Annotated in this window: 42 protein-coding genes, 1 rRNA gene and 1 pseudogene; 41 read left to right on the top strand and 3 right to left on the bottom strand. The window is 51.0% G+C overall.

Translation table 11 applies throughout. The features are described from left to right. Window positions 1-452: 452 nt before the first annotated feature. Window positions 453-671 (top strand): helix-turn-helix domain-containing protein, encoded by a 219-nt coding sequence (locus ACMP1L_RS01385; protein ID WP_118534045.1) that lies wholly within the window; start codon window positions 453-455, stop codon window positions 669-671. Window positions 672-838: 167 nt separating this feature from the next. Beyond that, complete coding sequence (gene ychF, locus ACMP1L_RS01380) at window positions 839-1936, top strand: redox-regulated ATPase YchF (RefSeq protein ID WP_177304144.1); 1098 nt, start codon at window positions 839-841, stop codon at window positions 1934-1936. Window positions 1937-2041: 105 nt separating this feature from the next. Here ychF and ACMP1L_RS01375 read toward each other — a convergent pair whose 3' ends face one another. Both ACMP1L_RS01375 and rpsT read right to left on the bottom strand, forming a co-directional pair. Further along, window positions 2042-3397 (bottom strand): 8-oxoguanine deaminase, encoded by a 1356-nt coding sequence (locus tag ACMP1L_RS01375; RefSeq protein WP_418451795.1) that lies wholly within the window; start codon window positions 3395-3397, stop codon window positions 2042-2044. Between the two features lie 344 nt (window positions 3398-3741). Then, window positions 3742-4005: a 30S ribosomal protein S20 gene (rpsT, locus tag ACMP1L_RS01370; RefSeq protein WP_118733677.1), complete on the bottom strand. Its 264-nt coding sequence runs from the start codon at window positions 4003-4005 to the stop codon at window positions 3742-3744. A gap of 222 nt (window positions 4006-4227) precedes the next feature. Here rpsT and gpr point away from each other — a divergent pair, with 222 nt between their 5' ends. From gpr to thiI, 10 genes are all read left to right on the top strand, one after another. Beyond that, the gene (gene gpr, locus ACMP1L_RS01365) at window positions 4228-5265 is read left to right on the top strand and encodes a GPR endopeptidase (protein WP_118733676.1); all 1038 of its coding nucleotides are present in this window, start codon (window positions 4228-4230) and stop codon (window positions 5263-5265) included. A 95-nt stretch (window positions 5266-5360) separates the two neighbouring features. Next, window positions 5361-5984, top strand: a complete 624-nt coding sequence (locus ACMP1L_RS01360) for a hypothetical protein (RefSeq protein WP_418451794.1) — start codon at window positions 5361-5363, stop codon at window positions 5982-5984. After that, entirely contained in the window at window positions 5981-6535 is a 555-nt protein-coding gene (locus ACMP1L_RS01355; protein ID WP_177304148.1) for a biotin transporter BioY, read from the top strand. The genes ACMP1L_RS01360 and ACMP1L_RS01355 overlap by 4 nt, the downstream gene beginning before the upstream one ends. Window positions 6536-6557: 22 nt before the next feature. Beyond that, window positions 6558-7697: a thiolase family protein gene (locus ACMP1L_RS01350; RefSeq protein WP_373245160.1), complete on the top strand. Its 1140-nt coding sequence runs from the start codon at window positions 6558-6560 to the stop codon at window positions 7695-7697. 30 nt (window positions 7698-7727) lie between these two features. After that, on the top strand, window positions 7728-9020 hold the full coding sequence (locus tag ACMP1L_RS01345; RefSeq protein ID WP_418451792.1) for an AMP-binding protein: 1293 nt from the start codon (window positions 7728-7730) through the stop codon (window positions 9018-9020). Between the two features lie 117 nt (window positions 9021-9137). Beyond that, window positions 9138-9899, top strand: coding sequence for a sulfite exporter TauE/SafE family protein (locus ACMP1L_RS01340; protein ID WP_118733671.1), 762 nt, complete (start codon window positions 9138-9140; stop codon window positions 9897-9899). Window positions 9900-9938: 39 nt separating this feature from the next. After that, window positions 9939-10895 carry a 50S ribosomal protein L11 methyltransferase gene (gene prmA, locus ACMP1L_RS01335; RefSeq protein WP_118733670.1) on the top strand — a complete coding sequence of 319 codons (957 nt, stop codon included), beginning with the start codon at window positions 9939-9941 and terminating at the stop codon, window positions 10893-10895. Window positions 10896-10906: 11 nt separating this feature from the next. Further along, window positions 10907-11644, top strand: a complete 738-nt coding sequence (locus ACMP1L_RS01330; RefSeq protein WP_418451790.1) for a 16S rRNA (uracil(1498)-N(3))-methyltransferase — start codon at window positions 10907-10909, stop codon at window positions 11642-11644. Window positions 11645-11662: 18 nt separating this feature from the next. Continuing rightward, window positions 11663-12817 carry a cysteine desulfurase family protein gene (locus ACMP1L_RS01325; protein WP_418451789.1) on the top strand — a complete coding sequence of 385 codons (1155 nt, stop codon included), beginning with the start codon at window positions 11663-11665 and terminating at the stop codon, window positions 12815-12817. Between the two features lie 20 nt (window positions 12818-12837). Beyond that, window positions 12838-14019, top strand: coding sequence for a tRNA uracil 4-sulfurtransferase ThiI (gene thiI, locus ACMP1L_RS01320; RefSeq protein ID WP_418451787.1), 1182 nt, complete (start codon window positions 12838-12840; stop codon window positions 14017-14019). A gap of 67 nt (window positions 14020-14086) precedes the next feature. Here the strand turns inward: thiI and ACMP1L_RS01315 are convergent, their stop codons facing one another. Continuing rightward, window positions 14087-14320 carry an HPr family phosphocarrier protein gene (locus tag ACMP1L_RS01315; RefSeq protein WP_118534028.1) on the bottom strand — a complete coding sequence of 78 codons (234 nt, stop codon included), beginning with the start codon at window positions 14318-14320 and terminating at the stop codon, window positions 14087-14089. Between the two features lie 158 nt (window positions 14321-14478). Between ACMP1L_RS01315 and mtaB the strand changes: the two genes are divergently transcribed. The 29 genes and pseudogenes from mtaB to ACMP1L_RS01170 form a co-directional block, all read left to right on the top strand. Then, a complete protein-coding gene (gene mtaB, locus ACMP1L_RS01310) occupies window positions 14479-15807 on the top strand; it encodes a tRNA (N(6)-L-threonylcarbamoyladenosine(37)-C(2))-methylthiotransferase MtaB (protein WP_418451785.1) in 1329 nt (442 codons plus the stop codon). Window positions 15808-15840: 33 nt separating this feature from the next. Continuing rightward, window positions 15841-16101 carry an IreB family regulatory phosphoprotein gene (locus ACMP1L_RS01305; RefSeq protein ID WP_118534026.1) on the top strand — a complete coding sequence of 87 codons (261 nt, stop codon included), beginning with the start codon at window positions 15841-15843 and terminating at the stop codon, window positions 16099-16101. 100 nt (window positions 16102-16201) lie between these two features. Beyond that, window positions 16202-16621, top strand: a complete 420-nt coding sequence (gene ruvX, locus ACMP1L_RS01300) for a Holliday junction resolvase RuvX (protein ID WP_118733665.1) — start codon at window positions 16202-16204, stop codon at window positions 16619-16621. A 21-nt stretch (window positions 16622-16642) separates the two neighbouring features. Then, complete coding sequence (locus ACMP1L_RS01295) at window positions 16643-16912, top strand: DUF1292 domain-containing protein (RefSeq protein ID WP_243025860.1); 270 nt, start codon at window positions 16643-16645, stop codon at window positions 16910-16912. 572 nt (window positions 16913-17484) lie between these two features. Beyond that, window positions 17485-19155, top strand: coding sequence for a ribonuclease J (locus ACMP1L_RS01290; RefSeq protein ID WP_475544501.1), 1671 nt, complete (start codon window positions 17485-17487; stop codon window positions 19153-19155). Window positions 19156-19162: 7 nt separating this feature from the next. Continuing rightward, a complete protein-coding gene (locus tag ACMP1L_RS01285) occupies window positions 19163-19561 on the top strand; it encodes an endolytic transglycosylase MltG (protein ID WP_418451783.1) in 399 nt (132 codons plus the stop codon). Beyond that, window positions 19558-20199, top strand: a complete 642-nt coding sequence (locus ACMP1L_RS01280) for an O-methyltransferase (RefSeq protein ID WP_418451781.1) — start codon at window positions 19558-19560, stop codon at window positions 20197-20199. The genes ACMP1L_RS01285 and ACMP1L_RS01280 overlap by 4 nt, the downstream gene beginning before the upstream one ends. Window positions 20200-20222: 23 nt before the next feature. After that, on the top strand, window positions 20223-21452 hold the full coding sequence (locus tag ACMP1L_RS01275; protein ID WP_418451780.1) for a peptidase U32 family protein: 1230 nt from the start codon (window positions 20223-20225) through the stop codon (window positions 21450-21452). A gap of 187 nt (window positions 21453-21639) precedes the next feature. Continuing rightward, window positions 21640-22428 carry an electron transfer flavoprotein subunit beta/FixA family protein gene (locus tag ACMP1L_RS01270; protein WP_418451779.1) on the top strand — a complete coding sequence of 263 codons (789 nt, stop codon included), beginning with the start codon at window positions 21640-21642 and terminating at the stop codon, window positions 22426-22428. Window positions 22429-22467: 39 nt separating this feature from the next. Further along, the gene (locus ACMP1L_RS01265; protein WP_418451777.1) at window positions 22468-23655 is read left to right on the top strand and encodes an FAD-binding protein; all 1188 of its coding nucleotides are present in this window, start codon (window positions 22468-22470) and stop codon (window positions 23653-23655) included. A 1-nt stretch (window position 23656) separates the two neighbouring features. Then, on the top strand, window positions 23657-25075 hold the full coding sequence (locus tag ACMP1L_RS01260) for an FAD-binding oxidoreductase (RefSeq protein ID WP_418451775.1): 1419 nt from the start codon (window positions 23657-23659) through the stop codon (window positions 25073-25075). Window positions 25076-25097: 22 nt separating this feature from the next. Beyond that, window positions 25098-25844, top strand: a complete 747-nt coding sequence (gene cobJ, locus ACMP1L_RS01255) for a precorrin-3B C(17)-methyltransferase (RefSeq protein WP_475544500.1) — start codon at window positions 25098-25100, stop codon at window positions 25842-25844. Between the two features lie 24 nt (window positions 25845-25868). Further along, on the top strand, window positions 25869-26957 hold the full coding sequence (gene cobT, locus ACMP1L_RS01250) for a nicotinate-nucleotide--dimethylbenzimidazole phosphoribosyltransferase (RefSeq protein ID WP_418451772.1): 1089 nt from the start codon (window positions 25869-25871) through the stop codon (window positions 26955-26957). Next, window positions 26954-27706 (top strand): precorrin-4 C(11)-methyltransferase, encoded by a 753-nt coding sequence (cobM, locus tag ACMP1L_RS01245; RefSeq protein ID WP_418451770.1) that lies wholly within the window; start codon window positions 26954-26956, stop codon window positions 27704-27706. Before cobT ends, cobM begins: the two co-directional genes overlap by 4 nt. Window positions 27707-27708: 2 nt before the next feature. Beyond that, window positions 27709-29292, top strand: a complete 1584-nt coding sequence (locus tag ACMP1L_RS01240) for a cobyric acid synthase (RefSeq protein ID WP_418451769.1) — start codon at window positions 27709-27711, stop codon at window positions 29290-29292. Between the two features lie 103 nt (window positions 29293-29395). Next, window positions 29396-30052: a precorrin-8X methylmutase gene (locus ACMP1L_RS01235; protein ID WP_118733680.1), complete on the top strand. Its 657-nt coding sequence runs from the start codon at window positions 29396-29398 to the stop codon at window positions 30050-30052. A 95-nt stretch (window positions 30053-30147) separates the two neighbouring features. Then, the gene (locus ACMP1L_RS01230; RefSeq protein ID WP_418451767.1) at window positions 30148-32433 is read left to right on the top strand and encodes a RelA/SpoT family protein; all 2286 of its coding nucleotides are present in this window, start codon (window positions 30148-30150) and stop codon (window positions 32431-32433) included. Window positions 32434-32480: 47 nt separating this feature from the next. Beyond that, window positions 32481-33143 (top strand): MBL fold metallo-hydrolase, encoded by a 663-nt coding sequence (locus tag ACMP1L_RS01225; RefSeq protein ID WP_118534366.1) that lies wholly within the window; start codon window positions 32481-32483, stop codon window positions 33141-33143. Then, window positions 33140-34651 carry a coproporphyrinogen dehydrogenase HemZ gene (gene hemZ, locus ACMP1L_RS01220; protein WP_418451765.1) on the top strand — a complete coding sequence of 504 codons (1512 nt, stop codon included), beginning with the start codon at window positions 33140-33142 and terminating at the stop codon, window positions 34649-34651. Before ACMP1L_RS01225 ends, hemZ begins: the two co-directional genes overlap by 4 nt. 112 nt (window positions 34652-34763) lie before the next feature. Further along, complete coding sequence (gene hisS / locus ACMP1L_RS01215; RefSeq protein WP_118534364.1) at window positions 34764-36026, top strand: histidine--tRNA ligase; 1263 nt, start codon at window positions 34764-34766, stop codon at window positions 36024-36026. Between the two features lie 40 nt (window positions 36027-36066). Continuing rightward, a complete protein-coding gene (gene aspS, locus ACMP1L_RS01210; RefSeq protein WP_373245121.1) occupies window positions 36067-37869 on the top strand; it encodes an aspartate--tRNA ligase in 1803 nt (600 codons plus the stop codon). Window positions 37870-38027: 158 nt separating this feature from the next. Beyond that, a complete protein-coding gene (locus tag ACMP1L_RS01205; RefSeq protein WP_418451763.1) occupies window positions 38028-38702 on the top strand; it encodes a response regulator transcription factor in 675 nt (224 codons plus the stop codon). Then, window positions 38702-40405 (top strand): sensor histidine kinase, encoded by a 1704-nt coding sequence (locus ACMP1L_RS01200; RefSeq protein ID WP_418451762.1) that lies wholly within the window; start codon window positions 38702-38704, stop codon window positions 40403-40405. The genes ACMP1L_RS01205 and ACMP1L_RS01200 overlap by 1 nt, the downstream gene beginning before the upstream one ends. 33 nt (window positions 40406-40438) lie before the next feature. Continuing rightward, window positions 40439-40861, top strand: a pseudogene (locus tag ACMP1L_RS01195) (hypothetical protein); the annotation flags it as partial. A gap of 49 nt (window positions 40862-40910) precedes the next feature. Continuing rightward, window positions 40911-41060 carry a hypothetical protein gene (locus tag ACMP1L_RS01190; protein WP_418451758.1) on the top strand — a complete coding sequence of 50 codons (150 nt, stop codon included), beginning with the start codon at window positions 40911-40913 and terminating at the stop codon, window positions 41058-41060. Continuing rightward, complete coding sequence (locus ACMP1L_RS01185; protein ID WP_418451757.1) at window positions 41061-41375, top strand: hypothetical protein; 315 nt, start codon at window positions 41061-41063, stop codon at window positions 41373-41375. It abuts the gene before it with no gap. A gap of 8 nt (window positions 41376-41383) precedes the next feature. Continuing rightward, entirely contained in the window at window positions 41384-41515 is a 132-nt protein-coding gene (gene trpF, locus ACMP1L_RS01180) for a phosphoribosylanthranilate isomerase (RefSeq protein WP_418451756.1), read from the top strand. A 116-nt stretch (window positions 41516-41631) separates the two neighbouring features. Further along, window positions 41632-43194: a nitrite/sulfite reductase gene (locus ACMP1L_RS01175; protein ID WP_418451755.1), complete on the top strand. Its 1563-nt coding sequence runs from the start codon at window positions 41632-41634 to the stop codon at window positions 43192-43194. A gap of 393 nt (window positions 43195-43587) precedes the next feature. Further along, window positions 43588-43878: ribosomal RNA gene (locus tag ACMP1L_RS01170) — 16S ribosomal RNA — on the top strand; the annotation flags it as partial.

Here is a 43878-nt window from a genome sequence, read left to right as displayed (position 1 = left end):
AGAATGATATTTGGAAAAGTCTATTTTTACAGACTTTCGTTAATATCGTTCTGGCTGCGTTATTCATTATCGTAGAATAGTCAGTAAAGCAGAAGTTTCGGGGAGGGCATACAGAATAAGCAGATGCATTGGAATTTTCTTCATGAGCGAGCATAGCGTTTCCCCGGAGACCCTTGTCTGAACGAGCGCAGTGAGTGAGTTTGGGTCGCAGGGGAAACAATAGGCGGCGGAGCGAATGAAGTACAAAATTCCACCGCATCTGCGGTTCTGTAGGCCCTCCCCGGAACTTCGGACCCTTTCGTGCTATTCCCTTAAATTGTTATTTTACATAGAGATGCATACGCATATCCAATTATGGATAATATACAGATGTCGGACAAACTGATTTAATGAAATAAGACTGTGGCTACAGATATGGCGGCTACGGGATTTGGAAATCAGGGGGGACGGACATGATAAATTATGATCCGCTTTGGGAGACCATGAAAACGCGTGGTGTTTCCCAGTACCGGCTGATCAAGAATTATGGTGTCAGCTCCGGACAGATTAACCGACTAAAGAAAAACGCGTATGTATCCACGCATACGATTGAGATGCTATGCGAGATTTTGGGTTGCAGGGTGGAAGATATCATGCAGTATGAGAGAGAGGAAAATGAAGAGCAGGAATAGATAGAAAGAGAGCATGAAAGTGTTCTCTTTTTTGATATTGCAGGAAGGACAGTACATTTACTTTTTTTTCTACCTATGTTATAGTAGACAGGAATAAAACTCGCTTTTCTTTTGTAAGGAGCTGAGATAAAATACGTTTTCGCGTATTCTAAGGAGGATATATTGTTATGAAATTAGGTATCGTGGGTCTGCCGAACGTCGGCAAGAGTACCCTGTTCAACTCTCTGACCAAGGCTGGCGCAGAGTCTGCCAACTATCCGTTCTGTACCATTGACCCGAATGTGGGTGTGGTTGCAGTTCCGGATAACCGTCTGAAGCTGCTTGGGGATCTGTACCATTCCAAAAAGGTAACCCCGGCGGTTATTGAGTTTGTAGATATTGCAGGTCTGGTAAAGGGCGCTTCCAAGGGTGAGGGCCTGGGCAACCAGTTTCTGGCTAACATCCGTGAGGTAGATGCCATTGTTCATGTGGTACGCTGCTTTGAGGATCCGAATGTGATCCACGTAGAGGGCAGTGTAGATCCGATCCGTGATATTGAGACCATCAACCTGGAGCTGATCTTCTCTGATATCGAGATTCTGGAGCGCCGTATTGCAAAGACTTCCAAGTCTGCATTTAACGACAAGTCTCTGGCAAAAGAGGTTGAGGTTTTAAAAGAACTGAAGGCAATCCTGGAGGATGGCAAACTGGCTTCCACCTACGAGAATGATGACGAAGACGTTATGGCTTTTGTGAATTCTCTGAACCTGTTAACCTGCAAGCCGGTTATCTTCGCTGCCAACGTAGGTGAGGATGATCTGGCTGATGATGGTGCATCTAACCCTCATGTTGCAGCGGTCCGCAAATATGCTGCTGAGAATAACTGTGAGGTATTCGTGATCAGTGCTCAGATCGAGCAGGAAATCGCAGAGCTGGATGATGATGAGAAGCAGGAGTATTTAGAGGCACTGGGCCTGACGGAGTCCGGTCTGGACAAGCTGATCGCGGCAAGCTACCGCCTGCTGGGACTGATCAGTTATCTGACCTCCGGTGAGGATGAGACCCGTGCATGGACCATCAAGGTTGGCACCAAAGCTCCGCAGGCAGCCGGTAAGATCCACTCCGATTTCGAGCGAGGATTCATTCGTGCAGAGGTCGTAAACTACCAGGATCTGTTAGACTGCGGTACTTACGCAAAAGCAAAAGAGAAAGGTCTGGTTGGCCTGGAGGGAAAAGATTATGTTGTCAAAGATGGCGATGTGATCCTGTTCCGTTTCAATGTATAAATCTGCATAATAGCTTTCGAATGAAAAGAGCGTATGAATCTGCTGAATGATATGAGGATTCATACGCTCTTTTTATTTCATTCTGGCAAACGGAGAAAACTTCTGTTAGGACCGGCCAAGATAGCGGCTTACGCAATGGTTTGCCTCTGCGGTGATCTTCTCCTCGTCAACGCCGGTGAGGCGTCCTTCGCGGACAACGACTCTGCCGTTTACAACCGTGTAATCTACATTGCCTTTATATCCAACGGTGCCAAGCATGGAGCTGACATCAAACTGTGCTCCGGTCAGGGACAGGCGGTCCATGTTGATCAGGAAGAAGTCTGCGGCCATGCCTTCGGCAATCTGTCCAATGTCATCGCGTCCGAGGATCGATGCGCTTCCGCGGGTGGCAATCTTTAACATATCGTAGCCGGTCGGTGCGGCACTGCTGGAATTTAAGCGGTGGAGCAGGAAGCCGGTGCGCAACTCCTCGAGAAGATCAGAGCCATCGTTGCTGGCAGAACCGTCTACAGCCAGTCCGACACGGACACCGAGTTTTAACATCTCCGGGATGCGGGCAATGCCGGAAGAAAGCTTCATGTTGGAAATCGGGCAGTGGGCTACACCGGTTCCGGTTTCGGCCAGACGTTTTAACTCTGCATCATTAAAGTGGATGCCATGTGCGTACCAGACGTCCGGTCCGATCCAGCCAAGGCTTTCCATGTATTCCAGTGGGCGCATACCGAAGCGCTCCAGTGTATAATTTTCCTCGTCCTTTGTCTCAGCCAGATGGGTGTGCAGTCGCACATGGAGTTTGCGGGCCAGTTTTGCGGATTCTTTTAAGAGCTCAAAGGAGACGCTGAACGGGGAACACGGTGCCAGCGCAACCTGATGCATGCTGTAGCGGGATGCATCATGATATTTGCGTACCGCATCCTCGGAATCTTTCATGATCTCATCTACAGTCTGGACTACAGAATCTGGAGGAAGCCCTCCGTCCTTGACACTTAAGTCCATGCTGCCCCGGGTTGCGTGGAAACGCATGCCGAGGGCGTCGGCGGCAGCAAACTGGGAATCCAGAAGGTCCATGCCGGTGCCGGCCGGAAATACGTAGTGGTGGTCCAGACAACAGGTACATCCTGTTTTTAAAAGCTCGCCCATTCCGGTTAAAGAGCTGTAATAGACGGTATCCGGATTTAAATTCTTCCAGATTTCGTATAAAGTTTTAAGCCATGGGAATAATTCCATGTTCTGAACTTCGGGTAAGTTTCGACTGAATGTCTGATATAAGTGATGGTGGGTATTGATCAACCCAGGATACATCACCATATGAGACCCATCGATCACATCATCCGCTGTCTGGACGTCGGCTCCGATGGATTTGATGATTCCATCTTCGACAAAAACATTCACCTCCTTCAGTACGCGGTTATCATCGTCACAGGTAACCAGATACGTTATATTTTTGATCAGCAGTGTCATAAATAAATACCTCCTACATGACATACTCCCCCAGCCTTCTCAGATGCCGGGGGGAACCCCTGCATATGATATAAGTCTGGTATACTGCCTGATCAAGGCTATGTTTTAAACAGCTTATAATATGATATCAAGGTACATTTGTTTGTTACGCGTTTAACTTTAACATGGGAGTCCTGGAAAGACAATGTCAAAAAGCACAAAAAAGTTGATGAAAAAATATGAAAAATACACAAAGGAATAAGGATATGTGAGGGAAATGGAAAGAAAAACACAAAAAAGCTTCGGCTCCACACACCCAGGAACCGAAGCTTTTTTGTGTTATTTATAATATTCCAGTCTTATGATTAAGCCATTGCGTTTACAGCTTTAGAGAGGCGGGAAACCTTTCTGGAAGCGGTATTCTTGTGGTATACACCCTTGGTGCAAGCCTTATTGATCTCGGAAATAGCAGCAACTAAAGCGGTCTGTGCAGCAGCTTTATCAGCAGCGGTCACAGCAGCCTCTACCTTCTTGCAGGCAGTTTTTACTTTAGAACGGATTGCTTTGTTTCTTGCAGCCTTGGTCTCGTTTACTAAGATTCTCTTTTTAGCAGATTTAATGTTAGCCAATCTGGGCACCTCCAATTAAACAAATATGATTTATAGTCTTTGGTTTGCATCAAAGTCTGGACACGGACAGTTCAATGTAAACATACTATTGCATTCTACCTAATCCGGCACAAAATGTCAATACATAAATTGCGTATTTTTGCGAAAAAATAAGGGGAGTGCAGCAGAGAGAAAGCAAAAATACAGGAAACAGAAAATGCCGACAGGAAGGACAGAGAGGCTATGAGAAAGAAAGAGAGCGAATGGAAAAGACAGCTGCCGGGCGGTGCTCCGGATTTTGAAGTCCGTACAGATCTTGCAGTCGAGGAGGGGGAGCGCTTCCCGGGAGATGGCGGGGAGATTTCCGGTGTTTCACTGCGAAAATGGCGGGAAAGCAATTCGGATATCTGTATGACAGAGGTGAAGATCCTGAATGAGCATGGTGCCGGGATTATGGGAAAGCCGGTTGGCACTTATCTGACCCTGGAGGCAGATGCTCTGGCGAAACAGGATGAGAGCTATCATGAAGAGGTCTCCGGGGAGCTGGCAGGCTGTCTGCGTGCGCTTATCCGGCAGCTGACAGGAAAAAAGGAATCAGAATTGAAAATTTTGTCTGTGGGTCTCGGAAACGAGGATGTGACTCCCGATGCGTTAGGACCGAAGGTCCTTAAAAATCTGCAGATGACCCGGCATCTGCAGGGCGAATATGGGGAAGAGTTCTGTAAAGCGCACGGCCTTCCCGTGTTAAGCGGTATCGCTCCCGGAGTCCTGGCCCAGACCGGTATGGAGACAGCAGAGATTTTAAAGGGCGTGATACGAGAGACAAAACCCGATCTTCTGATCGCGGTAGATGCGCTGGCGGCCCGCAGCCTCCGGCGTCTTGGAACAACCATTCAGCTTACCGATACCGGAATCCATCCCGGCTCTGGCGTGGGCAATCACCGGCAGAGCCTGACAAAGGAAAGTCTGGGAGTTCCGGTACTGGCAGTCGGAGTACCGACGGTGGTGAGCGCAGCGGCCATTGTGTACGATACGGTTGATGCCATGACCGGGGCGTTAAAAAAGAACCGGGTGACACGCGGGCTCGGAAGGTATGTGGAAGGACTGGATCCGGAGGAACAGTATCATCTGATCCGGGAGCTTCTGGCACCGGAGTTTGGGAATCTCTATGTTACACCGCCGGACATGGATGAGCGGATCCGGAATCTGAGCTATACCATTTCAGAAGCCATCCATAAAGCTGTATTTTCCGAAAAAAACAGAAAACAGGATAATTGTTAACTAAAACACAAAAATAGTTGACAATCAAACCGGGGATTGCTATACTGGGATCGTTTTTAGCAGGAAATGCACAGGAGTGGAAGGGAGCAGAGAACATGAGGCAGGAACGGCTTATGATACTGGAAAAAGTACTTTCTGAACTGCCGGGGTACCTGGGGTGGATGATCGGATCATGTCGCTTTTCCTTTGGAAAAGAAGCGGGTGGGAACACACCCGGACAGATGCAGCACAGCTGTGACCTTACGGTGCTGCGTTCGGATGCCAGGCTTGCGGAGGTGGAGATCCGAAATCTGACAACAGAGGATCAGCTCCAGGTGATGCTTGTCAATGCAGCATCCGGAACGGAAACAGACCGAGAAACAACAGGAAAGCAGCATCGGGATATCAGGCTGCCATCATCGCAGAAAGAGAGCGAAGCATTTCTTGTGACACGGGAGGCAATTGATACTTATCTGAAGGAATCCCGGGATGGGAATCTCATCCATCGTGGGGAAGCGGCAGTCGTTCCCGGATTTCTTATGGTCAACCGGCTCCTGGAAGGATATGGTGGCTGTGACGCGGCATCCGTCCGTTTTTATCTCCCTCTCCGGTGCGGGGAAAAGGCAAGACTGGTGGAACAGAAAACAGGAGAGCATAGCCGGACTGTAGAGCTTTTCACAGACCGGGGACGCATCCTGCAGATGAAGCTGCAGGAGAAGAACGAAGGAGGAACAGAATGATGAATACGGCAACAAGAACAGCAGCAAAGAAAGAAACGATCTGGAGTACATTCGGAATTACAACCATGGCACTGATGACGACCATGCTGATCGTTTCTACCTACATAAAGATCCCGCTCCCATTTTCCTCTGCCAGCATTACGGCGCAGACGCTGGTGGTTAATCTGATCGGTATGCTGTTTGCTCCGCTTCAGATTGTGGCAATTATGGTGAGCTGGCTTCTCTTGAGCGTGATGGGGATCGGTGGTTCTCTTGGAAAGCTTCTTGGACCGGCCGGAGGATATCGCTACGGCAATGCAGTGGCAGCGATCCTGATCGCACTGTTCTGCCGCAAGGTAAAGAATTTAAAGGCCCAGACCGCGTTTCTGATCTTTGTGGGAATTCCGGTCATTTACCTGTTTGGCGCAGTTCAGATGAAGGTTGTGACAAAACAGCCGTGGCCGGCCATCATGGTACAGGCGGTGCTTCCGTTTATTCCGCTGGATGTTGTAAAGTGTTTTGTGGCAGCCGGCCTCGCAAAGATCCTGCGCCGTGTTGTGCCGCAGTTTTAAAGTATGTAAATGGAGAATGGGCATGGAAAAGGTTTGGATCCTTGGAGGAATGCGAAGCTTTATCGGTGTGAAGGACCGGATGTACCGGAATGTACCTGCGGAGGTCCTGGGGGCGGAGGTGCTCAGGGCTGTCATCAGAAAATACCGGCTTGCGGAGCAGGATATTGATTTTATCCTTGGAGGAAACGCGGTGGGCGGGGGTGGAAATATGACCCGCCTTGCGGCCCTGACTGCAGGAATTGACCGGGAGGTTCCGGCTGTGACTCTGGATCTGCAGTGTGGTTCCGCCCTGGAGGCAGTCACACAGGCAGCAGCAAAGATCGAGAGTGGTCTGGCAGAACTGGTGCTTGCCGGCGGACTGGAAAGCTCATCCACCCAGCCACTCAGAATGTGGAATCCGAACCATCCGGATTATGAGAAGGATAAGGTCTGGACGGTCGCACGGTTTGCTCCCGGACAGCATGGAGAGCAGATCATGCTGGAGGGAGCAGAGCGCACTGCGATATCGGAACACGTGACAAAAGAAGAACAGGATTTCTGGGTACTGGAGAGCCACCATCGGGCAGCAAAGGCTGCGCAGGAGGGCCTTTTATCGGACATCCAGGTTTCAGTGGCGGGAAGCTGTAAGGATGAGGGAATCCGTGCTTCCATGAGCCAGAAGCTGATGGACCGTCTGCCGTATCTTCTGCCGGGCGGTTGCGCAATCAACGCAGCCAATGCCTGTCTGATGCATGATGGCGCGGCTTTTGTGGCACTCTGTTCGGAGGAGTATGGAAAACGTCATAACCTGATTCCGGCGGCGGTGCTGCGTTTTGGGACCGCTGTGGGCGGCGACCCGCTCATGAGTCCGAAAACAGCAGTTCTGGCAGTGGAAAAGCTGTTGAAAAAGACCGGACTTATTTATGACCAGGTGGATGCTTTTGAGGTGAATGAAGCCTTTGCGGTGATCGATGTACTGTTTGACCGGGCTTTTCCGGGAATGCGGGAACGCTACAACCGGTTTGGAGGCGCGCTGGCCTATGGACATCCTTATGGAGCTTCAGGAGCACTGCTTATCCTGCATCTTTTAAAATCCCTGGAATCCTGCGGAGGGCATTATGGCATCTGTGCTGCAGCGGCAGCCGGAGGCATTGGCAGCGCAATTTTGCTGGAACGCAGATAAAGCCGGCAGACCTGGAAGAAGGAAAAGTAAATGATGAAAAATTATCTGGAAATGGTGCAGTCGGTGGAGCGGGACCGGGAGGCCTTGGTTTTTTCTGACCATGTTTATACCTACGGAAATCTTGTGGATCTGGCGTTGGAACAACAAAGGCGGTTCCGCTTGGAGGGAGGGAAACAACAGCTTGCTGTAATCCGGAAAACCTCCATTCTGGAGCAGCTTGTGTCGTTTCTGGCCTGTCAGGGAACCGGGGCGGTGCCGCTTATTGTTCCGGCGGATACCGCAGTGCCGGATGCTTTTTTTGAGGCAGAAATTCCGGACAATGCCTGCATGGCGGTCATGACATCCGGAACAACCGGCAACGGAAAGCTTTTGTTCCGAACATTTGAGAGCTGGTATGGATATTTTGAAACCCAGAACCGGATTTTTGACATAAGCGGAGAAAGCCGTCTGTTTGCGCAGGGAAGCCTGGCATTTACCGGGAATCTGAACCTGTATCTGGCGCAGCTTTCTGCAGGAGCTGCAGTGATTGCCTGTGATCTGTTTGATCCGAGACTCTGGAAGCATCAGCTGGAAGCATACCGGGCAGATGGAATCTACCTGATCCCGGCAAAGCTGCGTGCGCTAAAGCAGGTGTATGAGCGGGAGCGTGAGCCGGAAAAACAGACAAACCGGCATGTCAGGCTGGTCCTGAGCGGCTCCCAGAGCTTTGGCGGCACAGAGGCGCAGGCAGTTCAGCGTATATTCCCGGAGGCGGATCTGATCCTGTATTACGGTGCAAGCGAACTGAACTATGTAAGCTATGTCCATGGCCGGGATATGGGGGAGGATAAAACCCTGATCGGCAGAAATTTCCCGGGTGTAGACATCTGCCTGAAGGATGGCAGGATCCATGTGACAACGCCATACGGAGTGGTGGGGGCTGGCGCGGATACCTTCGTGGGGGACTATGGCCACTGGGATGAAAATGGAAATCTTTATTTTGATGGCCGCAGAGATGATATCTGTAATATTAATGGAAGGAAAGTTTCATCCATCCGGGTGGAAAATGCGCTGTTGGATGTGCCGGAGGTGAAGGAGGCAGCGGTCAAAGCAGATTCCCGGGGCGATCATGATATGCTGACGGCCTGGGTGGTCCTGGAGCCGCTGATGATCGGAGCAGGTACAAAAGCAGAGCGGCAGCAGGAGGAACAGGAGATGAAGCGAAGACTGCGTGCGCAGCTGGCCGGACGACTCTCTGCCGGTGAGATCCCGCAGGAAATCAGATTTCTGGAAACGCTCCCAAAGAATGAGAGCGGAAAAGTCCGGAAACGCGATCTGATATAGAAATACAAAAAAATACAGACTATTGGTAACTTGTAATGCCGCGGATTCTATGTTATATTGATATCCGTGGCATTTTGTCAATTTTTAGCGCTTGCTATTAGAAAAGAGAACGTATTTATGTTACAGTATCTGATCGTATGCCCGCTGGTGTTTCTGGCGGGATTTGTTGACTCCATAGCAGGAGGTGGAGGACTGATCTCTCTTCCGGCCTATATCATTGCCGGGGTTCCGGCTCATTTCGCCATTGGAACCAATAAACTATCATCAACTCTCGGAACCAGCATATCCACCTGGCGGTATCTGAAACAGGGATATCTGAAGGGAAAACAGCTGATTCTGCCAGTCGTGTGTGCCTGCTTTACGGCTCTGGCCGGCTCCTATCTTGGCTCCAGCTTTTCCATGATGGTAAGCGATACGGTGCTAAAGCATATGATGATGGTGGTGCTCCCGATCGTGGCATTTTATGTGCTTCGCAATAAGAACATGGGGGCGGAAACGGAGCAGCAGGCGCTGCCGGTCAGGGCTATGCTTTGTATCAGTATGGCGGTAGCCTTTGTGATCGGTATGTATGATGGCTTTTACGGACCTGGAACCGGTACGTTTTATCTTCTCATTCTGACCGGAATTGCGCATTTGAATGTGCATCAGGCATCGGCTATGACAAAGATACTGAATCTGACGTCAAATCTGGTGGCATTGATCAATTTCCTGCTTAACGGAACGGCCTATTACGGCCTGGGAATGGCAGCGGCCGTGTTCTGTATTGCCGGAAATTATATCGGCTCCGGTCTTGTAGTGAGCAACGGACAGAAGATCGTCCGTCCGCTGATTCTGATTGTACTGGTTATTTTGTTTGTCAAAATTGTAACAGGAATCTGACAGGAAAGACATTTATATAAAGAAAAAAGGAGAGTATCTATGAAGTGGACCAAATTTACCTTAAAGACCACGACGGAGGCCGTTGACCTGATCAGCAGCATGCTGGACGAGATCGGCATTGAGGGAATTGAGATCGAGGATAACGTACCACTGTCTGACGCAGACACCAAGGGGATGTTCATCGACATTCTTCCGGAGCTTCCGCCGGATGACGGTACCGCGAAGGTAAGCTTTTATGTGGAAGATTTAAGCAACCTGGAGAATATCATGCATCAGGTCAATGCAGGACTCGATGAGATCGCAGAGTTTGTGAATGTGGGTGAGCGCACCTTAAGCGTATCCGAAACGGAGGACAAGGACTGGATCAATAACTGGAAGCAGTACTTCAAGCCCTTTACCGTTGATGATATCCTGATTAAACCAACCTGGGAAACGATCCCGGAGGAGCATAAGGACAAGCTGCTCATTCAGATCGATCCAGGTACCGCGTTTGGTACCGGCATGCATGAGACTACACAGTTGTGTATCCGTCAGCTTCGTAAGTATGTGAATGCGGATTCTGAAATCATCGACGTGGGAACCGGAAGCGGCATTCTCGGCATCGCAGCTTTAAAGCTGGGCGCAAAGAGCGTGTTTGGTACTGATCTGGACGAGAACGCTATTGTGGCTGTAGGTGAGAATCTGGAATCCAACCATATTCCGGCAGACCGTTTCCATGTGGTCCAGGGTAATATCATTGATGACAAGGCAGTTCAGGACGAGGCCGGATATGAGTGCTATGACATCGCGGTAGCCAATATTCTGGCACCGGTTATCATCATGCTGCAGGGCGAGATCTGCAGACACATCAAGCATGGTGGTATGTTCATCACCTCCGGCATCATAAATACCAAGGAGCAGGATGTCAAAGATGCCATGAACGCCAATCCGGAGCTTGAGATCGTGGAGACCACTTACCAGGGCGACTGGGTATCGATCACCGCCCGCAGAAAATAAGGAGCAGAAGCGTGTATCATTTTTTTGTAACACCGGCGCAGATCGCGGACGGTTATGCCGTGATCACCGGTCAGGACGTGAATCATATCCGCAATGTCCTGCGGATGAAGGCAGGAGAGCAGGTGGGGATCCGTGATGGCATTTCCCGCAGCTACATCTGTGAACTGGAGAACATCGGAGGGGAGGAAATCCGGGCCAGAATCCTGGAGGAGGACACTAACTTAAGTGAGCTTCCTGCAGAGCTGTATCTGTTTCAGGGCCTGCCAAAGAGTGATAAGATGGAGCTTATCATTCAGAAAGCCGTGGAGCTGGGCGTGCATGAGGTTATTCCGGTGGCAACCCGCCGGGCCGTGGTAAAGCTGGACCGGAAAAAAGAAGAATCCAAGTTAAAACGCTGGAATACCATTGCGGAGAGTGCGGCCAAGCAGTCCGGCCGTATGATGATCCCCCAGGTTCACAGTGTGCTGACAATGAAGGAAGCGTTTGCCTATGCAAAAGGCTTCGAGGTAAATCTGATCCCGTATGAACTGGCAGAGGGCATGAAAGAGACCAGGGCTATTCTGGAACAGGTTAAGCCCGGTATGCGTGTGGGAATCTTTATCGGGCCGGAAGGCGGATTTGATGTAGAAGAAGTGGAGTCAGCTATGGCGGAAGGCATTCATCCCATTACCCTGGGCCGGCGCATCCTGCGGACCGAGACTGCAGGCATGACCATGCTTTCCATCCTGATGTTCCAGCTAGAGCAGTAAATTACGATAGGAGATAGAATGGAAGCATATTTTGATAATTCAGCAACCACAAGAGTTCTGGACAGCGTGAAGGATATTGTGGTAAAAACAATGACAGAGGACTATGGCAATCCGGCTTCCAAGCACCGCAAGGGCATGGAAGCAGAGCAGTATATCCGCGAGGCAAGAAAAATCATCGCGGACAGCATGAAGGTACAGGAAAAGGAAATCCTGTTTACCTCCGGCGGCTCTGAGTCCAACAATATGGCTCTGATCGGTACGGCATGGGCAAATCAGAGAGCCGGTAAGCATATCATCAGCACGGCAATTGAGCATCCGTCTGTATACAATCCGCTGGGCGTGCTGGAAGAGCTTGGCTTTGAAGTGACCATTCTTCCGGTAGACCATGACGGGCACATCAGCCTGAAGGAACTTGAAGAGGCAATCCGTCCGGACACCATTCTGGTTTCTACCATGTATGTAAACAATGAGGTGGGCGCTGTGGAGCCGGTAGAGGAAATCTCCAGGGTCATCAAGGCAAAGAATCCGTCTGCGCTGTACCATGTGGATGCCATTCAGGCATACGGAAAATATGTGATCCGTCCGAAAAAGCAGGGTATTGACCTGCTTTCTGTCAGCAGCCATAAGATTCACGGACCGAAGGGAGTTGGATTTTTATACATCCGGAGTGGCGTGAAGATTAAACCTCTGATCTATGGAGGCGGCCAGCAGGCCGGCATGCGTTCCGGTACCGAGAATGTTCCGGGTGTGGCAGGGTTCGGAGCTGCCGTAAAGGAGATGTACACGGACCATGCGGAAAAGATACAGAAGCTGATCGGGCTGAAGGATTACATGACCGATCGTCTTGGAGAAATCGAAGGAACCGTGATCAACAGCAAAAAGGGAGAGGCAAGTGCACCGCAGATCGTCAGTGTCAGCTTTGAGGGTGTGCGCAGTGAGGTGCTGCTGCACGCACTGGAAGATAAAGGTATTTATGTTTCTTCCGGTTCTGCGTGTTCCTCAAACCATCCGGGCATCAGCGGAACCTTAAAGGGAATCGGTGTGGCCCAGAAACTTCTGGATTCCACCATTCGCATAAGCTTTAGCATCTTCAACACGAAAGAAGAAGTTGATTACACCATTGATGTATTAAAGGAGCTGGTTCCGGTCCTGCGCCGTTACCAGAGAGGTTAAGAAAGGATAAAAGGGAAAATATGGTATATCAGTCATTTTTGATTAAGTACGCAGAAATCGGTACCAAGGGAAAAAACCGTTACCTTTTTGAGGACGCGCTGATCAAGCAGATCAAGAACGCGCTGAAAAAGGTGGAGGGTTCCTTTATCGCTTCCAAGGAGTCCGGCCGTATTTACGTGCAGGCTCTCAGCGAGTATGATTACGATGAGGTGATCGAGGCTTTGAAGCAGGTTTTCGGCATTGCATGGATCTGTCCGATGATGCAGCTTGAGGATAAGGATTATGAAAACCTGAAGAAGGTCGTTGTGGATTACATCGACCAGGTTTACCCGGATAAGCACTTCACCTTTAAGGTGGATTCCAGACGTGCGGATAAGAACTATCCGGTCCGTTCCGAGCAGATGAACTGTGACTTTGGTGAGGTGATCTTAAACGCCTTCCCGGAGACTTCTGTAGATGTGCATCATCCGGATGTTCTGGTGCATGTGGAGATCCGTAAGGTTGTTAATATTTACTCTCTGATGATCCCGGGCCCGGGCGGTATGCCGGTTGGAACCAACGGAAAGGCAACGCTGCTCTTATCCGGTGGTATTGACAGCCCGGTGGCAGGCTACATGATCGCAAAGCGCGGTGTCAAGATTGATGCAGTTTACTTCCATGCTCCGCCATACACAAGCGACCGCGCAAAGCAGAAGGTTGTGGATCTGGCCAAGCTGGTTGCACGCTATTCCGGCCCGATTCCGCTTCATGTCGTAAACTTTACCGATATCCAGCTCTACATTTACGAGCAGTGTCCGCATGAGGAGCTTACCATCATTATGCGCCGTTACATGATGAAGATTGCGGAGGAAATCGCGAAGAAGAGTGATTCCCTGGCTCTTATCACCGGCGAGAGCATCGGTCAGGTGGCATCTCAGACGGTTCAGTCCCTGGCAGCGACCAACGAGGTCTGCACTATGCCGGTATTCCGTCCTCTGATCGGCTTTGACAAGCAGGAGATCATTGACATTTCCGAGAAGATCGGAACATTTGAGACTTCGATTCAGCCGTTTGAGGACTGCTGCACCATTTTCGTGGCAAAGCATCCGGTAACAAAGCCGAACTTAAATATCATCCACAAATCGGAGACCAAGCTGGAAGAGAAGATCGACGAGATGGTCAGGACAGCATTGGAGACCGAGGAAGTCATCTGGTGCGATTAAGCTTTTGAAATGAAAAAAAGGATACTCCGATTGGAGTATCCTTATTAAAAATCATAGAAACGATTGTTTATTTGATGATGTATGGGGAAAGTGTCTCCAGAATCTCATCGATACCAGCCTCAGCGTGGATGTTTAAGTCGATCGGCTTGGAAAGATCCAGGCTGAAGATACCCATGATGGATTTTGCATCGATGACATATCTGCCGGATACGAGATCAAAGTCAACATCGAATTTGGTTAAGTCGTTTACGAAAGACTTTACTTTATCAATAGAATTTAAAGAAATACGAACTGTTTTCATGTGAGAAACCTCCTTAAATGGTTACCTTTTTAATCTTGGCGTATGGATGAAAAACTCTTTCGCCTTATGATAAATTTTACAAAGATATCGGGGGAAAGTCAATAGGGAGTTTCCATGAAAACAGGTTAAATGTATGTTAGAAATTAAGGAGAAAAAATATGAGAACGGCAGCATTGCATAATCTGGGCTGTAAAGTGAATTCCTACGAAACGGAAGCCATGCAGCAGCTTCTGGAAGAGGCCGGATATGAGATCGTGTCCTTCCACGAAAAAGCCGATGTTTATATTATCAATACCTGCTCAGTGACCAATATCGCGGACCGTAAGTCCAGACAGATGCTGCATCGGGCAAAAAAACAGAATCCGGAGGCGGTCGTAGTTGCTGCCGGCTGTTATGTCCAGTCTGCAGCAGAGGAGCTGAAAGCGGATCTGGCGGTAGATGTCATCATCGGAAACAACAAAAAGCAGGATCTGGTTCCGATCCTGGAAGAGTATTTTAAAGACCGTACGGACAGCAGCCATGTGATCGAGATCAATGAGACTCATGAGTACGAGCGCCTTTCCATTCATAAAATAGCCGATCATACACGCGCATTCTTAAAGGTTCAGGATGGATGCAACCAGTTCTGCAGCTACTGCATCATCCCCTATACCCGCGGACGTGTCCGCAGCCGCAGACCGGAGGAGGTTGTGGCAGAGGTGCGGGAACTTGCGGCAGCAGGCTATCAGGAGGTTGTCCTGACAGGGATTCACTTAAGCTCCTACGGTGTGGATTTTAAGGAAGAAGAGAATGAGAACCTGTTAAGCCTGATCCGGCAGGTACATGAGGTGGAGGGAATCCACCGCATCCGCCTGGGATCCCTGGAGCCGCGCATCATTACCGATGATTTCGCAAAGGCGCTGGCTTCCATGCCGAAGTTCTGCCCGCATTTTCATCTGTCCTTACAGAGTGGCTGTGATGAAACCTTAAAGCGGATGAACCGCCATTACACTACGGAGGAATATGCAGCAGGCTGCGATATCCTGCGCAGATATTTTGACAATCCGGCAATCACCACGGACGTGATCGTGGGCTTTCCGGGTGAGACTGAGGAAGAGTTTGAAGCGACAAAGGCATTTTTAGAGCGGATCGGCTTCTACGAGATGCACATCTTCAAGTACTCCAGACGCGCCGGAACACGTGCGGACCGCATGCCGGAGCAGGTGCCGGAGCAGATAAAAAATGTTCGCAGTGAGGCACTGCTATTGCTGGAAAAACAGATGTCAAAGGCCTACCGCGAGAGCTTCCTAGGCAAGAAAAAAACGGTGCTTCTGGAAGAAAAAACCGAGATCGGAGGCCGTGCGTACATGATCGGCCATACCATGGAATATGTAAAAGCTGTGGTCCCATATGCGGATGATCTGAAAAATAAAATGACCGAAGGTGTCCTGAAAGAGGCATTAAATGATGAAGTCCTCTTACTTGACGAATCCTGGAAAGTAGTATAGAATATAAAAGAATAGTTAAAGGACGTGAAGAACATGGGCGAAATTCATAACACACAGTTTTTTAAAGCAGTACAGGAGAACAAAATGGATGTCAGCCAGGTTTTGGAACAGGTGTATGTGGCGCTGACGGAGAAAGGTTATAATCCGGTAAACCAGATCGTAGGATATATTATGTCCGGAGACCCGACCTATATTACCAGCCATAAGGGCGCCAGAAGCCTGATCATGAAGGTAGAACGTGATGAAATTCTGGAAGAACTGATGTCTGTTTACATTGACGCAAGGTTAAAGTAACAAGCCTGTGCAGATATAACGAAAGATGCCTGCCAGCCATATCCGTCCGGAGAGGCTGGCAGTTTTGTGTTACCATGTATCAAAGCAAAGGAAATATTTTATGAGAATTTTAGGACTGGACTATGGCTCCAAAACAGTAGGGGTAGCAGTCTGCGATCCGCTGGGCATGACCGCCCAGGGGGTGGAGACCATTACCCGGAAAGAGGAGAATAAACTGCGCAAGACTCTTGCCCGGATCGAGGCTCTGGTGGAAGAATACCAGGTTGAAACCATCGTTTTGGGATATCCTAAAAATATGGATGATTCTATTGGGGAACGTGCACAGAAAACGGAAGAATTTCGCGATATGCTGGTACGCAGGACCGGTCTGCCGGTCGTTCTGTGGGACGAGCGCCTGACAACTATTGAAGCAAATGAGATTCTGATAGAAAGCGGAGTACGCAGAGAAGACCGGAAAAAGGTGATCGACAAGATTGCGGCAACCCTGATCCTGCAGTCTTATCTGGGCTCCCTGAAGTAAATGGACAGGAGAGAGACCGTGATGGAAGAGAAAATTACCCTGCAGACTGATACCGGGGAAGCTGTGGATTTTTTTGTCCTGGAGGAAACCCGTATCAATGGCATGAATTATCTTCTGGTAACTGATTCAGAAGAAGAGGAAGACGGTGAATGTTATATTTTAAAAGATGTGTCCAAAGCAGAGGACAGTGAAGCCGTATATGAATTCGTCGAGAACGATGACGAAATGGATTATCTTTTTAAGATTTTTACCGAACTGATGGAAGATATGGAAGTAGAGCTTCAGAAGTAAGCTTTAATGGACAATAAATTTGGAGGAAAATATTGAGCATGGAGAATCAGAACAATCAGAACGATAAGCCGGCTGACGGATATGTGCAGGCACCTCAGCAGGAAGCAAAATCCGTGCTGGCTGAACTGGCAGAGTTTGTTTCCAGAAAAAAAGTGGCAGAGCAGAATGTGGCTGCTCCGGCTGTGGAAGCAAAGCAGGATGCGCAGCAGAATGCGGAAAAAGAACGGAATACAGCAGGTATCGGAAACGAAGCGGGTGGTGCTCCGGTAAATGACGGAGCAAAAGAAGAAAAGAGTGAACGCCCGGCACGAAATAACCGCAGCAGAGGACCGAGAAGACCGAGAACTGCAGCACCGAAGCGGGCGGAGGGCGCGGAGTCCTCTGAGAATGAGAAAACACAGGAAGAAAGAAAACCGAAAACTCCGAGAGGTACCCGCAGCACAGCAGCCAGAGCGGAAAAAACAGAGAAACCGGCTCGGACAGAGCGTGCAGACAGAGCAGAAAAACCGGTCAGAGCAGAGCGTTCGGCCAAAAACGAGAAACCGGCAAGAACTCCCAAGGCAAAGAATGTGCTGGCAGATACCAGCTCCAAGCCGAAGGTACGCATTATCCCGTTAGGCGGTCTGGAGCAGATCGGTATGAATATCACCGCCTTTGAATATGAAGATACCATTGTAGTTGTGGACTGCGGTCTTGCATTCCCAACGGATGACATGCTCGGAATCGATCTGGTTATCCCGGATGTCACCTATCTGGAGCGCAATATCGACAAGGTCAAGGGCTTCGTGATCACCCACGGACATGAGGATCACATCGGCGCCCTGCCTTACATTTTACAGAAGATCAATGTTCCGGTATACGGAACCAAGCTGACTATTGCCCTGATCGAGAATAAGTTAAAAGAGCATAACCTGATGAAGAGCACTAAGCGCAAGGTGGTAAAGCACGGCCAGTCTGTGAACCTTGGCTGCTTCCGCGTGGAGTTCATCAAGACCAACCACAGCATTGCGGATTCCGCGGCACTGGCATTGTTCACTCCGGCCGGCATCATCGTGCATACCGGAGACTTCAAGGTTGATTACACTCCGGTATTCGGCGATGCCTTTGATCTGGCACGTTTTGCCGAGCTGGGAAGAAAGGGCGTTCTGGCACTTTTAAGCGACAGCACCAACGCCATCCGCAAGGGCTTTACTGCTTCTGAGCGTACGGTAGGAAAGACATTTGATGCCATCTTTGCGGAGCATAAGAACAACCGTATCATTGTTGCAACCTTTGCTTCCAATGTAGACCGTGTGCAGCAGATCATCTTTACTGCTGAGAAGTACGGACGTAAGGTTGTGGTAGAAGGACGAAGCATGGTCAATGTTATCGGAACAGCCAATGAACTGGGCTATATCAACATTTCCGATGGCACCCTGATCGAAATTGATCAGTTAAAGAATTATCCGGATGAGCAGACAGTCCTGATCACCACAGGAAGCCAGGGTGAGTCCATGGCGGCGCTGTCCCGTATGGCATCCGGCATGCACCGCAAGGTATCCATCAAACCGAACGATGTTGTCATTATGAGCTCCACCCCGATCCCGGGCAATGAGAAGCAGGTAGCCAAGGTTATCAATGAACTGGCTATGCGCGGTGTTGAGGTGATCACCGAAGATACCCACGTATCCGGCCATGCCTGCCAGGAGGAGATCAAGCTGATCTACTCCCTGCTGCATCCGAAGTTTGCGCTTCCGGTACACGGTGAGTACCGCCATCTTGTAGCAAACCGCTCCATCGCAACGGCGATCGGCGTTCCGAAGGAGAATGTACTCATTATGTCCTCCGGTGATGTTGTGGAAATCTGCGAGGATTCCTGCAAGGTTGTGGATCATGTACAGCACGGCGGCATCCTGGTAGACGGTCTTGGTGTGGGCGATGTCGGAAACATCGTGCTGCGTGACCGCCAGAATCTGGCCCAGAACGGTATCATCATCGTCGTTCTGACCCTGGAGCGTTACAGCAACCAGCTGCTGGCCGGACCGGATATCGTATCCCGCGGTTTTGTATATGTGAGAGAGTCTGAGGACCTTATGGATGAGGCAAAGCGTGTGGTAGATGACGCTGTTGCAGACTGCCTGAGCCGCCATGTGACCGACTGGGGCAAGTTAAAGAATATGATCCGCGACAGCTTAAGCGACTTTATGTGGAAGCGTATGAAGCGGAATCCGATGATTCTGCCGATCATTATGGAGGTTGAGTAGGCCAAAGATGAGCCATATCACCAGAGATATCAATAAGGTGACCGGAACGGTCATCGGAATTTCGGGAAAGCTGATCCTTTATGCCCTTGTGATCCTTCTGCTTGCGGAGGGCATCACAAGAGGCTATGCCTTTGGCCATTCCCTGTTTTATGAAAGTTCGGTGGAGCAGGCACCGGGCCGCGACATTACAGTCACGATACCGGACGGGCAGAAGGATTCTGACACGATCCACAAACTGAAAAAAGACGGACTGATCGACAACGAGCTTGCCATGCGGATCCAGATGAAGTTCTATGATTATGAAATCCAGCCGGGAACCTATACGTTGAACACCTCCATGTCATCAAAAAAGATGCTTCAGATCCTGAATGAGAAAACAGAAGAAGAGGGGGACAAGACGTCATGATGGACCAGGACCGGATCACCCAGTATATCCATTCCCTGGATCAGGGGCATGGCGCGTTCTGTGACCGGATCGCGAAAGACGCACGGGCGGGCCGTGTACCCATTATCCGGAAGGAAACGGCAAGTTTTCTGCAGGCCATGGTGGCGGCAAAACAGCCGGAGCACATTCTGGAGGTTGGAACAGCCGTAGGCTATTCTGCCCTTCTGATGGCGCAGATCATGCCGGAGGGAACGGATATCATAACCATTGAAAAATATGAGCCGCGCATTCCGGTGGCACGCCGTCACTTTGAGGAGGCGGGACTTTCTGACCGCATTACCCTGCTTGAGGGTGATGCAGGGGAAATCTTAAAGAAGCTTGAAGGTCCGTTTGATTTTATCTTCATGGATGCGGCGAAGGGGCAGTATATCCACTGGCTGCCGGATATTCTCCGGCTGTTGTCTGCAAACGGTGTGCTGTTTTCCGATAATGTACTGCAGGACGGAGATATCATTGAGTCCCGGTTTGCGGTGGAGCGCCGGAACCGTACGATCCACGCGCGCATGCGGGAGTATCTGTACACCCTGACCCATATGCCGGAGCTTCAGACCAGCGTGGTGCCGATCGGAGATGGTGTGGCACTGAGTGTGAAGCGATAAAAAACTGAAATAGGAAAAATAGTATGAGAGACACAGAATTATTAATTCCGGCAGGCAGCCTGGATGTGTTGAAAACAGCAGTCATCTATGGTGCCGATGCCGTATATCTGGGCGGTGAGGCCTTCGGTCTCAGAGCCAAGGCAAAGAATTTTACTAACGAAGAGATCAAGGAAGGCATTGCCTTTGCCCATGAGAGGGGCGTTAAGGTTTATATCACTGCCAATATCCTGGCGCACAATGATGACCTGGCCGGTGTGGAGCAGTATTTTGAGGAGTTAAAGGATATCCGTCCGGATGCCCTCATCATTTCTGATCCGGGTGTGTTCGCCATTGCAAAGCGCGTGCTTCCGGATATGGAACTGCATGTCAGCACCCAGGCAAACAATACCAACTACGGAACCTATCTGTTCTGGCACCAGCTTGGCGCAAAGCGTGTGGTATCCGCGCGAGAGCTTTCCTTACAGGAAATCAGAGAGATCCGTGCCCATATTCCGGAGGATATGCAGATTGAGAGCTTTATCCACGGAGCAATGTGTATTTCTTATTCCGGCCGCTGCCTGCTGAGCAACTTCCTGGTAGGAAGAGACGCTAATCAGGGAGCCTGTACGCATCCGTGCCGTTGGAAGTACTCTGTTGTGGAGGAGACCAGACCGGGCGAGTATATGCCGGTTTATGAGAATGAGCGCGGAACCTATATCTTCAACTCCAAGGACCTGTGCATGATCGAGCATATCCCGGAGCTTGTAGATGCCGGCATCGACAGCTTCAAGATCGAGGGCCGCATGAAGACCGCTCTCTATGTGGCTACCGTAGCCCGCACCTACCGCAAGGCAATCGACGATTACAAGAAGGATCCGGCTCTGTACCGGAAAAATATGGAGTGGTACAAGGAAGAAATCGGCAAATGCACGTATCGTGAATTTACCACCGGTTTTTACTTCGGAAAGCCGACGACCGACAGCCAGATTTATGACAGCAATACCTACGTCAAGAACTATACCTATCTTGGCACGGTAGAGGAAGTCCGGGAGGACGGCTGCTGCCGCATTGAGCAGAAGAACAAGTTCTCTGTGGGCGAGCAGATCGAGATCATGAAGCCGAATGGCCGTAATGTACTGGTCACCGTAAAAGGCATCACCGATGAGGACGGAAACGCCATGGAGAGCGCACCGTATCCGAAGCAGGTCTTATGGGTAGATCTTGGAAGCGAGGTCAGCCCGTATGATATTTTGCGGAGAAGTGAAATGGAATAAATCTAGAAGAAGCCCTGGCGAAAGCCGGGGCTTTTGCGAATAATTTTTGATACATGTCGACTTTAACACGTTGACGTGCTATACTGGAACACAACTGATGAAACTATTTTGCAATATCAGATATCATCGGAACTGGCATGACCAGATAAGGCAGAAATAAACGTTAAGACAGGAAGGACTGTGTAGCATGAAGATTATTGTATGTATGAAACAGGTTCCGGCAAGCTCCAGGGTTGACATCGATCCGGAGACCGGCAACCTTAAGAGGGGAAGCGCGGGACAGCGTACCAATCCGTATGATCTCTACGCACTGGAGTGCGCGCTGCAGATCCGTGAAAAAACCGGAGGTACCGTTACGGTGCTGACTATGGGACCTGGACAGGCAGAGAGCATGATCCGTGACGCCTACAGTATGGGAGCTGATGAAGGTGTTATTTTAAGTGACCGCAAGTTTGCCGGTTCGGATGTGCTGGCAACTTCGTATACATTATCTCAGGGCATTGAGCTGTTGGGAGGCGCAGATCTGATCCTTTGCGGACGTCAGACCACAGATGGTGATACTGCCCAGATCGGTCCGGCCATCGCTGAACATTTGCATATCCCGCACTGCGCGTGGGTATCTGCCATTGAGGAAGCAGATGCGGAGCAGATTACGTTAAAACAGGATTTTGGAAGCGTGACCCAGATTTCCCGGATGCAGTATCCATGCCTGGTTACTGTGGACAAGGATATTTGCGTTCCGAGACTTCCATCCTGGCGTCTGACCAAAGAGACGAAGGACCGACCGGTGCGTGTGGTAACCTTTGATGATCTTCCAAGACCGGATCTGACCCGTTTTGGCGCAGTCGGCTCTCCGACCCGGGTTGAGCGCATCTTTGCGCCGGAGGCAGGGGCAGCCAGTGTGGTACTGGAAGGAACCGCAGCGAAAAAGGCAGAGCAGCTGACAAAGCTGCTTGCAGAGCGAAAATACATCTGAGCCTGACAGGCCGGAATAGAAAAATCGGAGGAAAAACATATGAAGTTATTACGGTTTGATCCGCAGCTCTGCACCCTTTGCGGAGCCTGCATCGATAAATGTCCGTTTGGCGCCATCACCATGGAAAAAACAGGAATTACCTTAAATGAAAACTGCCGCATGTGCGGCGTCTGCGTGAGACAGTGCCAGAGCAAGGCACTCTATTTTGAACAGAAAGCCGGCGGTGAGGATAAGAGCACCTGGAATGGCATCCTGGTATACGCAGAGCAGGAGCGCGGCAAGATGCATCCGGTGGTCTTCGAGCTGATCGGAGAAGCCAGAAAGCTGGCAAAGAAGGTTGGCTATAAGGTTTATGCGGTTATGGTGGGAACTGCCAGAACTGCGGAGAACGCGAAGGAGCTTCTGCCCTACGGCGTAGATGAAGTGTTCGTCTATGAGCATGAGGGCTTCGCCGGATTTAAGGCAGACTGTTACGCAGATGCTGTGGCTGACTGCATCTCCAAGCTGCGCCCGTCGGTCGTGTTAGTTGGCGGAACTTCCCTGGGGCGCTCCCTGGCACCGCGCCTTTCCACCCGCTTCCACACCGGCCTGACTGCTGACTGCACGAAGCTGGAGATGAAATCCAATACAGATCTGGTACAGATCCGCCCGGCATTTGGCGGAAATATCATGGCCCAGATCGTCATCAGTGAGTCTCGTCCGCAGTTTGCCACAGTCCGCTATAAAGTGATGGACCGCGCGGAAAAGGTAGAAAAACCATCCGGTAAGATAACCGTCTGTCCTGTGTCAGAGGACATGGTCCGCTCCCGCATTGAGGTACTCTCTGCAAAGGTACTGGAGCATGTGCGCTCCATTGAGGAGGAAGATGTGCTGGTGGTTGCGGGACGCGGCGCAGGCAAAGCACTGGATCAGTTAAAAGAGCTGGCAGAGCTTCTGGGGGGCCAGCTGTGCTTTACCCGCCCGATGATCGAGGACGGATATGGAGACACCGCGCACCAGATCGGTCTGTCTGGACGAACGGTAAAACCGAAGCTGATCCTGACTTTTGGCGTATCCGGTGCGATCCAGTTTACCGCCTGCATGAACAGTGCCGAGTGCATTGTGGCGGTCAACAATGACCCGGAGGCGCCGATCTTTAACATCGCGGATATTGCCATCAGGGACGATCTGTACGCGGTGCTGCCGGAGCTTTTGAACGATGTAAAAAACAGAAAGGATGGTGAGTGATATGCCGTTTCCATACAAAAAAATGACTGAAGAGGATTTCGCTTACCTTCGCAGTGTGACTGCGCCGGAGCGTGTCTGGGTCGGCGATGAGATCGCGAGAGAATATTACCACGATGAGATGCCGGAGTATGGCGTATTTCCTCCGGAACTTTATGTGGAAGTGCTGGATAAGCAGGAAGTCAGCAAGATCATGAAATACGCCTGGGAGCAGAATATCCCGGTGGTGGTCCGCGGAGCCGGTACCGGTCTTGCGGGCGGCGCAAACTGTAAGTACGGCGGCATTCTGCTGTCTGTTATGAAAATGAACAGGATGATCTGTCTGGACAAGGCCAACATGACCATGACTGTTCAGCCTGGCATGCTTTTAACCGAAGTGGCCGCAGCCGCAGCGGCAGAAGGCTTGTTCTATCCGCCGGATCCAGGCGAAAAGACTGCGTCCATCGGCGGTAATGTCATCACCAACGCGGGCGGCATGCGTGCTGTCCGCTATGGCCTGACCCGTGATTTTGTCCGCTGCATCGAGGCCGTGCTGCCGGATGGCGAGATCGTGCAGTTTTCCTCCAATGTCGTGAAGAACACCACCGGTTACGATGTCAAAGACCTGGTGATCGGTTCCGAGGGAACTCTGTGCATTCTCACGGAAGTGACCTTAAAGCTGATGCCTGCACCGAAATTTACCCGTACCCTGGTGATGCCGTTTGAAAGTCTGGAAAGCTGCATCGACATGGTGCCGTGCCTTCTACAGATGGCAGCTGTGCCGACCGCTATTGAGTTTCTGGAGCGGGAGCTGATTGACATTGTGGAGCGCAATCTTCATAAGCTGCTGCCGGTGAAAGAAGGTGACGCGGTGCTGATCGTCATGTATGACGCGGGAAGCGAGCAGGAACTTTTATCTGCCTGCACCGAAGCGTCGGATGCGGCACTGGAGGCCGGAGCTATCGACGTTTACATTGCCGACACGCCGGAACGTATTGCGTCTGTGTGGTCTGTGCGCGGCGCAATCCTTGAGGGCATGAAGGCCGAGAGCGTGGCGCAGGAGGAGTGCGATGTGGTCGTACCGCGGGCAAAGATCGCGGAATATGTACGCCTGGCAAAAAGCATCGGTGCCAAGTACGGTATCCGCGTAGAGCCGTGCGGCCATGCCGGTGACGGAAACATTCATACCGAGATGCTGCGCGACGCCTCCATGAGCGACGAAGACTGGATTAGAGGAACCAGAGCCTGCTTCACCGAACTTTACGGTGTCTCCAAACAGTTTGGCGGTCAGTTGTCCGGCGAACACGGAATCGGAAACGGACGTCTTGAATACTTAAAGCCGTTCGTGGGAGACCGGATGTATAAGCTGTATCAGTCCATCAAGCTGGCGTTTGATGAGAAGCTGATCCTGAATCCGGGAAAGATCATTACCTTTGATGAATAAATCCATGAAAACAGCAGGAAGGATGAGGAGCAATCAGGTGAGGAAGCTTGTGTATGTGATCGGCATGGGGCCGGGAAATTTTGAGCAGATGACGTTTGAGGCGCGCAGGGCGCTGGAGCAGAGTGATGTGATCGTTGGCTATACCGTGTATGTGGATCTTTTGCGGGAACATTTCCCGGAGAAGCAGTTTCTGACTACGCCCATGCGCCAGGAGGTGGAACGCTGCCGCATGGCGTTTGAAGAGGCGAAGAAGGGTCAGACCGTGGCCATGGTCTGCAGCGGCGATGCCGGCGTGTATGGCATGTCCGGGCTGATCCTGGAATTACAGCAGGAGTATCGGGAGTGTGAGGTGGAAGTGGTCAGCGGCGTGACGGCAGCCCTGGCCGGCGGCGCAGTGCTTGGTGCTCCGCTGATGCATGATTTTGCAGTCATCAGTTTAAGTGATCTCTTAACGCCCTGGGAGAAGATTGAGACAAGACTTCGCTGTGCGGCGGAGGCGGATTTTTCCATCTGTATCTACAATCCGTCCAGCAAAAAACGGGCAGATTATTTAAAACGGGCCTGCGATATCATTCTGGGACAGATAAAGGAAGACCGGGTCTGCGGCATTGTGAGCAACATTGGCAGGGAAGGGCAGAACGCCCGGGTTCTGATGCTCAGTGAGCTTCGCGATACCCGGGTGGATATGTTTACCACGGTGTTTATCGGAAATTCCCAGACAAAAAGGATCGGGGAGCGGATGGTGACACCGCGGGGCTACCGGATCTGAAAAACGTAGAAAGTGAGACATAACATGGAACAATATCTGGAGAAGCAGCTTCACTGTCTCTGCCGCAGTGTGCGTGCTGCGGATGAGCGGGCAGTGGACGCGGCAAGGCGCCACTGGAATGGAATTGCCAAACCATTGTACGGGCTTGGTCGGTTTGAAGATCTTTTAACCAAAGTGGCAGGCATTCAGAATACGGAAGATATCAAAATAGATCGGAAAGCGGTTGTGGTATTCTGCGCGGACAACGGTGTGGTGGCTGAGGGCGTGACCCAGACGGACAGCAGCGTGACAGCGGTGGTTACAGAAAATTTTGCCCGGGGCATTGCCAGTGTAAACCGTATGGCATCGGTGGCCGGGGCAGATGTGATACCGGTGGATATTGGAGTTATGGGAGAGATTAAAGAGCCTGGGGTCCGCAACTGCCGCATTGCAAATGGGACTAGCAATCTGCGCCGGGAACCGGCCATGAGCCGGGAGCAGGCGCTGGAGGCACTTCATACCGGAATCCGTCTTGCGTCGGAGCTCAAAGATACCGGATATGATCTTCTGGCGGTGGGGGAGATGGGAATTGGCAATACCACCACCAGCAGCGCGGTGGCCAGCGTACTTTTGCAGGCACCGGTGGAAATTGTGACTGGGCGTGGAGCCGGGCTCTCCAACGCAGGACTGGAAAAGAAAATAGAGGTGATCAAAGAGGCTATTGCGCTGCACCATCCGGATCCGGAGGACCCGCTGGCGGTCCTGGAAGCTGTGGGCGGCTTTGATATTGCAGGTATGTGCGGTCTGATGCTGGGCGGGGCTATTTACCGGATCCCGGTGGTACTGGATGGCCTGATCTCGTTGATGGCAGCGCTTCTGGCCCGGAAATTCTGTCCGCTGGTTACGGACTTTCTGCTTCCGTCACATATGGGAAAGGAACCGGCCTGCGGCATGGCAATGGAAACGCTTGGGCTGGAGGCAAGTATTTATGGAAACCTGGCACTGGGCGAGGGAACCGGAGCCGTGATGCTGTTTCCGCTGCTTGATATGGCGGAGGCTGTGTACCGGGAGAACAGTACCTTTGAAAACATTCACGTTGACGCATATCAGAATTTTGAGGAGGAACAGGTATGATTTATTTTATCGGAGCCGGACCGGGAGATCCGGAATTGATCACCGTGAAGGGAAAACGTCTGATCGATGAGGCAGACATTATCATTTATGCCGGTTCCCTGGTGAACCCTCAGGTGCTTTCCGGGGCAAGGCCGGAAGCGGAGATTTACAACAGCGCCACCATGAACCTGGAAGAGGTACTGGATGTGATGAAGCGCGGCGTGGCGGCAGGAAAAAAAGTTGTCCGTGTCCATACCGGAGATCCATCTATTTACGGCGCCCACCGGGAACAGATGGTGGAACTGGAAAAAATGGGAATTCCTTATGAGATCGTGCCGGGAGTCAGTTCCTTCCTGGCGGCTGCAGCCAGCTTAAAGCGGGAGTACACGCTGCCGGGAGTCAGCCAGACCGTGATCTTAACCCGCATGGAAGGACGCACTGCAGTGCCGGAGCGGGAACAGATTGAAGCGCTGGCAGTGCATCAGGCTACCATGGTGATTTTCTTAAGTGTAGGTGAGATTGAGACATTAAGCACACGGCTGCAGGCCGGTGGTTATCCGGAAGATACTCCGGCCGCTGTGGTCTATAAGGCATCCTGGGAGGATCAGAAGATCGTCAAGGGAACGCTGACGGATATTGCGCAGAAGGTAAAGAAAGCAGGCATCCGTAAGACAGCACTGGTAACCGTAGGCAGGTTCCTTGGTGATACCTTTGAACTTTCCAGACTGTACGATGCGCATTTTACAACGGAATTCCGCAAGGGGGTTTAGAAATGGCAAAGAAGATCATGATCCAGGGCACCATGTCCAATTCCGGAAAGAGCTTCGTGGCGGCGGCCCTGTGCCGGATCTTAAGGCAGGATGGTTACTCCGTAGCACCGTTTAAATCCCAGAATATGGCCCTGAACTCTTACATTACCAAAGATGGACTGGAAATCGGGCGGGCCCAGGCCATGCAGGCGGAGGCGGCTGGAATCGCGCCTACCGTGGACATGAACCCGATCCTGCTAAAGCCGACCAGCCAGATGGGAAGCCAGGTGATCGTAAACGGCGAGGTGTTCGGAAATTTAAAAGCCATGGATTATTACCGCCGCAAAACGGAATTTATTCCGGCAGTCCGGGAGGCGTTCGAGAGGCTGGAAAGCCAGTTTGATGCCATTGTCCTGGAGGGTGCCGGAAGTCCGGCAGAGATTAATCTGCGGGACAATGATATCGTGAATATGGGGATGGCAAAGATTGCGAATGCGCCGGTGCTTCTGGTGGGAGATATTGACCGGGGCGGCGTGTTTGCATCATTATATGGAACCGTCAGTCTGCTGGAGCCGGAGGAGCGGGCCCGTATCAAGGGTCTCGTCATCAATAAATTCCGTGGTGATGTTAAGATTCTAGAGCCGGGACTCCGCATGATCGAGGAGCGGCTTCACATTCCGGTGGTGGGCGTGATCCCCATGGAGCAGATCGATCTGGATGATGAGGACAGCCTGTCCGACCGTCTGGTGCGGACTAAGGCGCAGGACGGCCTGGATGTGGCGGTGATCCATCTGCCGCATATCTCCAATTTTACGGACTTCAATGCGCTGGAACATTATGATGGCGTTTCTCTGCGCTATGTGGACCGGCCGGCACATCTGGGACAGCCGGATCTGATCCTTCTGCCGGGAACGAAAAATACCATGGCTGACTTAAAATGGCTGCGGGAGAGCGGACTGGAGGCCATGATCTGGCGGCTGGTGGAGGAACAGAAAGTTCCGGTGATCGGAATCTGCGGCGGTTATCAGATGCTTGGTGAACAGCTTTCTGATCCGCATGGTGTGGAAGGGGAACCGGGCAGTACCATGCGGGGCATGGGACTTCTGGCGGCAGAGACCATCTTTGCGGCAGAGAAAACCAGAACCCGGACAGAAGGAATGGTGATGGCAGCAGCTGGAGTTTATGGCCAGGTGACCGGGCAGAGCGTGAAGGGGTATGAGATCCATATGGGAGAGACGTTTCCGGCTGAGGCAGGGTCGGGCTTGAATGGCTCGCAGCAGGCGGGTGCAGGACAGCAGCCAGGAAATGCCTCCCGGGCAGATCACAGTGTTACCCCGGCAATCTGCCTTGCAGACGGCCGCATGGACGGTTTTGTCCGGGCCGATGGCCTGGTGTTCGGAAGCTATCTCCACGGCCTGTTTGATAATCTGGAGTTTACCGGAGCGATTCTGACCAGGCTGGCAGAAAAGAAAGGCATCAGCCTGACTGCAAAGGCACAAAGTATGGAAGAATATAAGGAAAGCCAGTATGATAAGCTGGCAGATCTGGTGCGCCAGTCGCTGGATATGGAGGCGGTCTATAAGATTATGGAAGAGTACGAGTCCTAAAGACAGACAGGAACCTGGTATGAAGCCGGGAATGCATGTGGACAATCTGCATGTTGAAAGAACATCCAGGTTTGAACAGGAAAAAAATGGAAAGGATAACATTATGATAGAAACAATGCAGTGGGTTCGGCCGGAGGAGATCGAGGCCCGCAGTATGGCCATCATCGAAGCTGAGATGCCGGAAGGAAACTGGACACCGGGTGAGCTGGCTGTGGTGAAGCGTTGTATCCATACCGCGGCGGATTTTGATTATGCCAGCAATCTCTATTTTTCTGATGGAGCGGTGGAGCTGGCAGTAAATCTGATGAAGAGCGGCAGGGGCTTTACCATCGTGACGGATACCAACATGGCGCTGGCCGGTGTAAACAAGGCGGCACTCAAACAGCTAAACGGAACGGTCCGCTGCTTTATGGCAGATCCGGATGTGGCGGCTGAGGCGAAGGAGCGGGGCGTGACAAGGGCTATCGTCAGTATGGAACGCGCGGCAACGCTTGCCGGACCGGTCATCTTTGCCATCGGCAACGCGCCGACGGCCCTTATTCGATTGTATGAGATGATGCAGAAGGGTGAGATCCATCCGGATTTTATCATCGGAACCCCGGTGGGCTTTGTAAATGTAGTAGAGTCGAAGGAGCTCATCTGTCAGTCGAGTGTGCCATGCATCGTGGCGCGCGGAAGAAAAGGCGGAAGTAATATTGCGGCAGCTGTGTGCAATGCGCTGATGTATCAGGTCACCAGGACGCAGAAATCGGGCAAATAGCTTAAAACTAAGCCTTCGGGACGTAATGCTTGCATTTTCCGACAAAAAATTTTATAATGTGTTAATATATTATCTTCAAAAAGGTGGCTTTTTCTATGGCGAATGAACAGACGGAGAAGAAAATGGACATTGAGCTGGAGAATCCCGCAGATTTTACCAGCCCGGAAGAATTGTATAAGGACCTGATCCGCAGTATCCGGAAGTATCATCCTTCAGATGATATCTCCCTGATCGAGAAAGCGTACAAGGTTGCCCATGAGGCACACAAGGATCAGAAACGAAAATCGGGTGAACCCTATATCATTCACCCTCTTTGTGTTGCCATCATTCTGGCAGACCTTGAGATGGATAAGGAGACCATTGCGGCAGGCATTCTTCATGATGTCGTGGAAGACACCGTCATGACGCTGGATGAGCTTTCTAAGGAGTTTGGTCCGGAGGTAGCGCTTCTGGTAGACGGCGTCACGAAGCTGACCCAGCTGTCCTGGTCCAAGGACAAGGTGGAGATGCAGGCAGAGAACCTGCGCAAGATGTTCCTCGCCATGGCAAAAGATATCCGTGTCATCCTGATCAAGCTGGCCGACCGTCTGCACAATATGCGTACGCTGCAGTACATGAAGCCGGAGAAGCAGAAGGAAAAAGCCCGTGAGACCATGGAAATCTACGCGCCCATCGCCCATCGTCTCGGTATTTCCAAGATCAAGGTGGAACTGGATGATCTCTCATTAAAATATCTGCAGCCAGATGTCTACTATGATCTGGCGGAAAAGATTTCCCTTGGTAAGGATGCCAGGGAGGAGTTTGTCAAGAGCATTGTTGATGAGGTTTCCACCCACATGAAGGAGGCCGGCATTCAGGCCAAGGTTGACGGACGCGTGAAGCATTTCTTCAGCATCTACCGAAAGATGGTCAACCAGCACAAGACACTGGATCAGATTTATGATCTGTTTGCAGTGCGCATCATTGTAGATACGGTAAAGGACTGTTACGCTGCCCTGGGTGTTATCCATGAGCTGTACAAGCCGATCCCGGGCCGGTTCAAGGATTATATTGCCATGCCGAAGCCGAATATGTACCAGTCTCTGCACACCACGCTGATCGGCAGCAACGGCCAGCCGTTTGAGATCCAGATCCGGACCTTTGAGATGCACCGTACCGCAGAATACGGTATTGCTGCGCACTGGAAGTATAAGGAGAGCGGAAGCGGCAAGGTTGCTGCAGGCGATGAAGCTGCAAAACTGTCCTGGCTGCGCCAGATCCTGGAGTGGCAGAAGGACACCAGTGACTCCAAAGAGTTCCTGAGCATGGTAAAGGGAGATCTGGATTTATTCTCAGAGAATGTGTACTGCTTCACTCCGTCAGGAGATGTCAAGACACTGCCAAGCGGTTCTACAACCATTGATTTTGCGTACTCCATCCACAGTGCGGTGGGCAACAAGATGGTCGGAGCAAGGGTGAACGGCAAGCTGGTGCCGATCGAGTATGTGGTCCAGAATGGCGACCGCATTGAGGTCATCACTTCCCAGAACTCCAAAGGCCCGAGCCGTGACTGGCTGGCTCTGGTCAAGAGTACCCAGGCCAAAAACAAGATCAACCAGTGGTTTAAGAGTGAATTAAAAGAAGATAACATCGTCCGCGGCAAGGATCTCATCGACCGCTACTGTAAGACCAAGGGCATCAATTTTGGCGATTTAAATAAGCCGGAGTTTCAGGAGAAGGTCATGCAGCGTTATGCCTTCCGCGACTGGGATTCTGTTCTGGCTTCCATCGGCCATGGCGGCTTAAAAGAAGGCCAGGTCATCAACAAGATGATCGAGGAACGGGAGAAAAAGACCCGCAAGGAGGTTACCGATACCAACATTCTGGACGGTCTCAGCGAGATGTCCGGAAACAAAGCTGAGGTCAGCAAGAAGTCCAAGGGCGGAATTATGGTAAAGGGCATCCATGATGTGGCAGTCCGCTTCTCACGCTGCTGCAGTCCGGTGCCGGGCGACGAGATCGTGGGCTATGTGACCCGCGGCCGCGGCGTATCCATTCACCGGACAGACTGTGTGAATATCATCAACCTTCCGTCGGAGGAGCGTACCCGTCTCATTGAGGCCGAGTGGCAGCAGCCGGAGGATGACAGCAGCACCAAGGAGCGCTACACTACGGAGATCCAGATTTACGCCAATAACCGCATCGGCATGTTTGTCGATATTTCCAAGGTGTTTACGGAGCGCCAGATCGATATCACCTCGATGAATGTGCGCACCAGCAAGCAGGGCAAGGCCACGATCATTATGACGTTTGACATTCACGGAATCGAAGAACTGAACCGGCTGACGGACAAGTTAAGACAGATCGATGGCGTGATCGATATAGAAAGGACTGCGGGATAGTTGTTCCGCAGTTTTTCTGTGTTTCGGATATAGAAAAGGAGCAGATTATGAGTGATTTTCGAATTAAAACCTATGTGCTGGGCGGTGTCAGCACAAACTGTTACCTCGTGTTCCGTGAGGGCGAAAAAACAGCCGTGATCATCGATCCGGCAGACAATGCGGATTACTTAAAGAACAAATGCCGGGAATTTGGCGTGAAACCTGAGGCAGTCCTTCTTACTCATGCGCATTTTGATCATATGCTGGCTGCGGATGATATTCGCAAAGCTTACGGATGCAAGGTTTATGTCCATATGGACGATGAGCGGATGCTGAATGACCCGTTTCTGAATCTTTCCGGAACCATGGGAACAGAGCAGACCGGTATCAGCGCAGACCATCTGCTGCGGGATGGAGATGTACTCCATTTCTTAAACAGGGAGTGGAAGGTTATGGCCACACCGGGCCATACAGCAGGTTCTGTCTGTTATTACCTGCCGGAGGAGAAGGTGCTGTTCAGCGGAGATACCCTGTTTGCGGAGTCTCTGGGACGGACGGATCTTCCGACCGGAAGCATGTCTGCCATTGTTCATTCCATCGCAGAGAAGCTTCTGGTGCTGCCGGATGATATCATGGTCTATCCGGGACATGGTGATGCTACTACCATTGGTTATGAGAAGCAGTATAATCCGGTGGCAGCTTATGTGAGAAAGCGAGGCATGCAGGCATGATCGGAATTTTGTTAAATGACAGCGCTTACGAGCAGGATATCCGGGAGCTTCTGATGGCATTTTACCCGGGACAGACCTTTGCGCATGAAATGCAGGAGGATCTGGACTTTTTTGTGGAAGGAACGGTAAATGAAGATCGTACGGAGTTTACGTTATGTCTGGGATATTTCGGAAGCTCCTGCTTCCATCTGCTGTCCATGGAGAAACTGGAGCCGGAGATCCGGGCCGAATTTCAGGCGGCGGCGGAGAACAGTGTTCTGAAAGTAAATTACGAAAATCGCTTTGAGACAAAGAATAAAATTAAACGCAGACTCTATGTGCTTCTCATGCAGCAGACGGGAAAGCAGCTCCCGTGGGGAACCTTAACAGGCATTCGTCCGACCAAGATTGCCATGACAAAGCTTGCGGAAGGCGAAACGGAAGAGCAGATTTTCCGCCACATGAAGGATACCTATTTCACCAGCGATGAGAAGATTCACTTAAGCATCGAAATTGCCCAGAGAGAACGCAAGCTGCTTTCGACCATTGATTATAAGGAAGGCTACAGCTTGTATGTGGGCATTCCGTTCTGCCCGACCACCTGCCTGTATTGTTCCTTTACCTCTTATCCGATCGGAAAGTGGAAGGACCGCACTCACGAGTATCTGGATGCGCTGTTCAAAGAACTGGATTATGTGGCAGAAAAGAAGAAGGGCTGCACGCTGGACACCGTTTATTTTGGCGGAGGAACCCCGACTTCTCTTTCTCCGGAAGATCTGGACAGGCTGATCACAAAACTAAAGGGGACCTTTGATTTCTCTGCCGTTCAGGAGTTTACCGTGGAAGCAGGACGTCCGGACAGCATCACCCGGGAGAAGCTGGAGGTGCTTAAGAAACATGGCGTGGGCCGTATTTCCATCAACCCACAGACTATGAAGCAGGATACTCTGCGTCTCATCGGACGCCGCCACACAGTGGAGGATGTGGTGGACCGTTTCAAGCTTGCCCGTGAGGTTGGCTTTGACAACATCAATATGGATCTCATCATCGGACTGCCGGAGGAAACTCTGGAGGATGTACAGGCCACCATGGAGGCAGTGAAGGCTCTGGCACCGGACAGCGTCACTGTGCATTCCCTGGCCATTAAGCGCGCAGCACGCTTAAACACCATGAAGGAAGTTTATAAGGATTTAAAGATCGAGAATACGCAGGAGATGATCGATCTGACTGCCCGCTACGCCCGTGAGATGGGCCTGGAGCCGTACTATCTGTACCGCCAGAAAAATATGGCAGGCAATTTTGAGAACGTGGGCTATGCGGCACCTGGAAAGGCCTGCATCTATAACGTGCTCATCATGGAGGAGCAGCAGACCATCATCGGCTGCGGAGCAGGAACCACCACCAAGCGTCTGTTCGCCGAGGAGAACCGTATCGAGCGCTGTGAAAATGTGAAGGATGTGGAGCAGTACATCAGTCGCGTGGAGGAAATGATTGAGCGAAAAGAAAAATTGCTGTCAGATGCGCAGTAACTGTAACAAGTTGAACGCTTACGATTGCAATTTGTTCCTTAGAATAGTATAATTTGTAAACGAGTATGTGATTTTCAGGAAGACTTAGAAACATAGAAAACGGAGAATAAATATGGCATTAAAAAAGAAGCCGGTTACCGGCATGCGTGATATCCTGCCGGCAGAGATGCAGGTGCGGGAATATGTGATGAACCAGATCCGTGAAACCTACCGCAGTTTCGGATTTACCCAGGTGGAGACTCCGTGTGTGGAGCACATCGAAAACCTGACCAGCAAACAGGGCGGAGACAACGAGAAGCTGATCTTCAAGATCTTAAAGCGCGGAGAAAAATTAAACCTCGAGACCGCTGAAACCGAGAACGATTTAACCGACAGCGGACTTCGCTATGACCTGACCCTGCCGCTGTCCCGTTATTATTCCAATAACGGAGCACAGCTCCCGAGTCCGTTCAAGGCTCTGCAGATGGGCAGCGTGTGGCGTGCGGACCGTCCGCAGCGCGGCCGTTTCCGTCAGTTCACCCAGTGTGACATCGACATCCTGGGTGACGCAACCAACATGGCAGAGATTGAGCTGATCCTGGCTACCACCACTGCCCTTGGCAGAATCTGCCCGAAGAACGCGTTTACCGTCCGCATCAATGACCGCGGCATTTTAAAGGGCATGGCTCTTTACTGCGGCTTCCCCGAGGATGGCCTGGACCAGGTATTCATCACCCTGGATAAGATGGACAAGATCGGTCTGGATGGCGTAAAGGCAGAGCTTCTGGAGCTTGGTTACGCAGCGGAAAGCGTAGAAAAGTATGCAGAACTGTTATCCGGCCTTGGCGAGGACGCCGCAGCAGTCCGTGGTCTTGGCGAGACCTTAGCCGGTGTGCTGGATACAAAGACCGCAGAGAATCTGGCCAATATCATGGATACCGTAACCGAGGTAGCCGAGACCGACTTTAAGCTGGCCTTTGACCCAACTCTGGTGCGCGGCATGTCCTACTACACCGGAACCATCTTCGAGGTTTCCATGGAAGGCTTTGGCGGTTCCGTTGCAGGCGGCGGAAGATACGACAAGATGATCGGCAAGTTTACCGGTCAGGATACTCCGGCCTGCGGCTTCTCTATCGGCTTTGAGCGTATCGTTACCATCCTTATGGAGCAGGGCGGCGAAATCGAAAATGCGGCTCCGAAGAAGGCTTATCTTATCGAGAAGGGCATGGATCCGGCACGCTACGGACAGATCATGAAGCAGGCTATGGGCGAGCGCAAAGCCGGTGTCCAGGTGCTTGTTTCCATGATGAACAAGAATAAGAAGTTCCAGAAGGAGCAGTTAAACAAAGAGGGCTATAACGAATTTGTAGAGTTTTATAAAGAAGCCCTGAAATAAGAGCTTTGAAATAAGATCATTGAATCAAAGGAGATAAATCATGGCAGAATCAATGCTGGGACTGAAGCGGTCCCATCGGTGTACAGAAGTCACCACAGCAAACATCGGTCAGGAAGTGACCGTTATGGGCTGGGTGCAGAAGAGCAGAAACAAGGGCGGAATCATTTTCGTGGATTTACGTGACCGTTCCGGTATCCTGCAGATCATCTTTGAGGAGAGCGACTGTGGTGCAGAGAGCTTCGCAAAGGCAGAGAAGTTAAGAAGTGAGTATGTCATTGCTGTAACCGGCCGCGTGGAGGCACGTTCCGGCGCAGTCAACGAGAACCTGGCAACCGGTGCCATTGAGGTGCGCGCCAACAGCCTGCGCATCTTATCTGAGTCCGAGACTCCGCCATTCCCGATCGAGGAGAACTCCAAGACCAAAGAGGAGCTGCGTTTAAAATACCGTTTCCTGGATTTAAGAAGACCGGATATGCAGCGCAACCTGCTGTTAAGAAGTAAGATTGCCATTCTCACCAGACAGTTCCTGGCAGAGGAAGGCTTCCTGGAGATTGAGACTCCGACCCTCATCAAGAGCACTCCGGAGGGCGCAAGAGACTACCTCGTACCGAGCCGTGTACATCCGGGTTCCTTCTACGCGCTTCCGCAGTCTCCGCAGCTCTTTAAGCAGCTGTTAATGTGCTCCGGTTACGACCGTTATTTCCAGCTGGCACGCTGCTACCGCGATGAGGATCTGCGTGCAGACCGTCAGCCGGAGTTCACCCAGATCGATATGGAGCTGTCCTTCGTAGACGTGGATGATGTCATCGATGTCAACGAGCGCCTGCTTCACAAGCTGTTCAAGGAAATCTTAAACGTAGAGATTCCGCAGCCGATCCCACGCATGACCTGGCAGGAGGCTATGGACCGCTTTGGTTCCGATAAGCCGGATCTTCGTTTCGGCATGGAGTTAAAGAATGTATCTGATGTTGTCAAAGACTGTGAGTTTGTTGTATTCAAGGGCGCTCTGGAAAACGGCGGCACCGTTCGCGGTATCAACGCTGAGGGACAGGGCCATATGCCGCGTAAGAAGATCGACGCGCTGGTTGAGTTTGCAAAGGGATACGGAGCAAAGGGTCTTGCCTACGTTGCAATCCAGGAGGATGGCAGCTACAAGTCTTCCTTCGCGAAATTCATGACCGAGGAGCAGATGCAAGCCCTGATCTCTGCTATGGATGGCAAGCCGGGCGACCTGCTGTTATTCGCTGCTGATAAGAACAAAGTTGTATGGGATGTTCTGGGCAATCTGCGTCTGGAGATCGCGCGTCAGCTTGATCTCTTAAAGAAGGACGACTACAAGTTCCTGTGGGTAACCGAGTTCCCGTTACTCGAGTACTCTGAGGAGCAGGGACGTTTCGTAGCCATGCATCACCCATTCACCATGCCGATGGACGAAGACTGGCATTTAATCGATTCCGATCCGGGCGCAGTACGCGCGAAGGCATACGATATCGTCTTAAACGGTACCGAGATCGGCGGTGGTTCTGTCCGTATCCACCAGAGCGACATCCAGTCCAAGATGTTCGAGGTACTGGGCTTCACTCCGGAAAAGGCACAGGAGCAGTTCGGCTTCCTGCTTGAAGCCTTCAAGTACGGAGTTCCGCCGCACGCTGGCCTGGCGTACGGCCTTGACCGTGTGGTAATGCTCATGGGCGGCTGCGACAGCATCCGTGAAGTCATCGCATTCCCGAAGGTAAAGGATGCATCCTGCCTGATGACCGAGGCTCCGACTCCGGTAGATCCAAAGCAGCTGGAAGAGCTTGGCATTGAGGTATGCGAAGAGGCTGAGACAACCGAAGAATAAGTCATGATATGTCAGGGACAGAGTTCTGCGAAAACAGAGATTCTGTCCCTGTTTTCTGTATGTGTGAAATCTCTGTGAAAATGTGGAAAAGCAAAAAAAACTCTGCTAAAATGGGGAAAAGATGAAAGAAACTCAAAAACAGAGAGGAGACGATACATATGGAATCGTTGAAGATATTAGTAGTGGATGATGAAGCCAGAATGCGCAAGCTGGTGAAGGATTTCCTAACTATCAAGGGCTTTACCGTGATCGAGGCGGAAGATGGCGAACAGGCTGTAGATATTTTCTTTAAGCAGAAAGACATTTCCCTTATCATCCTCGATGTAATGATGCCGAAAATGGATGGCTGGGAGGTTTTAAAGACCGTACGCCAGTATTCCCAGGTGCCGGTCATCATGCTGACAGCCCGCGGCGAGGAGCGGGACGAGCTTCAGGGCTTTAAGCTGGGTGTGGATGAATACATTTCCAAGCCCTTCAGTCCCAAAATCCTGGTGGCCCGGGTCGAGGCCATTTTACGCCGCTCCAATGTGGCAGTCAGCGAGATCACTGAGGTGGGCGGCATCCGCATTGACAAGGCGGCCCATCTTGTAGAGATTGACGGAAAGCCGATTGATTTGAGCTACAAGGAGTTTGAACTTCTGACCTACTTTGTAGAGAACCAGGGTATTGCTCTTTCCAGAGAGAAGATCCTCAACAATGTCTGGAATTATGATTACTTCGGTGATGCCCGCACCATTGATACCCATGTCAAAAAGCTGCGCAGCAAGATGGGCGAGAAAGGTAATTATATCAAGACCATCTGGGGCATGGGCTATAAGTTTGAGGTAGACTGATGAAGCACAAAAAGATTTTTCGGTTTCATTCCATCCGTCACCGAATCATGCTGATCTTCATGGGTCTTATGGCGGCCATGCTTCTGGCTATCTGGGGGGTGAATACCTGGTGGCTGGAGGGCTACTATGTGGACCAGAAGCTGAAGGTGATGGAGCAGGCCTACACGGATATTGACAGTGCCATCCAGGAAAAGGTTGGCGAGAATGAGAACATCGGTGATGTGCTGCGGGAGGAACTGGAGCAGGAGTGGGATATCTGGAAACAGACGGCAAAGGGAGATACCGGTTCTGACAGCGAGGAAGAACCGTCCGGGACAGATGAGACAGAACCGTCTGATCAGGCGGATGAGGCCGTCCCGGAAAATCTGCCGGAAGACCTTCCGCCAGAGCAGGGAACCCTGCTTGGAACGATCCGCACCTATGGCGAGCAGAACAATATTGCGATCATCCTCATTGACAGTGATACCGGCAAGGCACTGATCAGCTCCGGCCGTGACAGCGACTTTCTGACCCAGAAGCTGCAGCGCTATGTGCTGGGTATGGGACACAAGCACATGGAGATATTAAAGCAGCATGATAATTACGTGGTGGAAAAGAACCGGGACTTCCGTTCCAGCAGCACCTATATGGAGAGCTGGGGGTATTTTTCGGATAACCGGACCATGTTCATCATGTCCATGCCTCTTGCCAGCATTCGGGAGAGTGTGGCGCTTTCCAACCGGTTTACCACCTGGGTCGGCCTGATCGTGCTGGTGTTCGGGAGTATTATGATGTGCTTTGTCACGAACCGCATCACCAAACCGATCATGAAACTGTCGGCCCTTTCCGAAGAAATGTCAAAACTGAATTTTGATGTCTCCTACGAGGATGATGCGGAGGACGAGGTGGGTGTTCTGGGTCGGAGTATGAATTCTCTTTCCCACAGCTTAAAGGATGCTATTGGTGCCTTGCAGGATGCCAACAAACAGCTGCAGCACGACATTGACGAGAAGATCCAGATCGATGAGATGCGAAAAGAGTTCATTGCCAATGTCTCCCATGAACTGAAAACTCCGATTGCCCTGATCCAGGGCTATGCGGAGGGGTTATGCGACGGCATGTGCGAGGATGAAGAAAGCCGCAGTTATTACTGTGAGGTCATCATGGATGAGGCCAACAAGATGAACAAGATGGTACGCCAGCTTCTGACCCTGACGGCCCTGGAATTTGGAAACGACACGCCGAGCATTGCAGCCTTTGATGTCACGGAGCTGGTGCATGACCTAATCAATTCCTCCGGCATCCTCATTCAGCAGAATGCGGCAAAGGTGAGCGTAGATATGCCGGAAACCCTGGTGGTTATGGGGGATGAATTCAAGATCGAGGAAGTTGTGACCAATTATCTGACCAACGCCATGAATCATCTTGGCGGCGACCATAACATCCGTATCTGGAGTGAAACACTGGATGGGGTGGCAAAGATTCATGTATATAATAACGGAACTCCAATCCCGGAGGAAGACCTGCCGAATCTTTGGACGAAGTTCTACAAGGTAGACAAGGCCCGCACCCGTGCTTACGGCGGCAGCGGCATCGGACTTTCTATTGTCAAAGCCATCATGGAAGCCCATCACCAGCAGTATGGCGTGGTAAATCATGAGGATGGTGTGGAGTTCTGGTTCACCCTGGCTCTGGCATCGGAGAAACCGGAAGAGGAAGAATAGCGGGAAGAGAACAGCTGACGAAAAAAATCAACGGAGGCTCTTGGTGTGAATATCACCATTTCCCCGGGGAAGAGCCGGGAGCTGCTGGAAAAGATTGGTATCTGCTTCCTCTTTGCCCAGAATTCCTTAAGTGCCCCGACCAAGGTCTGCGAGGTAAAAGACGGAACCTTCACTTCCTATGAAATCACACCGGAGCAGTTTGAACTCACCCGCTGCAGCAAAGAAGATCTGATGGGCGGAACTCCGGCCGAAAATGCGCAGATTACGCGGGATCTCCTGTCCGGGAAAAGCGGTCCGAAGCGCGATGCCGTGCTGCTGAATGCAGGAGCAGCCATTTACATGGCAGGCAGGGCAGAAACCATCCAGGCCGGTATTGATGTGGCAAGGAATATGATCGACAGTGGAAAGGCAGCAGCACAGCTGGAAAAATATGTAAAGCTTTCCAATCAGGAATAGGAGCAGAGCATGATATTAGAAGAACTTGCGGCACTGACAAGAAGACGTGTTGCGGAAGAAAATAGAAAATCCTAGCTGGAGAGATGCGGCGCATGGCGGAAAGCATGCCGGTAACGGGGGGGCCTTTGAGGCTGCGCTCAGGGCGCCGGGACTGTCTTTTATCTGCGTGATTCTGGATGACGGAGCAATCCGTGAGTAGATGGCCCAGGCCAGAGAACTTGGCCTGTCCGCGTTGGTAGAGACCCAAGATGTGAAAAAAGTAGAGCGGGCGCTGGCAGCAGGCGCATCCATCATCGGTGTGAACAACCGCGACCTTCGGACTTTCCAGGTGGATGTGAATAATTCCGTCCGTCTCCGGACTATGGTGTCGCCGGAGATCGTGTTTGCTCCGGGAAAACGCCAGGTCACTCCAATCCAAGCAGCAGCGCTTGCACAGAACTTATCTCCGGCAATTTGCCCGGTTGGTGTGTTTTTGGACGCACCGGAAGAGATGATCTGCGGTCGGATAATGTAAAGGAAGCCATGGCCTCTTTCTCACCTTTCGGTATTGACTGCAGCAGCGGTGTGGAGACGGATGGCTGGAAAAATCCGGTTAAGATCCGGCAGATCATAGAAAATGTCCATGCATTTGTTCCATTGAAAACAGAATTATGATACAATAAGAGACATCTGGCGCAGCTGGGTGTCTTTATGTTTTTCAGGGAAATTACCTCCTGTGAAACGAAAAATGCTCTCCAGGGAAACGCGCTGTTTACATCAGGAGGAGACATATGGAAATCAGAAATGACCACAACTGGAAAGAGGATATTCCTGCTTTCAGGGAAAAAACGGCAGCCTTTTATGCAGGAGAACTCAGTAAAGATGCCTACAAGGGCTTTTCCGGACTGTACGGAAGCTACGCGCAGAAGGGCGGAAAGGCAAGCATGCTGCGTCTGCGCATGACAGGCGGTTGTGTGACAAAGGAAAAACTGAAATTTATTGCAGATACCATTCGAACATATAATCTGAAAAAAGCTCATTTTACCACCTGCCAGACAATCCAGCTTCATGATCTGGACGGCAGCATTGTGGCGGATATTATGGAGCAGGCTATGGATGTGGGGATCATCACTATGGGCGGAGGCGGAGATTTCCCGCGCAATGTCACCTGCAGCCCACTTTCCGGCGTGGAGAAGGACGAATACTTTAACGTGCTCCCATGGGCAAAGGCAGCAGGTGAGTATCTGATGGGGTTTGTCCGTGCAGAGAAGATGCCACGTAAGCTAAAGGTGGCATTTTCCAGCTCTCCGAGCAACCTGTCCCATGCCACTTATCGTGATCTCGGATTCGCGGCGCGTCCGGATGGCTGCTTTGATGTATACAGTGCAGGCGGTCTGGGCAGCAATCCCCGTTTTGGTGTTCTGATCGCGGAAGCGGTAAAACCGGAGGATATCTGTTATTATATCAAGGCTATGTGGCTGACCTTCCGTGCGTATGGAAACTATGAGAACCGTGGCAAGGCTCGCAGCCGCTACATGCAGGAAAGTCTTGGCGGTGCTGAAAATTATAAGAAAGCATTTCTGGAGAAGCTGAATGAGGTATATGCTTCCGGTGAGAATTTAAAAATCAGCACGGATTCTCTGCCTGTATTAAAACGTGGGGATGGCAGGAATATTACCGGTCCGCGTGTTCTGGAACAGAAGCAGCCGGGACTTTATACTGTATCCTGGCATCCGGTGGGCGGACAGCCCGATCTTTCTGTTCTGTGTGCTTTAAGTGATGCGATTCAGAGCATGGAAGGTGTGGAACTGCGCCTGGCACCGGATGAAACAGCGTATGTGATCAATCTGACCGCAGCAGAGGCAGAGCGAGTTCTGGATATTACGGAGAATAATACGGCAAAAACAGAATTTGAAGGATCAGTCAGCTGCATTGGAGCAGCAGTATGTCAGGTTGGTGTGCGGGATTCCCAGTCACTCCTCCGAGCCTGTGTGGAGGCTGTGCAGAAGGCTGGACTTCCGGCTGATGCGCTGCCTAAAATCCATATTTCCGGATGTCCTTCCTCCTGCGGTACCCATCAGACCGGTGTTATGGGATTTCGCGGAGCAGCCAAGAAAGTAAATGGAAAGTCAGAGTCTGCGTTCCTTCTGTTCTTAAATGGATGCGACATACAGGGAAAAGAAAAAATGGGGGAAGAACTGGGAACCATTCTGGAAAGTCAGATTCCGGACTTCCTGATTTCTCTTGGTAAAGCTGTGGCTGCAGCAGGTGTAAGCTTTGCGGAGTGGAATGCCAGAAATCCACAGGGAGTAAAAGAAATCGCGTCTCCATTTATTGCAGCAGAGCAGGCGTGATAGTTTCATTGAATTGCAGCTGTTTTCTGTGAAAAATAAAAAAATGAAAAAAGTTGAAAAATACTGTTGACTTTTGCTGTGACATTTGATATTATAATCCTCGCCCCGTGAGAACGGGGCAGGAAATCAAAAAGATTTTCAAAAAGAAATTAAAAAAGTTGTTGACAAAGCGAAAACGATGTGATAAGATATTGAACGTTGCCGCTGAGAACAGCAACAACATGGACCTTGAAAATGAAAGATTGAACAGTGTTTAAAACCCTGAAAATTCTAATAAAAAAGAGTCCTGGTTGGACATCTTTGAAATGAGATTTCAGAACAAAAACAAACCAAACAACAGTAGAACGGTTTAAAATTAGCTAGTAGCGATTTTTGAACCGGGAAGCAAACTTTTTATTTGAGAGTTTGATCCTGGCTCAGGATGAACGCTGGCGGCGTGCTTAACACATGCAAGTCGAGCGAAGCACTTATGAAAGATTCTTCGGATGATTTCATTTGTGACTGAGCGGCGGACGGGTGAGTAACGCGTGGGTAACCTGCCTCATACAGGGGGATAACAGTTGGAAACGACTGCTAATACCGCATAAGCGCACAGTACCGCATGGTACAGTGTGAAAAACTCCGGTGGTATGAGATGGACCCGCGTCTGATTAGCTAGTTGGTGGGGTAACGGCCTACCAAGGC

The sequence above is a fragment of the Ventrimonas sp. genome (assembly GCF_048380235.1).
Classification (GTDB): Bacteria; Bacillota; Clostridia; order Lachnospirales; family Lachnospiraceae; genus Brotaphodocola.
Note: the sequence above shows the minus strand (reverse complement) of the source record. Positions and strands in the feature narration are given on the sequence as shown.

Bases quoted from the DNA above. Each gene is read 5' to 3' on its own strand.
- ACMP1L_RS01385 (WP_118534045.1), top strand. From the start codon at position 453: ATGATAAATTATGATCCGCTTTGGGAGACCATGAAAACGCGTGGTGTT.
- ychF (WP_177304144.1), top strand. From the start codon at position 839: ATGAAATTAGGTATCGTGGGTCTGCCGAACGTCGGCAAGAGTACCCTG.
- ACMP1L_RS01375 (WP_418451795.1), bottom strand. From the start codon at position 3,397: ATGACACTGCTGATCAAAAATATAACGTATCTGGTTACCTGTGACGAT.
- gpr (WP_118733676.1), top strand. From the start codon at position 4,228: ATGAGAAAGAAAGAGAGCGAATGGAAAAGACAGCTGCCGGGCGGTGCT.
- ACMP1L_RS01360 (WP_418451794.1), top strand. From the start codon at position 5,361: ATGAGGCAGGAACGGCTTATGATACTGGAAAAAGTACTTTCTGAACTG.
- ACMP1L_RS01355 (WP_177304148.1), top strand. From the start codon at position 5,981: ATGATGAATACGGCAACAAGAACAGCAGCAAAGAAAGAAACGATCTGG.
- ACMP1L_RS01350 (WP_373245160.1), top strand. From the start codon at position 6,558: ATGGAAAAGGTTTGGATCCTTGGAGGAATGCGAAGCTTTATCGGTGTG.
- ACMP1L_RS01345 (WP_418451792.1), top strand. From the start codon at position 7,728: ATGATGAAAAATTATCTGGAAATGGTGCAGTCGGTGGAGCGGGACCGG.
- ACMP1L_RS01340 (WP_118733671.1), top strand. From the start codon at position 9,138: ATGTTACAGTATCTGATCGTATGCCCGCTGGTGTTTCTGGCGGGATTT.
- prmA (WP_118733670.1), top strand. From the start codon at position 9,939: ATGAAGTGGACCAAATTTACCTTAAAGACCACGACGGAGGCCGTTGAC.
- ACMP1L_RS01325 (WP_418451789.1), top strand. From the start codon at position 11,663: ATGGAAGCATATTTTGATAATTCAGCAACCACAAGAGTTCTGGACAGC.
- thiI (WP_418451787.1), top strand. From the start codon at position 12,838: ATGGTATATCAGTCATTTTTGATTAAGTACGCAGAAATCGGTACCAAG.
- ACMP1L_RS01315 (WP_118534028.1), bottom strand. From the start codon at position 14,320: ATGAAAACAGTTCGTATTTCTTTAAATTCTATTGATAAAGTAAAGTCT.
- mtaB (WP_418451785.1), top strand. From the start codon at position 14,479: ATGAGAACGGCAGCATTGCATAATCTGGGCTGTAAAGTGAATTCCTAC.
- ACMP1L_RS01305 (WP_118534026.1), top strand. From the start codon at position 15,841: ATGGGCGAAATTCATAACACACAGTTTTTTAAAGCAGTACAGGAGAAC.
- ruvX (WP_118733665.1), top strand. From the start codon at position 16,202: ATGAGAATTTTAGGACTGGACTATGGCTCCAAAACAGTAGGGGTAGCA.
- ACMP1L_RS01295 (WP_243025860.1), top strand. From the start codon at position 16,643: ATGGAAGAGAAAATTACCCTGCAGACTGATACCGGGGAAGCTGTGGAT.
- ACMP1L_RS01285 (WP_418451783.1), top strand. From the start codon at position 19,163: ATGAGCCATATCACCAGAGATATCAATAAGGTGACCGGAACGGTCATC.
- ACMP1L_RS01280 (WP_418451781.1), top strand. From the start codon at position 19,558: ATGATGGACCAGGACCGGATCACCCAGTATATCCATTCCCTGGATCAG.
- ACMP1L_RS01275 (WP_418451780.1), top strand. From the start codon at position 20,223: ATGAGAGACACAGAATTATTAATTCCGGCAGGCAGCCTGGATGTGTTG.
- ACMP1L_RS01270 (WP_418451779.1), top strand. From the start codon at position 21,640: ATGAAGATTATTGTATGTATGAAACAGGTTCCGGCAAGCTCCAGGGTT.
- ACMP1L_RS01265 (WP_418451777.1), top strand. From the start codon at position 22,468: ATGAAGTTATTACGGTTTGATCCGCAGCTCTGCACCCTTTGCGGAGCC.
- ACMP1L_RS01260 (WP_418451775.1), top strand. From the start codon at position 23,657: ATGCCGTTTCCATACAAAAAAATGACTGAAGAGGATTTCGCTTACCTT.
- cobJ (WP_475544500.1), top strand. From the start codon at position 25,098: ATGAGGAGCAATCAGGTGAGGAAGCTTGTGTATGTGATCGGCATGGGG.
- cobT (WP_418451772.1), top strand. From the start codon at position 25,869: ATGGAACAATATCTGGAGAAGCAGCTTCACTGTCTCTGCCGCAGTGTG.
- cobM (WP_418451770.1), top strand. From the start codon at position 26,954: ATGATTTATTTTATCGGAGCCGGACCGGGAGATCCGGAATTGATCACC.
- ACMP1L_RS01240 (WP_418451769.1), top strand. From the start codon at position 27,709: ATGGCAAAGAAGATCATGATCCAGGGCACCATGTCCAATTCCGGAAAG.
- ACMP1L_RS01235 (WP_118733680.1), top strand. From the start codon at position 29,396: ATGATAGAAACAATGCAGTGGGTTCGGCCGGAGGAGATCGAGGCCCGC.
- ACMP1L_RS01230 (WP_418451767.1), top strand. From the start codon at position 30,148: ATGGCGAATGAACAGACGGAGAAGAAAATGGACATTGAGCTGGAGAAT.
- ACMP1L_RS01225 (WP_118534366.1), top strand. From the start codon at position 32,481: ATGAGTGATTTTCGAATTAAAACCTATGTGCTGGGCGGTGTCAGCACA.
- hemZ (WP_418451765.1), top strand. From the start codon at position 33,140: ATGATCGGAATTTTGTTAAATGACAGCGCTTACGAGCAGGATATCCGG.
- hisS (WP_118534364.1), top strand. From the start codon at position 34,764: ATGGCATTAAAAAAGAAGCCGGTTACCGGCATGCGTGATATCCTGCCG.
- aspS (WP_373245121.1), top strand. From the start codon at position 36,067: ATGGCAGAATCAATGCTGGGACTGAAGCGGTCCCATCGGTGTACAGAA.
- ACMP1L_RS01205 (WP_418451763.1), top strand. From the start codon at position 38,028: ATGGAATCGTTGAAGATATTAGTAGTGGATGATGAAGCCAGAATGCGC.
- ACMP1L_RS01200 (WP_418451762.1), top strand. From the start codon at position 38,702: ATGAAGCACAAAAAGATTTTTCGGTTTCATTCCATCCGTCACCGAATC.
- ACMP1L_RS01185 (WP_418451757.1), top strand. From the start codon at position 41,061: ATGGCCCAGGCCAGAGAACTTGGCCTGTCCGCGTTGGTAGAGACCCAA.
- trpF (WP_418451756.1), top strand. From the start codon at position 41,384: ATGGCCTCTTTCTCACCTTTCGGTATTGACTGCAGCAGCGGTGTGGAG.
- ACMP1L_RS01175 (WP_418451755.1), top strand. From the start codon at position 41,632: ATGGAAATCAGAAATGACCACAACTGGAAAGAGGATATTCCTGCTTTC.